A 57,671-nucleotide genomic window follows, 5' to 3' on the forward strand; every position below is an offset into this window, starting at 1 on the left:
TACGAGGGGCAGGCCACGACGGTGAGGCCGTGGGCCATCTCTTCATCTGCGTGGTGCCGGCCGACTCCTCGGCGCCGTGCCCCGCCCACCGCTCCGCGCCTAGAGGCAGCCCAGCTCCATGGCGCGGAGCACGGCGCGGGTGCGGTCCCTCACGCCCAGCTTGGAGAGGATGCTGGAGGTCTGGTTCTTCACCGTCCCCTCCGCCGTCCCCAGCGCGTCGGCGATCTCCCGGTTGCTCAGCCCCCGCGCGATGAGGCGCAGCACCTCCACCTCGCGGCGGGTGAGCCCCTCTGGCAGGTCCGCGTGGGGGAAGTCGCGAGGCAGCTCCGCCATGCCGCGCGCCACGCGCTCCGCGACTCCTGGCGGCAGCAGCGTCTGACCGGAGGCGACGCGCCGGATGGCCTCCGCCAGCTCCTCCAGGGACACGTCCTTGAGGAGGAAGCCCTGCACGCCCAGGCGGAGGGCCTCGATGAGGACGGCGTCCTCGTCGAAGGTCGTGAGCAGCACCACGCGCCGGTCCGCGTCCGTGAGGCGCAGCGCACGCAGGGCCTCCAGTCCCGTCATGCGTGGCATGCGTACGTCCAGGAGCACCACGTCCGGGTTCAGCTCCGCGACCTTGAGCAGCGCCTCCTCGCCGTCCGAGGCCTCACCCACCACCCGCAGGTCGGGCGTGAGATCCAGCAGGCTGCGCAAGCCCTGGCGCACCAGGGCGTGATCATCCGCGAGCACCAGGCGGACCGTGTTCATGTCCCCACCCCACGCTCCTGCGTGGCCGGCAGCCACGCCTCCAACTCCAGCCCCTGCCCCGTCGTCGCGCGCCACTCCACGCGCCCGCCCAGCCGGGTGAACCGCTCCCGCATGCCGGTGAGCCCCGCGCCGGGCGTCACCCCCGCCGCGCCACTTCCGTCATCCCGCGCATGCACCCGCACCCCGCCGTCCTCCGTGGGCGCAATGACAATCCACAGGTTGCGGGCCCCGGCGTGGCGCAGCGTATTGGTGAGGACCTCCTGCACGCAGCGGAACAGCGAGTGCGCCGCTTCGGTGGACTCCAGAGCCAGCTCGCCGGGGACGTCCAGGTGGACGGAGAGTCCAGGGGCTCCCTCCGCGAGCGCGCGCAGCGAAGGCAGGAGCGGCATGGGCGCCTCGCGCAGCTCCGTCACCGTGCGCCGCACCTCGGACAGGAGCGTGCGGGCGGTCTCGCGCGCGCGGCGCAGGTGTTCGGCGGCGGCCGTATCCTTCGCGGTGTACGCGGCGGCCTCCAGGTTGAGGCTGAGCGCGGTGAGGTGGTGCCCCACGGAGTCGTGAAGCTCGCGGGCGATGCGCAGCCGCTCGCCCTCGCGCTCACGCGTGGCGAGCAGCACCTGGGTGGCCTGGAGCTCCGCGTGGACCCGGGCCAGCTCGCGGCGGGCCTCGGCCTCCCGGACCATCACCAGCGAGGTGCCGAACGTGAAGCCCTGGAAGCCGGTGTAGAGGAGCGTCTGCACCAGGGCCTGGAAAAGCGGGTGCTGGACCGCGAACACGACGAGCATGCCCAGGACCTGGGCCCCCACCCATGTCAGCGCCCTGCGCTGGGAGAGGATCTCCGGCACCTGCCCGGCGGTGATGGCGAGCAGCGCGCCGTCCAGCCCGCTCTCCCCCGTGGCGAGACAGACGAGCGCCGCGAGCGTCTGCGCGACGAGCAGCGGCAGCTCTCCCCGGCCCTGCACCCGCGTCTGGAACCAGAAGGTCCCACCGAAGGTGAGGAGCGCGAGGCCCCACAGCAGCGTGTCCGGAGCCATCCATCGCGCGGGCTCACGCGCCAGGTCCTCGACGTGCGCGAAGCCGACCACGGCCCAGGTCAGCATCCCGGCGACGAGCAGCATGCGATGGGTGGTGGCGGGCTTCGTCACGGCAGACCGCGCGGGCATGGCGGAGGACCCTAGGCCACCCGGGACGCAGGGGCCATGTGCCGGAAGTCACATGCGGGCCGTATGACTTCCGCCAGATGGAGGCACACGCGCCGACGCGTACCTTGCTTCTCGGACTCGCAGCACGTCGGAGGCACCCGTGTCGTTCTATCTGCTCGCCCGCTGGCTCCATATCGCTTCGGGAGTCGTCGCGTTCGTCACGCTCTGGCTGCCCCTGATGGCGCGCAAGGGAGGCGCCCTGCACCGCCGCGTGGGCTGGGCCTACGTGGGCGCCATGATCTCCGCGGCCATCTCCGCGCTGGCCATCTCCGGATGGCGCTTCATCCAGGCACCGGGCGAGCAGCCCATGGACCTCTTCTTCATCTACATCGCGGTGCTGAGCGCGGCCTCCGCGTCCATGGGGGTGCGCGTGATCCGGACGAAGGCGCGCACCGGAGCGAGCACGCATCCGCTGGACGTGGGCCTGTCCACGCTGCTGCTGTGCATGGGGCTCTTCACCGAGGCGTACGGACTGCGGATGGGCGTCCCGCTGCTGTGGGGCTTCGCGCCGGTGGGCATCCTCTCCGGGCTGACCGGCCTTTGGTACTGGATGCGGCCGCCCCAGGACCGCATGCACTGGTGGTTCCAGCACATGGCCGCCATGGTGGCCTCGGGCATCGGCACCATCACCGCCGCCCTGGTGGTGAACGCCAGGCACGTCGGCGTCGAGGGCCTTCAGCTCGCGATCTTCCTGGGGCCCACGGTGGTGGGCGTGGTGGGACTGAACCTGTGGACGCGCTACTACCGCCAGCGCTTCGCACGGAAGGCCGCCCCAGGTCCCGCTAGCGTCCCTTGGGCAGGGGCCGCAGCGCGGCGATGACCAGGTCCACCACGGTGTCTGCGTACGCGCTCGTGAGGGGCGCGGTGCGAAGCAGCCACCGATGGAAGAGCGGCCCGACGAGCAGCTCCACCGCGACGTCCAGGTCCACCCCCTTCGCGACCTGGCCTGCTTGCTGTGCCGAGCGCAGCCGCTCCTGGACCGCCCTCAAGTGGGGTCGCAGCACGGCCTCCACGAACTGCTGGGCCAGCGCGGGGTCCGACTGGGACTCGGCGGTGAGCGCCCGCGAGGGCAGGTCGAAGCGCGGATCCGTGAGCTCTTGCACCGTGGCGCGCAGCACCGCCCTCAGGTCGGACTTGAGGTTGCCCGTGTCCGGCAGCGCCGCGGGCTGGTTGCCGCCGCTCAGCTCCACGAAGGCGTCCAGCACCACCGCCCCCTTGGAGGGCCACCACCGGTAGATGGTCTGCTTGCCCACCCCCGCGCGCGCCGCGATCGCCTCGACCGTCAAACGCGCATAGCCCACCTCCCCAACGAGCTCGACGGCGGCCGTGAGGATGGCCTGGCGGGAGCGCTCACTGCGGCGGGACGGTTCCGGGGTCTTCGGGTCAGCCATCGGCCGCCAGCCTACCGCAAACGAGACGGACCGTCTCGTCTTGACATCCACCCACTTCCAGCGGACCTTGTCGAAACGAGACGGTTCGTCTCGCCGACTTCCGCCAGGAGAGTGCCATGTCTCGCCGTGCCCACATCGCGATGGTCAGCATCCCCGCACATGGCCACGTCAACCCGAGCCTGGAGCTCATCCGGGAGCTGGTGTCCCGAGGCCACCGGGTGACGTACGCCAACGACGCGGCCTTCGCCGAGCCCATCAGCCGCACGGGCGCGGAACTGCGCCCCTACCGCTCCCTGCTCCCCCGCGAAGGGGCGCCGGATACACGCTGGCCCGACGACCTGGTGGGACAGCTGGACATGTTCCTGGATGACGCCATGTCCATGCTTCCGCAGCTGCGCGCGGCCTACGAGCACGACCGGCCGGATCTCTTCCTCTACGACATCGGCTGTTCCACGGCGCGAATCCTCGGAGAGAACTGGGGCATCCCCGCGGTCCAGCTCTCACCCTCCTCCGTCGCCTGGGAAGGCTACGAGCAGGACATGGCCGCAATGGTGGAGATGCTGCGCACCGAGCCGCGCGCCGTGGCGCATTACCAGCGCTACTCCGCCTGGCTGAAGGAGTGCGGCGTTGCGGAGACCGACGCCATGCTCTTTGTCGGGAAGCCTGCGCGCGGGCTGGTGCTCATCCCACGCGCGCTCCAACCCCAGGCGGACCGGGTGGACCGCAAGCGCTTTACCTTCGTGGGACCGTGCTTCGGTGATCGCTCGGCACAGGGCTCGTGGCAGCGTCCGCCAGGCGCGCGGAAGGTGCTGCTGGTGTCGCTCGGCTCGACCTTTACCCGCCAGCCCGCTTTCTACCGCGCGTGCCTCGCTGCCTTTGGAGGGCTTCCCGGCTGGCACGTCGTGCTGCAGATCGGCAAGCACGTGGCGCTGGAGGACCTGGGAACAATCCCAGACAACGTGGAGGTCCACCGCTGGGTGCCACAGCTGGCGGTGCTCGAACAGGCCGATGCGTTCATCACCCATGCGGGCATGGGCGGCTCGCAGGAAGGCCTGTACTGCGGGGTGCCCATGATTGCCGTGCCTCAGGCGACGGACCAGTTCGCCAATGCCGACCAGCTCGTCGCGCTCGGCATCGCGCGGCGGATCGACACGGATGACGCCACGCCCGACGCATTGCGCTCCGCGCTGCTACAGCTCACGGAGGACCCGGCTGTTGCTACCCGGCTCGCGGCCCTTCGGATGGAGCTGCGAGCGGAGGCTGGAGCCGCGCGCGCGGCGGAGCTGCTGGAGAAGGAGTTCCGCCTGTAGATGAACCCGGGGTTCCCATGCGACCTGAGCACGGGATGCCCCGGCCGAAACGAGCCAGGGCATCCCAGATCCGCACCACTCGACTGGCGCTCAGGAGATGGAGCGCCGCCGGGCCGCCATCGCGCCGAGGAGCCCCAGCAGCCCCCAGACAGCGCTCACGGGCGCACCACTTCCCGCCGCGCATCCGCACCCCGTGCCCCCTGGGTCCGGGATGGGCGGAGCACCCGCGTCTGGCTTCGTCCCCGCGTCCGACTCCGTCCCCGCGTCCGGCGTCTGCGGGCCAGCGTCCGGCTCCGTCCCCGCATCGAAGGGGGACGGCTTCACGTTCACCGACACCTGGAAGTCGCACGTGGCGCGGTTGCCCGCGGCGTCCTCGGCGGTGACGGTGACGGGCGTCGTCCCGGGCGGAAAGGTGCTGCCCGAAGCCCGGCTGTACGTCAGGACGGGCGAGGCCGTGACGAGATCCACGGCGATGGCGGGAGGAAACTCCACGGTGTTCCCAGCCTCGTCCTCGACGGTGACGGAGACGTCCTCCGGACACGTCAGCTGGGGCGCGGTGGTGTCGCGGACGAGCACATGGAAGGTACACGTGGCCGTGAGCCCCTCCTCATCCTGCGCCGTGACCGACACCTGGGTGTCGCCTGGCGGGAAGGTGCTGCCCGACTCGGGGCTGTACGTCACCTGCGGCGGGGCGGTGTCGTCCGAGGCCCGAGCCTCCGGCAGGCTCACGTCCGCGCCCGCGACACCGGTGGCCTCGGCGGTGACATCCTCGGGGCAGGTGACGGTCGGCGGTACGGGGCCGGTCACCGCCCGCAGGGGGATGAGCCAGGGCTCCAAGCCCGTCCAGCCGTCATTCGCGGAAAGGAAGATGCGGTTGCCGCTGCGCGTGAACATGCGCGGGCGCGAAGAGCCTGGCCCCGGCGCAATGTCCGTGATTCGCACGGTGCCCGCCTCCGTCCCGTCCGTCCTCCACACCTCGACACCGGACGCGGCATCCGCGGCGGCGAACAGCAACATGCCTTCGGGTTCGAGCGCGAGAAACGACATCGGGTCTCCGGTGCCCAGCAGGCCCGGCATGGGTCCCTTGACGCGCACGGTGCCCGCCTCGGTGCCATCGCTCTTCCACAGCACGGGGGCGCCTGAAGCGTCGGTGGCGGCGAAGTAGAGCGTCCCGCCCACGCGCGTCAGCAACATGGGCCCGGTGCCGCCATAACCCGGCACCAGCTCCTTCACCTTCACCGTGCCCTCGGGCGTCCCATCGCTCGTCCACAGCTCGTTGCCAGACATGCCGTCGTTCGCGGCGAAGTAGACCCTTCCGTTCAGGCCCACGAACGATGAGGGCTTGGAGCCATAGATGCCGGGCCAGAGGTCCTTCAACTGCGCGGTCCCCTCGGGCGTGCCGTCGCTCGTCCACAGCTCGGAGCCGTAGCTGTAGTCGAACGAGCGGAAGAAGAGCCGGTTCCCCACTGCGGTGAGCTGGTAGGCATCACGGCGCGTATCCGTGGCGAGCTGCTTCACCATCCACGTCCCCGCGTCCGTCCCGTCCGTGCGCCACAGCGCGGTGTAACGGATGAAGTAGAGGACGCCACCCATCTGGACCGGCTCGGGGTTGACGCCGCTGGACAGGCCGTAGGGCCAGTCCTGCACCTTCACCGTGCCCTCGGAGGTGCCGTCGCTGCGCCAGAGGTCCACGCCGGACACGCCATCATGGGCCAGGAAATAGAGCATCCCCTGGTAGACCCCGAGCACGCTGCATTCACACCCCTCCGTCCCGGGGCGGATCTCCTTCACCATCACCGTGCCGGCCGCGGAGCCGTCGCTCCTCCACAGCTCATGGCCCGTGGCGGGCGTGTAGGCGAAGAAGAGGAGCGTCTCTCCGACCCGGGTGAGCACCACCGGCAACGAGGCATTCGAGCCCGGTGACACATCCTTGACCAGCACCGTGCCCTCGGGCGTGCCGTCGCTCTTCCACAGCTCGTTGCCGTGCACGCCATCATCCGCGGAGAAGAACACCGTGCCGCCCATGTCCGCGAAGCTCTGGGGAGTAGAGCCGACCGTCGAGGGGCCCCGGTACGTCAGCCGTACGGTGCCGGCCTCGGTGCCATCACTCGTCCACAGCTCCGAGCCCACCGCTGCGTCGAAGGCGAAGAAATAAAGGCGGCCCTCCAGCATCAGCATCTTGCTGGGTCCGCTTCCCTCGGAGCCCGGGTTGATGTCCTTCACCCGCCAGGTGCCGTCGGACGTGCCATCGGTCCGCCACAGCTCGATGCCGGACACGCCGTCATTCGCGACGAAGTAGAGGACCCCGTCCAGCACCACCCGGAAGTAGGACCAGGACAAGGAGGAGTACCCCCCGGGCCAGATGTCCTTCACCAGCACCGTGCCCCCGGGCGTACCATCGGTCCTCCACAGCTCGTACCCGATCCCTTTGCCCTCGGCGATGAAGAGGGTCACCCCGTTCAGCTCGATGAAGGACTGAGGGAAGCTGTTGTCCCACTCGTTGATGTCCTTGAGCAGCCCCGTGCCCTCGGGCGTCCCGTCGCTCTTCCACAGCTCGACACCCTCGCCCTTCAGCCCATCGCTCCCGAAGTAGTACGTCCCGCCCACGACCCCTGGATCGTAGATGAACAGGCCACCGACCCCGGGGCGCGCGTCCGTTATGAGCACCGTGCCCCCGGGCGTGCCGTCGCTCTTCCACAGCTCGTTGCCGTGCACGCCATCATCCGCGGTGAAGAAGAGCGTCCCTTTCACATCCCTCAGGTTCGTGGGCTGGGAATGTCCCTCGCCGGGCTGGATGTCCTTCACCAGGACCGTGCCTTCGGGAGTGCCGTCGCTCTTCCAGAGCTCCCAGCCGTAGCCCGGCTCGTTCGCGGAGAAGAAGAGCGTCCCGCCCGAGACGGTGGGTTCCCCGATGGTGTCATAGATGGAGCCCTCGAAGGAGCGCACGAGCACGGTGCCCGCCTCGGTGCCATCGCTCTTCCACAGTTCGCTTGTGCGGATGAAGAACAGCTGGTGGCCCACGCGGGAGAGGAAGCTCGGCCCGCCGCTGTCGGGCCCCGGGGCGATGTCCTTGACCCGCCAGGTCCCCTCCGGGGTGCCGTCACTGCGCCACAGCTCGGCGCCGGAGTGGTCGGTGGCGGAGAAGTAGAGGATGCCGTCCATTTCCACGAAGTAGGCCAGGTTCGAACTGTTGGGCCCCGGCCGGATGTCCTTCACCAGGACCGTGCCCTCGGGGGTGCCATCGCTCTTCCAGAGCTCGCCCCCGTTGCTCAGGTCGGATGCGACATAGAAGAGCGTGCGGCCCACACGCAGGCCCTCGCCCCCGCTCTTTCCGTAGGTCGTGCCGGCCGTTCCCGCGTGGATGTCGCGCAGGAGCCGGGCCTGCCCCGCCGCGAGCGCCTGGGCGCGTGAGCTCTGCTTCTGGGACACTCCAGCCCCCGGACGCCCCGCGTCCGAGCACCCTCCCAGGCCCAACCACAGGACCACCAGGAGAGCCCCCCACTTCGCCACGGCCTGCATGTGAGTCCCCTCTTCCACCACCGGCCAGCCCCCCAGGGCGGCGTCTCGGCGGTGAGGGCTTGGAGGTACAGGGTGGGTGGACGCAACGTCAATCCCCCACCCCGGTGGCCTCTACGCAACCCGGGCAAGGATGTCCGACCAGCGCTCGCGCATGGCCTCGCGGGTCTCCGCGTCCGGGAGAGTCTCCATCTGCACGAGCAGGGAGGCGCCCTTCGTCTTGGGCGTCACCGTGAACTGCAACGTCGCCGGCTTCGTCCAGCCTTCCGGCTGCCAGGTCATGCGAAGGCGCCGGCCTGAAATCACCGACCGGACCTCGCCACTCACGGAAGGGGCTCCGCGGCGCTTGGGGACCGAATAGGGCGTGCCGGCTTTGGGCTTCAGCGTCGCGCCCGCTCCCAGCCAGGCGTCCGCCCCGGTCGTCAGCCACTTCCACAGCGCGGGGGCCGTCATGGGCAGCGTGCGCACCACGCCCACCTGGAAGCCCTTGGCGGGAGACTTCTTCGCGGCTGCGGGCTTCTTCGCGCTCGCGGCGATCTCCGCGAGCCGCACCTGCACCAGCTTCTTCACCAGCTTCGCCGGGAGCGGTTCGTCCGGGGGAAAGGTAACGCCGCTCTTCGACGTAGTGTAGCCCTCCAGCTCCGACTTCAGCGCCGGCACCACGCTGCCGCTGCCGGGGTAGAAGCCGCAGTTGTTCTTGAAGTACGCGAAGCCCACCACGATGTCCCCGTCCACCTTGAAGGCGGGCATCTGGTAGCTGATGGTCTCGGTGGCCTTGGGGAGCAGCTTGCGTAGCTGCGTGCGCAAGGCGCTCAGGGTCTTCTTCGCCGCTGGATCGGATACGGCCGCCAGGTAGGCGTCAATCGTCTGGGGGACGCGAGTCGTCGTCGCCATGGTCTTCGGGCCTCCGGGGCGTTTCGTCCCGGTCGATGTGGAACGAGAATCTTGGACTGTAGGGGACGCTGTGGGTGTGTGGAATATGGCAACGCCAGGCAAGGGAGCGATGCTCCACGCCCGCTCCAAAGGGGTCCCATGAAGCTCGAGCGCCACGTCGGCGGACTGTCGCTTGCGCGCAAGGTGAACTACCTGCGCGCGCGCGGCTGGCACGAGGACACGGAAGGCTGGTCGAGCGAGCGTTTCCGCCCCGTCCCCATCGCTCGCGCCCTCCATCACCAGCTCACCGACGACCTCAGCCGGGCGCTGTGTCAAATGGGCTGGCAGGTGATGGGCTACTCCCCGCGAGGCTATGTCCAGATGCGCGACGGTGAACGGGGTCAGTCCTGCTCCCTGCCCAAGGCGCTGCGCCTCCAGGCCCGGCGGGAGCGTCGGCCCGTCGCCGAGCTGACGTATGCGTTGTTCCTCGCGGCACTCCTCGAGACCGAAGGCGACGCCCCCGGGTGAGGCCGGAAGAGACGTGCGTTTCGTGCGCATGGCATCATCGGCCGCCAGCACCCCCCCGAGGAAGAGGTCCCGTGAGCGTCGCAACCGTCGATGAAGGCCCGTTGCTGGGCCCGAGCTTCTTCCTCAGCCGGACGGCGCTCCGCTCGCTCGGGTTGGCGCATCGCGACACCTACGGCGCTGCCCGGCCCCACCCGCACGTCGTCATCGACGGCTTCCTGGGAGAGCGTCTGTCGACGGAGCTGGCCGGCGTCTTTCCAGGCGCGACCGGGGCCCCCTGGCTGCGCCGCGATCATCCGGAACAGGCGGCCCGCCTGGGACAGCTTCAGCGCAAGGCCTTCGAGGGCGTGCACGGCGCGCTCCGGCACCTGCTCGCGGAGTTCTCGGGCTTGTCGTTCCTCGACTTCCTGGAGACGATCACCGGCATCAAAGGACTCATCGCGGATCCGCACTTCCGGGGCGCCGGGCTGCACCTCACGCTGCGCGGGGGCCATCTGGCGCTCCACGCCGACTTCAACCGAGATCGCATGCGTGCGCTCACACGGCGGCTCACGGTGCTGTACTACTTGAACCCGGGCTGGGAGCCCGAATGGGGCGGCGACCTGGAGCTATGGAACGCCGACCTCTCCCGGTGCGAGGCCCGCATTGCTCCGGTGCTCGATCGGCTGGTCGTGATGGCGCACGGCGACACCCACTGGCACGGCCACCCCGCCGCGCTGGCGTGCCCTGAAGGACGGGGCCGGGCCACGGTCGCGGCCTACTTCTACACGGCGGAGGAGTCCCCGGACGCGCCGGAGGCTCACAGCGCCCTCTGGGCGACACCGCGCCCCTGAGCGGCCGGGAGTCCCTACCAGCTCCCGCTGGAGCCGCCTCCCGACGAGCGCCCACCTCCTGACGACGAGGAGCGGGAGGAACTCGAAGAACTGGAGGAGCTCGACGACGAGGGCCGGGTACGTCGGGGCGTGGAGTGGCGCGAGGTGGACACGAAGTCGCAGTGCCCACAGCGCACCGTCACCTCCACTTCGCCACCGTGGTCGTAGGTCGCGCTCCGCAGCGTGCGCGAGGTCTGCTTGCCCGTCACGTAGCTGCACCGCTTGCAGCGCTTGAAGCCCGAGAAGAACCGGCCGTAGCGCTCGACGCTCGCGTCCTCACACGGACTGCACCACCAGACGTCGTAGTCCACGGAGCCCAGCGACTCCTCGGACCGCTGGCCCGCGTCCAGGTGGGCATCATCCTCGGCTTCGCCCAACCGCACCCGGAGGGTGCCGCACGTCCGGCACTTGCGCGGACGACGGCGGAGCCAGGCACTGCCCGCGAGCCCCGCCGCGCCAAGCACGCCCGCGGCGCCCGCGAAGAGGCCGACGTTCGGTGACGAGGAGGACTCCTCCGCTGTGCTCACGTGTATCCGTGGAGTGCTCAGGAACGCCTCCCGGTCCCAGTCCGTGAGCTCGACGTCGTCACTGGCGGCGCTCGGGGCATCGGCGGCGGCGACAGGGTTGTTGAGCCGCGAGTCCTCGATGAGCTCCTTCAGGCCTTTCGCGCCCCCGCGCACGGCCTCGTTCGGGTCGCCACGCTTGAAGGCAGGCACGATCTCCTCCGCCATCACCACGTCGCTGGCCACCTGGTCGTCGGGCTCATCGACCCCATCTCCGAGGATGATCTCCGCCTTGCGGTCCGCGTACGCGATGAAGAGCAGCGCGCCGTCGTCCCTTCCGGGATGACCGATGCCCCAGCGGTTGAAGAGCTCCAGCGCGAACTCATGCGAGCGCCTGGGCGACGTGGTGTCCACCATCACCACCATGAGCTGGCCAAGCCCGCGGTCGTTCAGCGACCGGGCCATCTCGTCGACCTCCGCCCTCACGGCTGGAGTGAGGACGTGGGACGGCGTGAGGTCCACCGTCCAGGAGCCCGCGGCGGGCCGGGGCACCCTTTCCACCGTGACGCCCAGGGCCGGAGTGCCGAGGGCGCAGAACAGGACCACGAAGCCCAGCCATGCACGCATGGCGCCGAATGTAACAGATGGCGCCATGCCCCGAAGGAACGACGCCTGCGCTGAAGCGCCATCCTGCGTCAGAGAAGGCCGGCAAGGCTCGGGCCTGGGCATCGCTACTCGAAGACTCAAAGCCAGCTGCGCCGAGCAACGTCGGCTGCCATCCATGACGTCCTCGCCCCAGGTTCTGATGGTGGTGTGTGCCGACGATGGCAGCTGCGGGCGCCTCGCTCCTCAACTGTCCTGATGAGCTGGTGGCCGCACGCCCCCCTTTGCGCGCCACCAGGGTACAGGGCTCGTTCCACGCGTCTTCTCAACTACGGCAGGTAATTGGAGGCAAAGAGGGTTCTTGACACTTCAATACCAAACACCCCAATGAGGTCCGGAACTTTGACCCAGCCCAGCAACCCCATCGCCGAGGTGGAAGCTTCAATCCTGGCGCGATAGACGGGCGAATCTGATTCGCCTCCATTCACAACAACAGTCTGCCCGGAAATCGCGACTCCGGACTTACACCAGACGGCAAAGTGCTGACAATTATTACCGAGAAAGGAGTAGTCACCCAAGCCGATTTTTTCGATGGCCCTGGCACAGGTCTCTTTCCCGTTATACACCCGCCGCCCGCAGACTTTTTTGGGAAATCTCAATGTCTGAAATTCCTCGGCATCACCGAGGAATTTCGACATGTTGGTCCGCATGACTCGGTTGTCTTCAGAGGTGTCACTTTCCTCCGAGGTGAAGTGAACCGTTTCATCACCACCGACATATACGCCGTAGTGCCAAAAGCCTGTTCTTCCCACCCGGAGGATCGTTCCAGGGCGGAGCTTTCGGTCGGTGCCGACCCTTTCCAGGTCTCGCAGGTGTGAATCCTGAAAAACATCGGTTTTGATGGAATTGGAGAACCGCTCGTGAACAGGCGTGTCCATGAGAACATCCACGACGTCCGTTACCAATGAGACAGGTGACGTCAACAGTTCAACCAGGGTGCTGGCCCAATCTTTCGCCATGGTCTGTCCTCACGGTCTTTCAGCTGCACGATAGAGAGCAGGCACCTGGTCCTATGACCGGGTGAAGTCTGCGGGTTGGTAATGGAACTTCGCTCGGGCCTTCGGCACGGTGCATCGCCAGCGAATCCGGAGTTGCTGGCGATTGGCCCACTTCTGCCATGCCTGGCGGCTGTGGGTACTGAGATTGTCCAGCACCAGGTGGATGGTGTTCGCCTCCGGGTACTTCTTGGCGATGTCCTGGAGAGCTTCGGCAAACGCTGGACTCTTTCTATTGGGTGTGGCCTTCACGAAATGCCACCCCGCCTTGGACTCCACCGCGCAGAAAAGATTGGCCGTGCCACAGCGGAAGTAGGCGTAGTCCCGACGTGCCTCACGCCCGGAGCGGGCGGGCGATGCTGGGCGTACCCATTCCAGCAACTGCACGGGCCGCTCATCGAAGCAAACGACGGGTTCCGTGGGACACAGCGGCCGCCGGTACAGCACCAGCACGTCTTCCATTCGCTCGGCGTACTGGGCGTCCAGCTTTGGCACGCACCCCATTTTCAACCCTTGGCTTTTCGCGTGCCCCTTCATATCTGGAGCAACAGCGGCAGCCCGCCCATCAATCGCCACCCAGCCAAGTGCCCTCCGTTGAGACCCACGGAGTCATGAACGACCCTTGAGGCGATGCGAGTGACTGGCACAGCTGGGACTGCAGGAATCATCTTGAAATCCAATTCTCGAAAGTTAATATGAATGAGCAGGCTTCACGGCCCTTGGACTGTTTTGGTGAATCCAGACAGCCATGCGAACGCCGCTCCTGCATAACCCGTAGGCGTCCCAATGGAGTGTCTATGTCGAGAGGAACCGCGTCGTTGCTGGCAACGGCAGCCTTGTCCTTGTCCACGCCAGTGACGACCGCCTTCGCCGAGACGGCGAAGGCACCGCTGACCCTCCATGCGGGCGCTCCGTCCCGTGTCGTGGACCTGAGCGCTTCCGCCGATCTCGCGGGAAGCAGCCCTTCCCTGGCCTCCTTCGTCCCGCCGGGTGACTTCGATCCATCGTTCGGCGCGGGGGGCATCGCCCTCTACGAGCTCAGCGGCGCGACGCTGGGAACCGACTCGGTCCTGGTGCAGCCAGACGATCGGATCGTGGTCACCGGCAGCTTCCGGACGAACACGGGCTGTGGCGTGTACGCCGCCCGGTACAACGCCGATGGGACGGTCGACACAACCTTCGCGGGAGGCATGGGCCTGGTGACGACGACGCTCGCCTCGGGCTTATGCAATGCCAGTTCCGCGCGTGGGGCGCTGCAACCGGATGGGAAGATTGTCATTGCGTCCACGCGAGACCAGGGGGCGGCGACGGACTTCGCCTTGGTCCGCTATACGGCCAGCGGGGCTCCCGACACGACGTTCGGTTCGGGAGGATTGGTCATCTACAATTACGTGATGTTTGACCATGCCATCGACGTGGCCATCCAGCCGGACGGCCGGATCCTCCTGGCGGGGTCTTCCTCCAACAACACCAACCTGGACTTCGTGGTGGCCCGGTTCACGAGCACGGGCGCCCTGGACAGCACGTTCGGAGTCGGAGGCCGGGCAACCTACGATTTCCCCTCGGGCCGCAACGACTCGATGACGGACATGGCCCTGCAGCCGGACGGCAAGGTATTGGCCGTAGGGCTCACCTACGCGATAGGGGCGTCGCCGGACTTTGGCCTGGTGCGATTCACCGCCTCGGGGGCGCTCGACTCGTCCTTCGGAGGTGGAGGCGCTCTGAAGATCGACGTGTTCGGGAGCACCGACCAGGCCATGGCGGTGGCGGTGCAGACCGACGGCAAGATCCTGGTCGGGGGCAATGCCTACTATCCCTCGGGAAGCCAGTACTACATGGCGCTCCTCCGGCTGAACGCGAACGGCACCGCGTTCGACTCGACCTTCAACGGCAATGGGCAGGCCTACCTCAGCTTCGGTCCTACCAACAACATCATCTCCCGGCTGGCAGTCCAGGCGGACGGGAAGATCGTCGCGGGCGGCTACACGAGCCTCACCTCTCGCGGGAACAACTACGACGCGGCCCTGCTGCGGTTCCTCCCGACGGGACCTCTGGACTCCACCTTCGCGGGCGGCGGTGGGTTCATGTACGAGGGCTTCGTGGACAGCCATGACCTGACCGGGGGCCTCGGCTTCCAGTCGGACGGGAAGCTCATCGCGGGTGGTCTCAGCGACAAATACATCCGGCTCTCCCGTCACGGGAACTGAGCCCTGAGCCGAGGCGCCCTCCGGCCCCAGCGCTCACCAGCCCGCGTTCCGTCCAGGGGCGCGGGCTCCGCAGTCCCATCGGTGGTGGTAGCGGTAAGGCTCTACCAGGAGGGTGGGCGTCAGGGACTCCGAGACAGACGGGAAGGCAACGGACGCGCCAAGATCTCTCGTCAGTGCCTGGGGACGCGGCGCATCCCCACGCGCGACAAGCCTCTCTGCGAAACGCAGGCATGGCAGAAGTGGGCCAATCGCCAGCAACTCCGGATTCGCTGGCGATGCACCGTGCCGAAGGCCCGAGCGAAGTTCCATTACCAACCCGCAGACTTCACCCGGTCATAGGATTAGCACGGCGGCCATCACTCAATCGTGGAGTTCGTCACCCGGATGGGCGTGTCCGAGTGGTTCGAGATCTGCGGATAGGTCACGTACCAGGAGCCGCCCTTGTTGTTCTGGATGACCGAGCGGTCGATGCGGATGTCGCCCGAGTGGTCATTGGTCACGAAGAAGATGGCGCTGCCGTGCGCGTTGACCTCGTTGTGTTCGATTCGCGTGCCACAGAGCGACAGCGTCATCGTGTTGCCATCGTTGTAGATGGCCCCACCGCTGCCACCACCCGGCGTGCCCGGCTGGGCGGGATTCGCGCCGTTTCCGATAGCCCGGTTGTGGGAGAAGAGGCTGTTGATGATGGTCCACGACACGCCAATGCTGCTGATGCCGCCGCCGTTGGAGCCGACCCCGCCGTAGCCCTCCTTGCCGCCGAAGGTCGTGTTCACCACGTAGACAGGCCGGTCGTCGTACTGGTCGAACACCCGCAGCGCCGCACCTCCGACGTCCGGGCCGGTGTCCGCGCACAGGTTGTTGAAGAAGCGGGAGTTGAGGACCTTCACCCGCCCACCGCGCACCCAGACCGCGCCGCCTCCGTCGTACTCCTTCTCACTCTTGGAGCTGGCGTCCACGAAGGTGAGGTTCTGGATCGTCAGCCGCGGGTGGTCCTGGTCCTGGCAGTGAGAGGTCGTCCACACCTGGGCCTGGTCGCAGGTGTTCATGTAGAGGATGCGGTGCTTGCCCGCGCCACTGAGCGTCACCAGCCCCTTGCCGTCGATGACGATCTCCGGCCCCTTGTCGTTGAAGACCTTCGCCGTCCGGTCCAGCGTGATGACGACGGGCTCCGGGCCGCAGTCGAAGGTGATGACCCCACCCTTCGCCACGGCATTGACGAAGGCGTCCGAGGTACAGCTGGCCGGCGTCCCCGTCCCGACGACGGTGGTGGGCCGGGACACATCCGCGAGCCCCGCCTCGGCAGGCACGGTGCACGTCGCCTCGGCGTTCGGGTTGCCGGCCGGGGGCCCATCCTTCGGGTTGGTCAGTGGGTTGGGAACGTCCACGCCCTCATCGTCCGAGCAGCCAGCGGCGCACACCAGCGCGACACCCACGGTCAGGGAGCGCAACGTGGACATGGGGAACCGGTGAAGTCTCTTCGGGTGCATTCAGCCTCCAGGAGGGAGGCAGTCTAGGGCGACGGCGCACCCGGGATGAACAAGGGTCATTCCCGGCGTCACAGCGAGGACCGCTTGCGGCAGTCGGGGATTTGGGGCACGAGACGCGCCTGTGATCGTCCGTCCCCGCCCTGGCTTCTTCAAGCTCCTGTTCGTCGTGCGCGGCACCATCCTCCCGCGCGTCCTTCCTCACGTGTTGGGGGTCGCGGCGCTCGCCACGTTGGTCGTCCTGACGCTCAAGCAGGGCTACATCCGGCTTCCCATCACCTCGCCCGCGCCGCTGTCACTGCTCGGCATCGCGCTCTCCATCTTCCTCGGCTTCCGCAACAACGCTTGCTACGACCGGTGGTGGGAAGGACGGAAGCAGTGGGGCGCGCTCATCATCGAGGTGCGCGCCTTCACCCACGCGACCATCGCGCTGCTGGACGACGGACGCGCCGAGCTGCCTGTCGTGGGACGGCAGGCGGCACGAAGACTGGTGCACCGCACCATCGCCTTCCCCTATGCGCTCGCCGCGCACCTTCGCTCGCAAGACGCCGGAGAGGCCATTGGCCGCCACCTGGAGGAGCCCGAGCGTTCGCGCGTCCTGGGCAGCGGCAACCGCCCGAATGCCCTCCTGCGCGAGCACCAGTTGGAGCTGGCCCGCCTGCTCCGTGAGGACCGCCTCACCGACATCACCTGGGCCGCCTTGAACGAACGGGTGCACTCCATGATGAGCATCTTCACCGCCTGCGAGCGCATCCGCCTCACGCCCCTGCCCTTCGCCTACACGGTGCTCCTGCACCGCACGGCCTACCTCTTCTGTCTGCTGCTGCCCTTCGGCCTCGCTGAGTCGATGGGTTGGTTCGCGCCGGTGCTCACAGCCATGATCGCCTACACGTTCTTCGGCCTGGACCTCCTGAGCGAGGAGCTGGAGGAGCCCTTCGGAGAAGCTCCCAACGATTTGCCCCTGCTCGCGATGTCCCGCACGGCGGAGATCAACATGCTGGAATCGCTGGGAGAGCCCCAGCCGGAGCCGCTGCGCCCCAAGGACTTCGTCCTCGGCTGACGGAAACATTTTTCGCGGTATTTTCAGCGAATACTGCTTTGGCTAGCTTCCCACGGAAGCGCCAGGAATGACCCTGGCGCGCATTCCGAGGGAACCATGCTCAAGCTCTTGTCGTCGGCCGTCCTCAGCCTGCTGCTGTCGCTGGGGCTCGTGCCCGCTCCATCCGAGGAGCCAGCACCGGCGGCGCTCGCCGCCACGACGACCACGGTCGCGACGCACAACACGTGGCACGGGCAGGCGAACACGAGGCCGCTCGCGGACATCATCGGCTGGCAGGAGGTGGACTCCGCGGAGGGCCACTCCAAGCTCGATGCGATGGATGCCTACGCCCACTTCCGGCCCGGTGACGGCCGGCTGGACGCGCGCAATTCCATCGCCATCTCCTGGCGCAAGAACAAGTTCGAGAAGACGGGCGACGGCTCCCGACTCACGCACGGCGGTGAGGCCAACGTGACGCCGTCGCGCTTCGTGAACTGGGTCGTGCTGAAGAACCTGGCGACCGGCGAGAAGCTGGCGTTCATCAACACCCACTACATCTCCGGCGCCTGGAACGGCGATCACCCGGAGCGTCAGGACCGCTGGCGGACGCACAACACCGTGGTGCGCGAGGTCGTCGCGGAGCTGCGCGGCCGGGGGCTGCCCGTCGTCCTGGTGGGGGACTTCAACCGCGCGCTGTCGCAGGACATCCCCGGGATGAACCACCTGAACACGGCGGGCGTCAGCGGCGTGCCCATTGATCAGATCTACGTCAGCGTGGGCATCGGCACCGGTCCCGCCGAGCGCCTGGAGAAGTACGGCTCCGACCACTTCGCCTACACCGCGACCGTCCAGTACTGAGGAGAAGGCCGGGGCGGGAGGACCGCCCCGGCCCGCCCGCGCTACCAGCAGGTGAACTGGAGGTTGTCGTACCGGACCGACGCGGTGCTGAAGACCAGGGTGCGCATGTCACCCTGGGCGAAGCCGCTCTCACCGCAGGCGCAGGTCGCCCCGGTGCCCGTGCACGACGTCCAGTTGGTGATGTCACCGCCCGAGTCCTTGCGGTACTCGGCGTTGAAGACCGCCTTGTTCTTGTTCGTGAACCAGGTCTTGTACGCGCCGCACTCGTTGAACCTCTGGCACTCCTCGTTGATGGCGAAGTCGAAGGAGTCCGCGAGCGCGGGGACCTGGTCCACGTCATTCTTGAGCGCGATGCCCAGGCACAGGGAGTGGGCGGTGGTGGCCAGCCAGCGGTTGTAGTCGAGCTGGTTCGCCGCCGTCAGGCCCCAGCAGGCCTGGTCGGTGCAGCTGATTTCATCGTCGTGCGAATATCCGTCGATGTTGTCCGGCTCCACCGCGTCGCAGCCCTTGTTCTTCGCCAGCTGCATGCGCGACGTCATCACCGTCCGCACCGCCTGCTTGCGGTGGTCCAACCACCACTCACAGCCGCCACCGGCCGTGCACCAGTCGCCCATGATGTGCACGGACTGCGCGCAGTTCTCCCCGGGGGTGCAGTACGTGTCCTGCGGGAACTGGTTCGCGTCTTCCCGCCAGTCCTCATAGGAGCCCGCGCTGAAGTAGCAGACCACCTTCTTGCCGGCGGTCTTGTACTCCTGGATCTTCGCGGTGCTCGTATTGAAGAGGTCCACGACGTAGACCTGGGCGTTGAGGTTGGTGGGAATGGCGTTGTGCTCCAGGTCCCACATCCAGGTGGTGCCCTTGGGGAAGGCCGCCACCGTGCAGGAGGAAGCCTCACCACAGACGTTCGGAGTGCCGCCACCGCCGCACGTCTGAGGACTCTGGCAGGCGCCACAGCTCGCGACCGTGCGGGCCTGTCCACAGTTGTCGGTGCCGCTCGCCTGACCGCAGCTCGTGCCCTGCCGCGCGCAGAAGGCCGCGTCCGTTTCAGCGGTGCACGTCGTGGAGATGTCCCACGCCACCTGGAGCCGGAGGCTGTCCAGCTGCGCCGCGTCCGTCCCCGCGCCCTTGATGATGCGCGCGCGGATCTCCCCGGTGCTCGACACGAAGTTCGACGCGACCTCGGTGGTGGGGAGCGCGAGCGTCAGGGCCGGCGTCCACACCCAGTCACCGCGCCCCTGTGAGTTGGCGATGCTGACCCAGCTGGAGGTGGAGAACCTGTACAGCTGCCACTGGTAGTAGGACGCGGCGACGCCGGGCCCCTGGTACTTCGTCAGCAGGCTGAGCTGGGTGACCTGGGCCGGAGTGGGCGCGGCCTGGGTGAGGCTGGAGAGATTGAAGGACAGAGAGCCCGTGTAGCTGGGGCTGAACTCGATGTACTGCGCATAGCAGTCCGCGTACGCGCCCACCGTGCAGTTCGCGCTGTTCGTCTTGAGCACGGCCATGCCGCCGCTCTTGCCCGACGCGTCCGTGTTCGCCTGCGTGCTCGCGGAAGCGAAGTCGATGACCTCCGAGCCCGGCAGCGCCTGCTGTTGAGCCTCCGGCTCCCGCACGTCGTCCGCCTCCAATGGCATGCATCCAGGTGTCAGCAAGGCAAGGCAGGGGAACAGCCAGGCACTCCAGTTCGACATTGCGCCTCCAGGGGTTTGGGCCCGGCTATCACAAAAGGCCACTTCATCACTTAGCTCTTGCACTAAGACTTCCTTTCATAACCGGCGAGGGAGTCTGCGCTGAAGTACGACGCAGCAACCGAGCTGCAGGAGCGCCAGGTGCAGGTCGGCTCGGCGCTCCTCTCGGATGCGCAGGCGCTTGAGGTGGTGCAACCAGGACAGGCTGCGCTCCACCACCCAGCGGTGGCGTCCCAGTTTCTGGCTCGACTCGACTCCTTTGCGCGCGATGCGCGGCTTGATGCGCCGCTCGCATAGCCCGCGGCGGATGACGGCGTAGTCATAGCCCTTGTCACCGTGCGCCTTCTTGGGACGCCTGCGCGGCCGGCCGCGGCGCCCGGTGTGTACGGGAGGGATGGCATCGACGAGGGGGAGCGCGCGCTTCATGTCGTGCACGTTGGCGGCCGAGAGGAGCACGGCGAGGGGCAGCCCTTTTCGGTCTACGACGAGATGGTGCTTGGAGCCCTTCTTCCCTCTGTCGGTGGGATTCTTGCCCGTTTCGGGCCCCCCTTTTGAGCCCGGACACTGCCCGAGTCGAAGGAGGCACGGCTCCAGTCGATGCGGCCGCGCATGCCCAACTCGTCGAGCAGCTTCTGCTGCAGCTTGCGAAAGACACCCGCCTTCGCCCATTGGTTGAGCCTGCGCCAGCAGGTGATGCCACTCACGCCGAAGACTTCCGCCGGCAGGTCCTCCCACGCGATGCCCGTCTTCAGCACGAAGAGGATGCCGCGCAGGGCCGCGCGGTCATCTGCGTACGGGCGGCCTCCTTTGCGGTGGCGACGGCGCTTCGGCAGCAGCGGCTCCATGCGCTGCCAGAGGGCCTCTGGCACGAGCTCACGCTTCATGCGTCCAAGGTGCACATCCACCCGAGCGACTGCATTCCCACCCCATCGATGGTGGGGTTATGAAAGGAAGTCTAAGTGTCTGAAGACGTTACTTAGCCTCGTGGAAAAGCATCCGGAAACGCTGAATGGAATTTTCCAGGCGCTCGCGGATCCGACCCGCCGGGCGGTGATTGCGCGTCTGGGAAAGGGCCCCGCCAGCATCAGCGACCTGGCGAAGCCCTTCGACATGGCCTTGCCGTCCTTCATGAAGCACATCCACTTCCTGGAGGGCAGCGGGCTCATCCGCACGCACAAGGAAGGGCGTGTGCGGACGTGCGCACTGGAGAAGAAGTCCTTCGCCGCCGTGGAGTCGTGGCTGTCCGCTCAGCGGGCCCTCTGGGAAGCCCGCACGGACCGGCTCGAGCAGTTCGTCACCGCCGCATCACCCAAGGAGTGAGTCGAATGTCCCCTGCCCTGAATCCCGAGCTCGACCTGAGCATCTCGCGCATCATCAAGGCGCCGCGCGCTGTCGTCTGGAAGGCCTGGACGGACCCTGCCAGCTTCGAGCAGTGGTGGGTGCCCGCGCCGTCGCGGTGCAAGGTGTTGGAGATGGACCTGCGGCCCGGCGGCGCGCTGGTGACGCACTTCAGCGAGACGGCCACCAGCGACTTCGGGCCTCACCTCAGCGCGTGCTTCCTCGCCGTCGACTCGCTCGAGCGCATCGTGTTCACGAACGTGATGGTCGCCGGCTGGCGGCCCGCGGACGTGTCCGGCATGCCGCTCATGACCGCCATCATCACGCTGAAGGATCATCCGCAGGGCACCGACTACAACGCCCACGTGATGCACAAGAACAGCGCGGACAGAAACATGCACCATGACCTGGGCTTCCACGAAGGCTGGGGCACCGTCACGGCGCAGCTCGCGGCGATCGCCGAACGGCGCGTGTGACACCTGTGTCCGGCATCCGCGGGCGCGAGCTCTGACAACCTTGTCGTGCGCGGGCGCGAAGGCACTCTGAGCGGGCCTCAGCCACGCGGGTGGAACGACCCTTGCTCCAGCAAGGGCCCGTCCCCACTCGCAGCAGGAGGCATGCGTTGAACAAGGCGATGCTGATTCCGGTGCTCCTTCTCCTCACCGCGACCCAGGCCCAGGCCGTGGAGCCGCCGGGGCCGCGGCCCACCGTGGGAGAGCGGCCCGCGCACGCGCTCTGGATCTCGCCACTGGTGACGGGTTCCCTCCTGCTGACGGGGCCACTCGTGGGCGGCACGCTCCACGTGGCGCTCCCTGTCGGCACGAACCTCCAGCTGTCGGACCAGACCGACCTGGTCATTGAAGTCACGCCCCGGTACGCGCGCCGCCGCTGCACGGATGACATCGGCAACTGCGGCACGGGCCGGGCGCTCACGGTCTCCACGGGCGTGGCCTGGACGCCGTGGCCCCGCGCACGGGGCGACGGCTTCTTCCTCCAGCCCAAGCTGAGCGGCATGGTGAGCAACGAGAAGGACCGGCCCGACGCCGACAAGGGGCAGCCCGCCAATCGAAGCACGACGGGAGGCCAGCTCACCCTGGGCCTGGACCTGGGCTACCGGAAGACGTTCGCGCGCACGAACTTCTATCTCGCCGCGGTGTTCGGCGCGGCCGTGGGCTACAGCTGGAACCAGCAGCGCAAGGAGCTGGACCTCGGCGGCCAGTACAGCCTGCCGTGGGGTGATACGCGCAGGAACGGGCGCATCGTGGACATCAACATGGACATCCTGCGGGTGGGCTTCAGCTTCTGATGCTCACGCGTCCAGGACCGCACGCCGGACCAACTGGCGGAAGTACCGCGCCGCCGGGTCCGCATGCGTGCGGTCGTGCCAGCACAGGGCCATCTTGACGGTGTGCGCGGGGACCGGCGCGTTGACGCAGTGAACGCCCAGGCGCGCACCCTGCGCCGCGACGAGTGACCCCGGCAACGTCGCGACGAGGTCGGTCGCGGCCACGATCGCCGCCGCCGTCAGGAACGAGGGCACCGTCATGGCGACCTCGCGGCGGATGCCCGCGCGTGCGTACGCGGCGCCAACGAGGTCCCGGAAGCCCTTGCCCGGAACCATCTCCACCCCCACGTGACGGAGCGCGCCGAGCGCACGCGCCGACAGGCGCTTCGTGAGTCCAGGGGGGTCGTCGCGGGCCACGAGGACGGTGCGCTCGTCCAGCAGCGGTTCGACGTGCAGGCCCGCGCCCCGTCCGGCCAGGCCGATGTGCAGGTCGACCTGTGACGAGGTCAGGTCCCCGAGCGCCACGAGCGAAGCGATGCCGACCACGGCGAGGCGCGCGTTCGGCATCTCTCCAGCCATCCGGGCGGCGATTCGCGGTCCCCATGTGACCTGCCCCGCATCGGCGACGGCGAGCGTGAAGGTGCGCGTGCAGCGGGCCGGCTCGAAGGGGGCTTCGTGAAGCCCGGACTCCAGCTCGCGCAGGCCTCGGGCGATGGCGGGGGCCAGCGCGAGCGCGCGGGGCGTGGGGACGATGCCACGGCCCTTGCGCGTGACCAGCGGGTCGCCCAACGCGGACCTGAGGCGCGCCAGGCTGTTGCTGATGGCGGAGGGCGTGACGTGGAGCCGCTCGGCCGCGCGCACCACGCTGCGCTCGGTGAGGACGGTGTGGAGCACCAGGAGGAGGTTGAGGTCGAGTGCGGCGATCGAAATGCTCACGGTTGGTGAGCCTAGACCTCACGAACCATCACTACCAGGGAGGTGTCCCCTTCCCCATCATGGGTGCATGCACAGACTGCTCGGCTGTCTCGTCGCGGGCGTGCTCATCGCATGCCACACCTCTCCGCAGCTTCCTTCCCGGAGCACGCCCATGCCCATGGTTCACCAGGTCCAGGTCCTGGATTCGTTCATCTCCTACCGCGAGGCCGGGACGGGCTCGCCCATCGTGTTCCTTCACGGCAACCCCACGTCCTCACACGTGTGGCGGAACGTCATTCCGCCGCTCGCCGGCCGGGGCCGTTGCCTCGCGCCCGACCTCATCGGCATGGGGGATTCGGGCAAGCCGGACATCCCCTACCGGTTCGCGGACCACGCGAGGTACCTCGATGCGTGGTTCGACGCGCTCGACCTGCGGGACGTGGTGCTCGTTGGCTACGACTGGGGCGGTGTGCTGGCCCTGGATTGGGCGCGGCGGCATCCGGACCGCGTGCGGGGCGTAGCCGTGTTCGAGACGTTCCTCCGCCCCATGCGCTGGAGCGACTGGCCTCCCCAGGGCGAGCAGCTGTTCCGCGCCCTGCGCACGCCAGGGGTCGGTGAGCAGCTCGTGCTCGAACAGAACGCGTTCCTCGAGAAGTCCTTCGCGAATGGGGTCCAGCGTGGCCTCGCGGAGGGTGATCGGGCCGTCTACCAGGCCCCCTATCCAGACGCGGCGTCGCGGCGCCCGGTGCTGCAGTGGCCTCGGGAGATTCCAATCGATGGTGAGCCCGCCGACGTCGCCGCGGTCATCAAACGCTATGACGCGTGGCTCGCGCAGCCGTCCGTGAAGCCGGTGCTCCTGCTGACGTTCGGCGACACGGGGCTCAACGCTCCGAGCATCATTGAGTGGGCACGAGCCAATCTCCGGTCCCTCGAAATCGTCCCACTCCGTCGCGCGGGGCACCATGCGCCGGAAGACGCGCCGGAGGACATCGTGCGCGCACTCCAGGCCTGGATGGACCGCTCCGCGTGGTGAGCAACCCGGGCCCGTGCGCCAGGTCAGCGCCTCCGCCTGCCGCCTCCCCGCCTTCCTCCGTACGTTGAGCCCTTGCCATGATGATGGCCCCGGTTGCCCCCACGCTCCGGGTCCTGCACCTGGGGCCGACGCTCGCGGGTGGCCTCGGCGATTTCGTCTGGCATCCAGGGTCGGTCAAGCAGCTCCTGGAGCTCCAGGAGCGAGCGGGCCTGGAGCACACCCCGCCGGCCACGAGCCACGCTGAAGCGCCGGGAGCGGTCGAGCACCGGCAGCTCCTCTTCCACCAGGGTGCGGGCGAGCTTCTCCGGCAGGTGCAGCCGCACCACGCCCCGCAGGGCCCCGTCCGACAGCTCCTCCACGTCGTACTCCAGCGGCACCGCCTGCTCGCGGACCTCCACGTTGTCCGGGAGCGCCAGGAGTGCCCGGCGCGTCGCGGGCGGCACGAGCGCGTCCAGGTCCAGCCGCAGCGGGCGCTCCCGGAAGTCATCGAGCGTGTCCACGCCATCGAGCTGCGCCTCGTAGAGCGCGGTGAGCTCCGGGAACCCGAGCGGCGCGGTCATTCCTCCCGAGCGCCGCCACAGCTCGCGCACCTCGGCGATGGCGACCCGGTGCCGGTCCACCGCGGGATGCGGCGCCTCGCCCCGCGCCAGTGCCTCCGCGAGCGCGTGCCGGGCCGCCGTGGCCAGCTCCGGCCCCCAGGCGCGCAGCACGTCCACTTCCTGCTCCAGCGTGAAGCCGAAGTAGTCCAGCCGCTTGACGAGCACGACCGAGCGGAAGCGCACGTCATACACGGGCGCCACCGCGTGACGTTGGGCGTAGCGGCGCAGCAGCGACTGGGGCAGCTGGGTGCCTTCGATGGCGCCCTGCGACTCGCCGTTGCGGTCGGCGAAGTAGCGCAGCGTGCCCGCCACCGCGCCCAGGTTGCCGCACACGCTCGTCTTCGACACGCGTGTGAGCTCACCCCAGGCCGTGCGCTCGTCGATGACCAGGTCGAAGGGCATGAAGCGCGCGAGCAGGTCACAGAAGCGATGGTGGATGCTGGAGCTCGCGAAGGGCATGCGCGCGGGCAGCGCCAGCCCCACGCTCCGGTACACGCTCGCCATCGCGAGCGCCGCGTCCTCCAGGGCCTTCACCAACACGCCTCTCCCCTCCGCCCACGCCGCGAGCTTCTCCGGGTCGAAGACGTGGCGCGGCAGCCCCTGCACCTCCCCCACCGTGCCCGCCACCCGGAAGGCCTCGGCGTACAGGTTGTACGCGGTCAGGTGGTCACTGCCCTGCACGAGCACCTCTTCCAGATTCCGCTCCTCGCGCGTCATCCGGTGCAGGGACTCCACCGCGCTGCACACCGCGAGGAACGGCAGCAGCGCGTCCTCCGCGTTGACGATGAGCTCCGCCCACGGACGCTCCACGGGCAGGGCCTCCACCGCCCGGCCATAGGCGGACAATCGCCCGTCCGCGTCCACGATGCCGCGCGCCTCCAGCTTCGCGAGCGCCCTCCGATAGGCGGCGCGGTCCAACGGCACGGGCAGGTCCAGCTCATCCGCCCGCACGCCCAGCGCCGCCGCGGTGAGCGCCACCCGCTCCGGCTCGCCCGCGAGCTGGAACTCGGGCTCGGTGGGCCGCAGCGAGGCGAAGTGGATCAGCCGGTCGCTGAGGATGAAGACGCGCCCGCCCGCCACGCGCCCGTGCACGCGCCCAGCCATCTGCAGCAGCTCGTTGTTGCCCAGGTGCACGCGGGTGAGGACGTTGCGGCCGCCCTCCACCACGTTCGTGAAGCGCAGGTCGTCGATGACGACGGTGTCCAGTCCGGGCACGTTGAGCGCGCTCTGCCCCGCCGCCGTCATCGTGAGCACGAACGGCCGGGGCGCCGTGCCCTCCAGGAAGGGGCGGATGGCGCGCAGCGGCTCGCCGCCGTGGTAGTGCGCCGCATGGACATCGGATGAGCGGGCGCGCACGTGGGCCGCCGCCTCCTCCACTCCGGCGCGCGTGGCCAGGAACACGCCTACGCCGCGCCCCTGCCGCTGCACGTCCTGGAGGAAGGCGTCGTCGAGGAAGGACAGCGGCTTGCGGCGCTCGACCTCCACCTGGGCCGCCTTGCCCGGATCGAAGGTGGACACCTGGAGCACGTCCGCGCTGTCCAGGTAGCGCGCGTAGAAGGCCGGGTCCACCGTGGCGGACAGCCAGATGAAGCGGCTGCCCACGCGCTTGCCCAGGGCCAGGCACAGCTCCAGCTCCGCGGAGGTCTGGTGGATCTCATCCACGATGAGCGTGTCCTCACGCCGGATGGCGCCGCCCTGGAACCAGCGCCGCGCGATGCCGGTGGTGACGATGGCCACGTCCGCGAGCGGCGTCTCCGCGGTGGCCTCCCGCTCGCGGTTGACCACCGCCACCCGAAGGGGCCGCCGGCCCGTGAGCTCCTCCGCGATGGGGCGGATGGCGAGCGTCTTGCCCGTGCCGGTGCCCGCGACGATGCCGAACCCCTGCCCGCTCCGAGCCAGCGCGAGGAGGTGCTCGCCGTGGTGCTCTCCCAGGTACGTGCGCAGCTCCAGCCCGAGCGCCAGCTCGATGGTCTCGCACGCGGCGCGCGTGGGCGCGATGACCACCACCCGCCCGCGAGGGAGCATCGTGGAGGAGGAAGCATCAGCGGGAGGTGGCAGGTAACGGTCGGTGGGCGTGCGCACGAAGGCCAGTGATACGCACGGGAGGTGTCCCGGGGAAGCGTTAGATGCGTCCGGGACCGGTCAGAAGGAGGCAGGCAGCCGCGCACGCCAGGGATTCAGGCATCACACGGACGCCTGGCCCCATGGCAATGCCCTCAACCCACATGAGAGCCCAGGACGCGAATCGCGCGTCCCCGGCGCGTCAGGGTCAGCGGCTCATGTCGCCTCCACCCGAGCCCGAGCCACCCGAGCCCGAGCCACCCGAGCCCGAGCCGCCTGAGCTCGAACCACTCCCACCGGGGCCACAATCACCCGAGCTGCCAGTGCTTGAGCCGCTGCTCGTACCACCTCCGCTAGAGGTACCTCCGGTGGTGGAGCTGCCGCCCGTGCTGGAACCACCCGTCCCCTGGTTCGTCCCTGCACCTGATCCGCCAACGTTGCCAGAGCCCGTCTCGGATCCCTCCGTTTCCTTGGAGCTTCCGACGTTCGTCCTGCCTCCGATTCCTGGCTCCATCGTTCCGGAGCCACCCGTGCCGATCCCCTCACTTTTCGCGGTCTTGCACCCCGCGCCAACGAGCAGCGCCGACACGAGCGTTCCCAGCAGTACCGCCTTGAATGCCTTCATTGCATGCACCTCCCTCACCGGCCCGGGGGAAGGTCGAGAAACAGCTCCTCGGGAGCCACTGACCTTGGGGATGGGTGTGAGGTCGGGAAGGCACTCCTCCGATGAGACGGGGAGGCGTCATCGAAGGGGCGTAGGCACCAGCTCCCGGCCCTGGGTGTCGAGGCTCGTCCAATCGAGGACTCGTCTCTAGAATGGACGGGCCGTTCAACCCGGGAGGTCGTACATGCGCAAGGGAATCGCGAAGTTCGTGTTCATGATGGGCGTCGTGGCTGGTGGCGCCGTCGGGGCGCTGATGCCCACCAACTCCGAGGCCATTGGCCTCTGCTCCAACATCTGCATGAACGAAGACTGCTCGTGCTTCCGCCAGTGTGGCGGCGCGGGCGGTGGGCAGTGCGTGTGTTCGGCCGAAACCATCTGCCAGTAGGCCGCAGCGGAGGAACCGCGGCCGGGCCCATCACGGGGCCCGGACGTACCCGCCTCGCCCGGTTACAAACGGCCAGAGCCCCGCATGAAAACAGCGAAGGCCGTGCACCGCCACGCCCTGTCGCGAGAACTCACCGAAGCAACTTCTCGCGCGGCATCCGGCCGGGCACCTGGGTAGCATGCGCGGCCATGAGCCTGTGCCAGAATGAGTTCGTCTCCCGCGCGGAGGCCGTGCGCGCCCGGCTCGAAGGCGCCGTCCTCGAAGCGCTCTCCCATCACGGTGAGCCTTCGGTCTCGGACCTCGCCGCTGTCTTTCGGAAGGACGCGCAGCGGTCTCCGTCCCAGGTCGCGGAGGCGCTATGTCCCGGCCCCCTGTCGCCCATCGGCTTCGCGGCCCTGGTGATGCGCGAGCTGCTGGCGCCCGAGGACTCGGTGCTCGAAGGGACCCTCTCCGAGGTCCGGGTCATCACGGGCAACGCGCGGGCCGCCGGCTTGCTGCGTGTCACCGCGCCCCTCGTCGTCCTCGGGGACCTGGAGGTGGCGGGCGTGCTGGAGGACTGCGGACCGGATTCGACGGTGGTGGTCGTGGGCCGTTGCACGGCATGGGGGCTCCAGACGTCTGGGAACTTCCTGGTGCTCGGCGACCTCGTGGTCCGGGACGCCATCCAGGGCATCTACAACGACGACAGCCTCGTCGTGGCGGGTGACCTCACCACGCGCTTCCTCGACGAGAACGATCACGACGTCACCTGCTACGGCGAGACCCACACCGAGCTGCACCTGGCGAACGGCCGCCCCGGCGAGGAGGCCGCCTCGCTCGCGTCCACCTTCCTGCGCCCCGAGCTGTGGAACCTCGATCTGGGGGAGATCCACCACAACGCCTTGTTCAAGCGCATCCACGAGGGCGAGCCCGTCTTCACGGACACGCTCCAGCCCCAGCAGGTCCGCGAGCCGGATGAACCCACCGCCGAGGAGCTCGAAGGCCTGGACATCGCAGGCATCGCGGCCCAGGCGTCGAAGAACGCGCGCGCGAGGGACGTCGTCTACGCCCAGCGCAAGACAGGCGAGGTGTGGCTGATGCGTCCAAGCAGCCTGTCCCTGCACATCTTCGACGGGAAGCAGTTCCTCGGACAGGGGACGCCCCCGGAGCTCGACGTGAAGCAGCGGGCTTCGGAGCGCGTCACCTTCTGGCGCAAGCGGGGCGACCTCTTCATTGAGATCGAACGCTTCGGCGCCGTCGTGCAGTTCCACGCGGGACTCAACAACGGGTCGATGCGCACGTTCCGCTTCGCCTTCGAGACCTCCGACGCCGCCGCACAGGAGGTGCGGCGGCTGGAGGCCCGCTACGAAGGAGACTTCCTGCGCGTCACGACCGTGGTTCCCGGCCGGGGCCCGCTCGAACGGGAGTTCGCTAAGTACGGCGGACCGAAGAACGAGTACACGTCGGCCATCGTGGACGGCACCACGCTGGTCACCCGCGACGACGAGCGCCAGGACTTCGATGACGAGGCCTCCGCCCTGAGCGCCCTCGAGGATTGGATCGCCGAGAAGCGCCAGGCGGGGTTCGACCTGAAGATCCTGGAGTGGAAGCCCTTCGGCCTCCTGGGCAGACGCTAGGACTACTCCAGGGTCATGTAGTCCGGCTGGTACACCGACCGGTTGCGCAGCGGCGAGGGGCCGCCGCTGTTCACGCAGTAGCCGGTCGGATTGTCGCAGCCGGACTCGGGGTTGCCCCAGTACGCCGTGAGGTTCATCCAGGCGAGCGACCCCGTGTACGTCCCCGCCGGCTGCCAGGGAATGACCACCACGTTGTTCCAGGTGTCCCACGCGAGCCCGGCGCCGGTGTCGTCCGCCAGGAAGTCGCCGTTGAAGATGGTTTCGTAGATGTGCCGCGCGGCGTCCGGATAGAGGCCATGCGAGCCATTGGCGGAGAACACCTCCGGATGCCAGCCGGTGAGGAACACGGCCTTGTCGCCGAAGGTGAAGGTCTGCCCGTTCGCGTGCTGGCTCAGGTAGACCTGCGCGGGGCGCCCGTCGATGAAGCGCACGGTGAGGTGCTCCCAGTCCCCCACGTGGTTTCCGAAGGTGGAGTAGCCGCCCACGCAGCCCCAGGGCGAATACCAGCCAATGCACACGCGCTTGCCATTGTTGTAGGGGTAGAAACTCCAATACAGCACGTCCGTCACGTTCGTCGGCAGACCGCCCTGGGTGCGAGTGATGACCTGCGCGTAGACGGGCACCGGCGTCTGATTGGGACGCTGGCCGTCCAGGAACTGCGGATCCGTGCAGGAGTCACAACCCAGCGCCTGGTTCGTCACCAGGTGGCCGTTCTCCTCGTGGACGTTGGCCAGGTGGAACTGCGTGGAGGACGGGAAGTAGGCCTCGTCCGGATGCAGCCACACTCGCGGCGCGAACGCCGCCACCGCCTGTGCATCCACGGGCAGCCCCCGCAGCTCCGCGTTGGACGTGGCGCTCTTGTTGAGGACCCAGTAGCGGTTGCCGCCCGTGTCGCCGTGGCTGGGGCGGGAGATGAAGGTGGACGCGGGCAGGCCGCGGTGGTCGCGCGCCGCCGCCTGCCACACGCCGATGTCGTCGTCCGCGCCGGAGCCCCTGTCGTCCCACACCCAGGCGGGATTGGCGGGCAGCACGTATTCGCTCCGCACGCAGCGGATGAGGTCCGTGGAGGGCTTGGAGTAGCCCAGCACCGCGACATGACCCAGGCAGGTGTAGCCCGCGGGCGCGACCGGCTCCCAGAAGGAGACGTCGTGCGTTCCACCGGAGCCGGAGTCGTCCCAGATCCAGTTGTAGTTGGACGGACGCGCGAGCAGGTCCCCCTCGCCGCGAACCACGAACGTCGTCGCGGGCGCCTGTCCCCGGTTCGGCATGGCCACGTCGCCCAGCGAGAAGAAGCCCGGCGTCTGGGAGAGGTCCGGGCGCCAGACGGCGATGTCGTTCGTCGCGCCGGTGCCGTGATCGTCGTAGATCCAGCTGAAGCGGCTCGTGGGCCGGACCTCCAGCGCCTTGGGATGGCGCAGCACCCCGGAGTCCGACGCCAGGGTGAACTCGGCGCTCTGGCCCGACAGCGCGGTCGCGGCGACGAGCTGGTAGCTGCCCGGGGCCAGCGTGACGACCAGGCGCGAGTTCGTGCCGCCACCGCCGTTGTTGTCCTGCGCGAGGATGGTGCCGTTCGCATCCAGCAGGTACAGCCAGGCATCCGCGGACGACGTCAGCGTGAACGTCACCGGGTTGCTGGACGTCTGTGAATCCAGCAGGAACACCCGGTTGCCCGGACTGGAGGGGCTCTGTCCTCCCGAGCCCTGCCAGAAGCCGTAGACGGTGTTCGCGTGGGCTGCGTTCGCCACGAGCGAAGACGTGGCGAACGCGACGAGGGATAGGAATCGCCGGAGGACCATGGATACCTGGGGAAGGAGGGAACCCAGGACCCTACTCCGGGACTGCTATTGCCGGACGTCGTTCACGTGGTTGTACGGGGTGCCCAGCTCGATGGTTTCACCGTTGGCGGCCGTGCGATTGACGGTGGAGATGCTCCACACGTCCAGCGTGTCATCGTTGTCCACGTTGCCCACGCACGCGGCCGTCACGACGCAGTCGGGACACGTCCCCTCCACGCCGGGCTCCACGCCCGCCTGAGCCAGGGCCGCCTGGATTTCAGCCGGATCGATCGCGGGGAAGGCCGCCCCCACGGGGATGACTTCCTCCGGCATCCGCAGCAGGTAGGCATAGCGATTGCGCGGTCCCGGCTCGATGCCCATCGCATCGAGGCTGACCAGGGGCTGCTCGTCCACCATGCTCACCCTCGCCGCGGTGAAGACCGCCTTCAGGTTGACCTTGCACTCCGCCTGCTTCGAGCGCGCCTGGAACCTGATGAAGTTGGGGATGGTGATGGCGGCCACGATGCCAATGACGAAGGGCCCCAGTCCCGCCACGATGAGGGCCGCGATGGCGAGCCCCCTGCGCCCGGCATGCTCCGGCTTGCCTGTCTTCACCATCGCCATGATGGCCAGCACGAGGCCCACGGGCCACAGGAAGACCACGCACAGGCTCGTGATGGCGAAGCCCAGTGCGACTCCAGGCAGGACGGTCTTCTTCGGCGCGGCGGACTCAGGGGGTCTGTGGGTCGTCACGCCCCGCATCGTAGTGCCGGGCGTACTGCTGACGGAGCACGAACTTCTGGGCCTTGCCCGTGCTGGTCTGCGGCATGGCCGGGAGCAGGACGATGGCCTTGGGCACTTCAAACCCACCCAGGTGCTGGCGGCAGTGGGCGTTGATCTCCGCCTCCGTGGCGGAAACGCCGGGCTTGAGCACGACGAAGCCCGTCACCGCCTCCGCCCAGCGTGAGTGCGGCAGACCCACCACCGCGACCTGAAGCACGGCGGGGTGACGCAGGAGGACCTCCTCGACCTTGATGGACGGGACGTTCTCTCCGCCTGTCTTGATCATGTCCTTCTTGCGGTCCACGAAGAGGAGCTGGCCGTCGGCGTCGAACATGCCCAGGTCGCCGGTGTGGTGCCAACCGAAGGCGCTCGCCCGCGCGGTCGCCTCCGGGTCCTTGTAGTAGCCGAGCATCACGTTGGGCCCGCGGTGGACGATCTCCCCCACCTCGCCGCGCCCGAGCAGCCGGCCCTCGTCGTCCATGATGGCCGTCTCGTTCGTCACGACCGAGTCGCCCCAGTACGAGCCAAACCGCTTGAGCTGCTGCTCCGGCTTGAACATGGTCGTCGCCGGGTACATCTCCGTCTGCCCCGACGCGAGCGCGAAGCCGCCCGGGCAGAAGTGCTCGATGAGCTCCACGAGCATCGTGCGCGCCATGGGCGCCATCACGTAGAGGCACAGGCGCAGGCTGGACAGCTTCGTGGCCGGACGCGCCGGGTGCGCCAGCATCGCGCCGTACATCACCGGCAGGCCCAGCAGGAACGTGATGCCGCGCCGTTCAATGGTCGCGAGCATCGCGCCCGGGTCGAAGGCCCGCCGCACGACGACGGTCGCCCCGGCCAGCAGGAACGTCATCACGATGGCGTGCTGCGCGCAGTGGAACATCGGGAGCACGCAGATGGTGGAGTCCGAGGGGCGCATGCCCAGCTCGAACAGGTTCCCGCTCAGCGCCGCCTGCACCGACGCATGCGAATGCATGACGCCCTTCTGCTGGCCGGTGGTGCCACTGGTGTACATGATCTGCGCGAGCTGGCCGCTCTGGATGGCCACCTCCGGCAGCGTGCCGTGCTGCCCCTTCAGCGTGTCCAGGAACGCGACCGTGTCCCCGCCCGGCGCCGCCTGCCCTTCCGGCACGCAGACGATGACGCGGGTGCCCAGCGCATCGAGCATCGCCCGCAGCCCGGGCTTCGCGAGGAGCTCGGCGTCGACGACGGCGTGCGTCGCCTCGGCGTGTTCGACGATGTACTGGACCGCCTCCACGGAGAGGCCGGTGTTGATGGGCACCCAGACGAGCCCTGACTTGTAGATGCCCATGAACGCGGTGAGCATCTGCGCGGAATTGCCGCAGAGCATCGCGATGCTCGCACCCTGGGGCAGGCCCTGTGCGAGCAGGTAGTGCGCGAACGCGTTCGAGCGCCGGTCGAGTTCCGCGTAGGAGAACTCGAGGTCCCCGTCGACGAGTGCCGTCCGCTCCGGCCAGCGCAACGCCGACCGGTGGACGATGTCTCCCAGCGAGACGCGGCTGATGCGCGGGGCCTGAGGTGCCTGGATCGCGGACATCGTGTGCTCCATTCCGCCCGTTCGGGCGTCGGGTCGAACCGGGTGCTCCCGCGGCCTATTTCGGCGCGGCCCACGCGGGAGGCCGGCGCTCCAGGAAGGCGAGCATCCCCTCCTGGGCCTCCTCGGAGGCGAACAGCCGGCCGGAGAGCGCGACCATCTCCGCACCCCCGGCATCGATGCGCGCGCGCAGGCCAGAGGCCACCAGTTGCTTGGTCTCGCGCAGGCCCTGCGGAGACGACACCCGGAACGTCTCCAGGATCTGCTCGACGGCGCCATCCAGTGACGCGTCCGGCACGGCGGAGGTGATGAGCCCGATGCGCGCGGCTTCGGCCGCGTCGAAGGCCTCACCGGTGAGGAAGTAGCGGCTCGCCGCCCGGCTGGTCAGGTGCGGCAGGGTGGTGAGGGAGATGACCGCGGGCGTCACGCCAATGCGCGCCTCCGTGAAGGCGAACTTCACGGACTCCGCGACGACCGCCACGTCGCACGCGCCCACGATGCCGATGCCGCCCGCCCTCACCTGCCCCGCCACCTTCGCGACGACAGGCTGGGGCAGCGTCACGATCGTGCGCAGCACGTCGAGCAGCACGCCCGGCGCCTTCGCGGCGCCACCGTCCGCCATCTCCGAGAGGTCCGCCCCCGCGCAGAACGCGGGGCCGGTGGCCGCGAGGACGACCGCGCGCACGCTCGAGTCGGCGCCCACGGCGTTCAGCCGCTCCAGCAGCTGCGTGACGAGCGCCCGCGAAAGCGCGTTGCGGTTGCGCGGCGAATCGAGCGTCAGGGTCGCGACGCCACGAGAGACTTCGTACCGGACGAGCGGTGCTTCACTCATGCTGCCTCCTTCGCTGCGGGGGAGACGACCGCGACGACATGCCGTGCCGGCACCTGCGCCCCGACCGTGACGTTCACCGCCGTGACCACGCCATCCGTGGGTGCGATGAGGGACGACTCCATCTTCATCGCTTCGAGCACCACCAGCACGTCGCCCTTCTTCACGGTCGCGCCGACTTCGGTGCTCACCCGGATGATGCGGCCATCCATGGGCGCCCGCAGGCGGCCGTCGCTGGCGCGCTCGCGTTCGGAGGGCAGCCGGAAGGAGACGTCGCGCAGCTGGCGCGTGATGCCGTCCAGCGAGCACCACAGCGTGCCACCCGCCCGGCGGTAGCAGACCGCGCGACGGCGGCCCGCCACCTCCACCTCCGCGCGTTCGGCACCGAGGCCGCGCAGGGAGAGCGCGAACGAGGTATCACCGACGCGGACCTCGTAGGCCTCCGGAGCGACGGGGCGCACCGAGGCGCGGAACTCCGAAGCACCGTCATGCAGGCTGACCGGCACCGGCAGGGCATAGGAGCTGCTCCAGCCGGTGAGCGTCGCGTCGAAGCCCCCCTTCCGCGCGAGCGCCTGCGCGTCGTCGTGGAAGAGCAAAGCGGCCAGGATGGCCTGGTCCTCCAGGGAGGCCTTCCCGAGCTCTTGCAGCATCTCCGGCGGAGTGTGCGCGCCGACGAAGCCCGTGTCGTACCGGCCGGAGCGGAACGCCTCATGCTCGAGGACGTGCTGGATGAACGCACTGTTCGTCGTGACGCCGAACACCGTCAGCTCGCGCAGCGCCGCGGCCAGTCGCTCACGCGCCGTCTCGCGGTCCGGTCCGTATGCGATGAGCTTCGCCTGCATGGAGTCATAGAACGGCGTGATGTCCTGCCCCTCGCGCACGCCATGATCCACGCGGACGCCCTCCCCCGACGGCGGCTCCCATGCGAGGAGCCGGCCCGTCTGGGGGAGGAAGCCCCTGGCCGGATCCTCCGCGCACAGGCGCGCCTCGATGGCATGTCCGCGCCAGGTGATCTCCGGCTGCGTCAGCGGGAGCGGCTCGCCGTCCGCGACGCGCAGCTGCCACTCGACCAGGTCGAGTCCGGTGATGAGCTCCGTCACCGGGTGCTCCACCTGGAGGCGCGTGTTCATCTCCATGAAGAAGAAATCGCCGTTCGGAGCCAGGAGGAATTCGATGGTCCCCGCGCCGCGATACCCGATGGCGCGGATGGCCTGCACCGCCACGGACCCCATGCGCTCGCGCAGTTCGGGCGTGACGGCCGGAGACGGGCTCTCTTCAATCACCTTCTGGTGCCGGCGCTGAACGGAGCAGTCACGCTCGCCCAGGTGCACCGCGTTGCCATGCGCGTCCGCGAAGACCTGCACCTCCACGTGACGCGCGCCTTCAATGGCCCGCTCCAGGATGAGCTCGCCGCTGCCAAACGCGTTCGTCGCCTCCGAGCGCGCCGAGCGGATGGCGTCGAGCAGCGCGCCCGGCTCGCGGACGAGCCGCATGCCACGCCCGCCACCACCCGCCGCTGCCTTCACCATGATGGGGAACCCGACGCGCTGACCCTCGCGGACCAGGGCTTCGTCCTCAAGGGACTCACCAGGGCGTGCCGCCTCATAGCCGGGGATGCAGGGCACGTCCGCGGCCTGCATGCGCAGCTTCGCCTGCCGCTTGTTCCCCATCAGCTCGATGGCTTCCGCGGGCGGCCCGACGAACGCGAAGCCAGCCTCCGCGCACGCACGCGCGAAGTCCTCGTTCTCCGACAGGAAGCCGTACCCGGGATGAATGGCGTCCGCGCCGGAGGCCTTCGCCGCGGCGAGGACCCGCTCGATGGAGAGATAGGACTCCCTCGCGGGCGGAGGCCCCAGGTGCATGGCCTCGTCGGCGAGCCGCACGTGCGGGGCATCGCGGTCCGCGTCGGAGAAGACCGCGACCGTGCGCAGTCCGAGGCGGCGGCATGTGCGCAGCACGCGCACGGCGATCTCACCCCGGTTCGCCACCAGCACCTTGTGAATGCGTTTCATGATTCTCCTCGCTACAGCCGGGCGACGCCGAAGGAGTTGGGCGACAGCGTGCGGCGCGAAGCCTCGTCGCACGTGGCCAGGATGAACCCGAGCACCCGCCGCGTGTCCCGGGGGTCGATGACGCCGTCGTCGAACAGCCGCGCGCTGCATTGGAAGGCATCCGACTCGCGGTCGAACTGCTCGATGAGCGGCTTCGCCATCCCGTCCAGGAACTCCTGGTCAGGCGGCAGCCCCGCGCGCCGGGCCTTCTCCGTGGCGACGATGGTCAGCACCTTCGCCGCCTGCTCGCCGCCCATCACGGCAGTGCGCGCGTTGGGCCAGGCGAAGATGAAGCGCGGGTGGAACGCGCGTCCGCACATGCCGTAGTTGCCCGCGCCGAACGCACCGCCCAGCAGGAGCGTCATCTGCGGCACGGTCGCGTTGGCCACCGCCTGAAGCATCTTCGCGCCGTGCTTCACGATGCCGCCCTGCTCCGACTGCGTGCCCACCATGTAGCCCGTGGTGTTCTGCAGGTAGATGATGGGCGTGCGCGCCTGGCAGCAGAGCTGGATGAACTGCCCCGCCTTCGTCGCGCCCTTCGCGGTGATGGGCCCGTTGTTGCCGATGAGGCCCACCGCTCGGCCCTCGATGCGCGCCCAGCCGCAGACGGTGAGCGCGTCGTAGTCGTCCTTGAACGGCGAGAAGTCCGATCCATCCACGAGCCGCGCAATCACCTCGCGGCAGTCGTAGGGCTTGCGGTGGTCCATGGGCACGACACCGCACAGCTCCTCCACCGCGTAGCGGGGCGGCTCGAAGGCGGGACGCGCGGACGCCAGCAGGGCGTCATTCCACCCGAGCGACGCGACAATCTCCCGCGCGATGCGGATGCCATCGGCGTCGTCCGCGGCGAGGTGGTCGGAGGTGCCGGCCACGGTGGTGTGCATCTCCGCGCCACCTAGGTCCTCGTCCGTGGCGACCTCGCCCGTGGCCGCGAGCAGCAGCGGCGGTCCAGCGAGGAACACCTTCGCCTTGCCGCGCACCATGACGACGTGGTCGGACAGGCCCGGGATGTACGCGCCGCCTGCCGTGCTCGAACCGTGAACGACGGTGACCTGGGGGATGCCGGCCGCGGACAACTTCGCCTGGTTGTAGAAGGTCTCCCCGCCCGGGATGAAGATCTCCTGCTGGTAGAGCAGGTTCGCCCCGCCGCTCTCCACGAGCGACACCACGGGCAGCCGGTTCTGCAGGGCAATCTCCTGCGCACGCAGCGCCTTCTGGACACCCCAGGGCGTCGCCGTGCCGCCCTTCACGGCGGAGTTGCTCACGAACACCAGGCAGCGCACGCCGGACACGAAGCCAATGCCGATGATGGTGTTCCCACCGGCCAGCGAGCCGTCGCTGTCGTCGTGGTGCTTGTAGCCACAGAGCGTGGAGAGCTCCAGGAAGGGCGAACCCCGGTCGAGCAGCAGCGCCAGGCGCTCACGCGGGAGCAGCTGCCCGCGCTGCTTGAACTTGTCCCGGGCCAGCTGTTCGGTGTCGCGCGACTTCTGCTCGATGGCGCGCAGCTCCGCGACGCGGGAGAGCATCTCCTGGCGCTGCGTGGTGAAGGTGGCGGAGGCCGGTTCGACCTGGGAGATGAGCGTGGGCACGTCACTTCTCCTTCGGGCCGTCGAGGATGGCGGGCCCCTTGGCCAGATGGAACCCGTCGTAGGGCTTCGAGTTGGAGTGCTCCGACAGCGGGAACGCCTTGGTGTTGCAGGACGCGCCGCCGTCGATGCGGATGACCTCGCCGGTGATGAACGCCGCCACGTCGGAGAGCAGGAACACGATGGCGCCGCTCACCTCCGCCTCGGTGGCCAGCCGGTGCAGGGGCACCTGCTTGCGCAGGAAGGGGATCATCTCGCGGACGAAGGGGTCCTCGTAGGTGTCCAGGCCGCTGGAGGCCACCCAGCCGGGCGCGACGGCGTTCACTCGAACGCCGGAGGCGGCCCACTCGACGGCGGCCGTCTGCGTCAGGTTGAACATGCCGGCGCGCGCCGCGCCCGAGTGCCCCATGCCCGGCATGCCGTTCCAGGCATCCGCGAGCATGTTCACGATGGCGCCGCCGTGCTCGCTCATGGATTGGGTGAACACCTCGCGCGCGACCAGGAAGCCGCCGGTGAGGTTCGTGGAGACGACCGCCTCGAAGCCCTTCTTGGAGATCTGCGACAGCGGCGACGGGAACTGCCCGCCAGCGTTGTTCACGAGCCCGTGGATGCGGCCGTGCTTCTGGACGACGGCGGCGACCATGTCGCGCACCGCGGCCTCGTCACGGATGTCCACGGCGTGCTGCGTGGACGCGTGGCCCTCGGCGGAGAGCTCGCCAGCGACCTTTTCGAGCTTCTCCGTCTTGCGGCCCACGAGGACGATGTGCGCGCCGAGCGACGCCAGCTCATGCGCAGTGCACCGGCCAATGCCACTGCCGGCGCCGGTGACGATGATGGTGCGGCCCGCGAAGGAGTTCGGGGCGAAGACTGAACGGTATCCCATCGTATTGCTCCTCAGCCGCGCACCTTGCGGGGCAGCGTTCCCATGGCCTTGCTGATGATTCCGAGCATCACCTCGTCGGCGCCGCCGCCGATGGACCCCAGACGCAGGTCCCGGTAGGCGCGGGCGACGGGGTTGTCCCAGGTGAAGCCCATGCCGCCCCAGTACTGGAGGCAGCCATCGACGAGCTCGCGAGCAAGCCGGCCCGACTTGAGCTTGCACATCGAGGCGAGCTTCACGACCTCCGGGTCGTCCTTGTTCTCGATGTACATGGCGACGGTCCGGTAGATGAGCGCCCGGAGCGACTCCACCTCTGTCTGCAACTCAGCGAGCCGGAAGTGCACGCTCTGGTTGTCGAGGATGGACTGGCCAAAGGCCTTGCGCTGGCGCGTGTACTCCGCCGTCTGCGCGATGAGCCGGTCGAAGGTCACCAGCGTGCTCGCCGACACGAACAGCCGTTCCTCCTGGAACTGCTGCATCTGCATCGCGAAGCCGCGCCCCTCGTCGCCAATGCGGAAGCGCGCCGGGACGCGCACGCCGTCGAAGAAGAGCTGCGCCGTGTCGGACGCCCACATGCCGAGCTTGCGGATCTTCGACCGCGTGATGCCGGGGCTGTCCATGGGCACGATGATGAGCGACTTGTTCGCGTGCGCGGGCCCGTCACCCGTGTTGGCGAGCAGGCAGATCCAGTCCGCCTGCATGCCGTTGGTGATCCACATCTTGCTGCCGTCGATGACGTAGTCGTCGCCATCACGGCGCGCCGTGGTCGTCACGCTCGCCACGTCGGAGCCGGCACCGGGCTCGCTCACCGCGATGGAGCAGACGCGCTCGCCCGTCAGCGTGGGCGCCAGGAACTCCCGTCGCAGCGCATCACTGCCGAAGCGCGCGAGCGCGGGCGTGGCCATGTCCGTCACGACGCCGATGGCCATGGGCAGCGCGCCGCAGGTGCAATGGCCCAGCTCCTCCGCGAAGGCGACGGAGAACGACGCGTCCAGCCCCAGCCCGCCGAACTCCGTGGGCTTGGTGATGCCGAGCAGCCCGAGCTCGCCCAGCTTCTTGAAGACCTCTCGCGCCGGGAAGATCTCCGCCGCCTCCCAGGCGTCAATGTGCGGGTTCAGCTCCTGTTCCACGAACTTGCGGACGGTCTGGCGGATGGCGCGGTGTTCCTGGGTCTGCTGCATGGGCTTCCTCGGTGGGCTCGGGCGCGTGCGAAGGCGCTACAGAAGCGATTCAGGGACGTCGACATGGCGCGAGCGCAGCCACTCGCCGAGCGCCTTGGCCTGTTGATCGAAACGGGTGGAGGACGAGACACCTTCGCCGAGCAGGCCCTCGATGACGAAGTTCAGGGCGCGCAGGTTCGGCAGCACGTGCCGCTGGACCTTGAGCTCCCGCGCCTCCGGAAGCAGCTTGCGCAGCTGCTCCTCCGTGAGCGTGTGCACCAGCCAGCTCCAGGCCTCGTCGGTGCGGACCCAGACGCCGATGTTCGCGTCCCCACCCTTGTCTCCGCTGCGCGCCAGGGCCACCTGGCCGAGCGGTACACGCCGGGTGGGGCCCGCCAGCAGCGGCGCGGGCAGCGACGGCGCGGGGACCGCTTCGAGCCCCCGCGTCTCCTTCGTCGGCAGCACGTCGATGCGCCGGCCATCCGGGAGCACCGCGACGTGCGGCACCTTGCGCGCATCCACATACGCCGGGGTGTAGACGCCGAAGGGCGAAGCATCACCGGGCAGCGAGGGGAGGAAGAAGCCGGGATAGCTGGACAAGGCGAGCTCCACCACGGCGCCGCTGAAGGCACGGCCGGCGACCTTGGGGTCGGCATCCTTCACGGTGACCCGCAGCGTCGCCGACGCCTGCTCCTCGCTCGGAGCGTCGGCGTGGTCGGTGCGCGCGAGCGTGTAGAGGACTTCGGCGGGCCGGGGCTCGAGCGTCGCGTCGAGTTGGGCGCGCACGAGCGCGGCCTTCTCCTCGATGTCGAGGCCGACGAGCATGAACTGGGCCTCGCTGCGGAAGCCGCCGAGCCGGTTCAGACACACCTTCACGTCCGGAGGAGGCGGCTCACCGCGCACGCCAGACAGGCGCACCCGGTCCGTGCCGTCGGCGTCCACCACGATGGTGTCGAAGCGCGCCGTCGCGTCCGGGCCTGCGTAGCGGGCACCGCCAATCTCATAGACGAGCTGGGCCTTCACGGTGTCGACGGTGACGGCGCCGCCGGTGTACGGATGCTTGGTGATGATGCTGGACCCGTCCGCGAAGATCTCCGCGAGCGGGAAGCCGGGACGGCGCGCGTCGACTTCACCGAAGCGCGCGAAGTTGCCGCCGGTCGCCTGGGCTCCGCACTCCAGGACGTGGCCCGCGACCATGGCGCCAGCAATGCGGTCCCAATCGTCGCGCTTCCAGCCGAAGTGAGCAGCAGCGGGACCGACGACGAGCGATGCGTCCGTCACGCGCCCCGTGACGACGATGTCCGCGCCCGCTTCCAGGCACGCGGCGATGCCCCAGCCACCGAGGTACGCATTCGCGGTGAGGGGCTGCTCGAAGCCCAGCTCGTCCGCGCGTCCGACGAGGTCATCGCCTTCGACGTGCGCGACGCTGACGGTCAACCCAAGCTTCGTGGCGAGCGTGCGCAGGTCGTTCGCGAGCCCCTCCGGGTTGAGGCCACCGGCGTTGGCGACGATGCGGACCTTGCGCTGCACCGCGAGGCCGAGCGTCTCCTCCAACTGGCGCAGGAACGTCTTCGCGTACCCACTGGACGGGTTCTTCAGCCGATCCCTGCCCAGAATGAGCATGGTCAGCTCCGCCAGGTAGTCGCCGGTGAGGACGTCCAGCGGACCGCCCTCCAGCATCTCCCGGAACGCGGAGAAGCGGTCGCCGTAGAAGCCGGATGCATTGCCGATACGCAGCGAACGCGCGTCCATCTCACCTCCAGAACCAGGGAGCGGCGAGTCTGTCCCCCACGTCCAAATAAAGCAATCACGATTGCTTTTTTCTTCCCGTCGCAACACTGTGGCCGCATGAGCGGCACGGCGAGCGGAACGACACGGCAGGAGCAGGAGCGCAGCCGGGTGACGCGGCAGAAGCTGATGACGGCCGCCATCGAAGTGCTGGTGGAGAAGGGCTGGGCGGGGGCGACCATGGGCGCCATCGCCGAGCGCGCGGGAGTGTCACGCGGCGCCTGCCAGCACCACTTCCCGACGCGCGCGGCCCTGGTCGCGGCCGCCGTCGAGCACGTCTTCCGCCAGCAGGTCGAAGAGCTGGTGCGGCGCGCGAAGGGCCTGCCGGAGAGCCGGCGGCGCGTCGAGCCGCTGCTGAACCTGCTCCACGACGTCTACGCCGGCCCGCTCTTCACCGCCGCGACGCACCTCTGGGTGGCGGCCGTAGCGGATGAAGAGCTGAAGGCCATCCTGCTGCCGTTGGAGACGCACGTCGGCCGTGAAGTACACCGGCTCACCGTCGAGCTGCTGGGGCTCGACGAGCGCGACCGCGACGTCCGCGACGCCGTGCGTGCGACGCTGGACCTCCTCCGCGGCCTGGCGTTGGCGAACCTGCTCCACGACGACACGGCCCGGCGCCGCAAGGTGCTGGCCCACTGGGCGCGGACGCTCGAAGCGCAGCTCACGCCCAAGCGCGCGACGCAGGCGGACTGAGCCTGGTCGCGCGCCGGACTCTCGCCAGACTCAGCAGCGGTAGAGGTACGTCAGCGCGGTGATGTCCGTGCTGGTGAACTCACCGGTCGGGTTCGCCGGGAGGCAGGCGTTGAAGATGGACCCGTTCACGTAGGACGTGGAGGGCGTGCCAGGGATGAGGATGGCGCCCACGCCCGCCGTGCCCTCGCTGCCGCCCGTGCCGCAGCTGATGACCTGGGAGTAGTAGTCCGAGTGGCGCATGCCGACCGCGTGCCCCAGCTCGTGGGTGATGATGTGCTCGACCGTGTCGAGCGGCGAGGTGTTCCACCCCGTGCCGATGTTGATGGTCCCGTAGGGAAGGCCACCGGAGGGGTAGCCCGAGCTGTAGACCATGCCCGCCGCGGTCGCCGCCGTGATGTTCGCGTTGCAGCCGGTGGTCGGGCCCCGCACCATCGTGAAGCAGAGACCCAGGGCGTTGTAGTTCTGGATGGCCAGGTCCAGGCCCTGGCTGAGGCGGCTGTAGGTGTTGAACGCGGACGTGGGGTTGATGCAGATCTTCCTCACGACCGCCTTGTTGATGACGTTCGTCGTCCGGTACTGCTCCTCGCTGTCCCCACCGGACTGGAGCATCTCGCGGGACGCTTCGACGCTCACCTGCGCGTCGCCGCCCACGTAGACGGACTCGTCCACGACCTTGATGTCGCGGGCCTGGAACCCCGCCTCGATCAGGTTGGAGATGGTCTCCTGGTGCTCTGGCCCCAGGTCGGTCCCACAGCCGGACAGCAACGCACCACAGCCCACCACGAGCACTGCCGCACTCTTGAACATGGTCGTCTCCCCTCGGTCTGGCTTCAGCGCGCGACGATGTCGGCGTCCACCAGGTACGGGGACGCAGCGACAATCGCTTCCATCGTCCAACCCCGGTTGGCGCCACGGCCGGTCGCGTCGCAATCGCCGTCGGTGTGGACGCCCACCAGGTGGCCCTGACGGTTGAGCACGCCCGCGCCGGAGCTTCCGACCAGGGTGTCCAGGTCCACGTAGTAGACCAGCGAGTCGCAGGCATCCAGGTAGTCGCCTTCGGCGATGACCTTGGGCTTGCCCCGGGGATGCTGGATGACGGCCAGCCGCTCGCTGGGAACGGCTGAAAGCAGGACCGGCGTCACCTGGGGAATCACGTCCAGTTTGATGAGCGCGTAGTCGGGTTCGAGCGACTGCTCGATGACGGTGCCCTCGGTGATGAGCGGGTCTCCGTCAGCCTGCTCCTCGAAGTTGAAGACGAGCAGCGGCCGGTCACCGAGAGAGGCACAATGTCCCGCCGTCACCACCACGGGACCCGCGCTCGCTTCAATCAGTGTTCCGGTGCAGCGCCCGTCAATCAGGACGACCGCGTCCTCGACCGTCTGCGCGACGTCCGCGAACTCGCCCTGGTAGCTGTTGATGGGAGTGAAGTTCTCGGTCGGGCCACACTGCGTCTGGCCGCGAACCTCCGGAGGCTGGCGCACCCGCGACGCCGCGGGGCTCTCACACACCACCGGATGGGACTCCGCGGGCACCTCTTCCTTTCCACAGGCCGTAAGGCCCAGGAGGATGAAGGTGCCCGCGAGGATGCGACCCCTCGGACTCATGAAGGACTCAAGGGGTCGCAACGCCATTGCTTAGTAGATGGCGTTCAGCGCCGTGATGTCGGAGCTGGTCCACTCGCCCGTCTCCGTCGAACGGAAGCAGGAGTTCATGATGGAGCCGCCGACCGTCGCGGTGCTCGGGGTGCCGCTGATGAGGATGGCGCCCACGCCCGCCGTGCCCTCGTTGCTGGCGGCGCCGCCGCAGCTGATGGCGCGGTTGTAGTAGTCCGAGTGACGGAAGCCGATGCAGTGGCCGAGCTCGTGCGTGATGACGTGCTCGTTCACGTCCACGCTGTAGGTGTTCAGGCTGGTGCCGATGTTGATGGTGCCGTAGGGGTTGCCGCCCGACGGGAAGCCCGCGGAGCCGCCGGCGCCGGAGGTCACCGTCGCGGTGATGTTCGCGCTGCAGCCCGTGGTGGGGCCACGCGCCATCGTGAAGCTCAGGCCGCGCTGGTTGTAGTTCTGGATCGCGAGATCCAGGCCCTGGCTCAGGCGGGTGTAGCTGTTGAACGTGGACGTGGGGTTGATGCAGATCTTCGTCTTGCTGGAGCTGACGACGTTCGTCGTGCGGTACTGCTCCTGGGTCTCCTTGCTCGCCGGCTGGAGCATCTCGCGGGAAGCCTCCAGGGTGACGTGCGCGTCACGGCCCACGTACACCTGACCCTCGGCGACCATGATGTCGTCCGCGGGGAAACCGGCCTCGACCAGGTTGGAGATGATCTCCTGGTTCTCGGTCTCCAGGTCGGTACCGCAGCCAGACAGCATCGCACCACAGCTCGCCACGAGGACTGCCGCCTTCTTGAACATTCGTCGTTCCTCTGGTTCGGGGGAGATCCGCTGCCGCCTGACCTTCCCGTCAGCCGCGGACAGCTTGCCCAGCCACTGAGCAACTGCCGGGCCAGCCGTGCTCCAGAGGGAATAACCCGGTTTTGTTGAATTGCTTGGAGCGCCAGCACTCCAGCTTCCAAGAATGTGAGCGTAACGCCACGTGACGCTTTGAATTCCAAGTGGCTGTTATGACAGAGTTTTTACCCGTCACCCTGGGATTCACTGATTTTCGGACACGGGTGACTTCTTATCGGTCACCCTCCCCAGGGTCGCATTTACTCCCACTATTCCGGAAATCCTCACTGAACGTGCGATAGCTGCGAATTGAATCCACTCCCGGTATTTCCCGTCCCCATGACCATGCGCCCTTCCCTTCCCCTTGCCGCGCTGTTGGGTGCGGCCCTGTCGTTCCTCCCCGGCTGCGAGAGCACGAAGTCGAGCGGCCCTTCCGCATCCGACACGCGAGCCGACAACGCGGCGTCCGTGCAGGCCGCCGAGGCCTGGGCGCGCGCACGCGTGGGAGACCGCGTCACCTATTCCTTCAGTGCGACGCGGGGTCCCGAGCCGCGCGGTGGCGGCACCGCGCGCACGGTCCAGGGACAGCTGACGCTGGAAGTGGTGGCCGTGCAGCAACCCTGGGTCTGGGTGCGCGCGGCCTACAGCGATGAGGGCGGCAAGCCGCTGCCCCAGGCGAAGCTGGCGAAGGATCTGATCATCCCCGTGCGCGCGGACATGACACGCGCGCTCGACGTGCCGCACGGAGGCACGGCCACCGCGGAGGTCGCCTCCAGCGCGGGACGCAACTGGGAGGCCGTGCGCTACGTCACCGACCAGCGCTCCTTCGATGGTCCCCTGCGCACGCGCGTGTATGCCAATGCGCCGGGCCCGCTGTACCTCGCCCGTGGCCTGATTGAAGGGAGCACGGAGTCCGCCGGCTTCCGCGTGCCGGGGGGATACCAGCTGAAGCTCAAAGAGGTCCGTGAGGGCTCGGCCGATGCCAGCGCCCCGGTGCCCGCGCTGGAGCGGCCCCTGGGCCCGGGCGCGTACTACGAGCGATACGTGGACGTGGGTCCTGGCCCCGGAGTGCAGCGCGTGTGCTTCACCGCGGAGCGCGGCTACCTCCTGCGCACCGAGGGCCCCGTCGACGCCAATGCAGCCCCCTGCTCCGACTTCTCCCAGGCCGAGCCGGAGCCCCTGGAGGAGCTGCTGATGGGCATCCCCTCGGAGGTGGTGTTCACGGAGGACTGGCCGCCCGCCGCGGCGGCCAACGGCGCCCGGGGCACGTTCAGCGCGGAGGGCCACAATGTTCCCGCGCTCATCACCCAGAGCAGCGAGGACGTCGAAGGCACCCAGCGCGCCTTCTCCGAGACCTACGCGGCCGACCCGTGGGCGCCGGGGCTCGCGGGCCTGCCGTATGAAGCGCGCTTCCAGCCGCTCGCCAACACCACCGAGCGAGTGGTGCCGGGCGGCAAGAACGAGCCCGAGGGCGGCACGAAGATCGTGCGCTGGGGCTCGTGGCTCGCGGGACAGAAGTAACGCGGGTGACACGCGTCACGGAGCGGGAGTGTCGCTCCGTGCGCTGTCATTGCCACGAACCCATTCGACCTGGAGCACCGCGCCAGATGGGCGGTGAGTCCATTCCTGGAAGGACGCGCGGAACGCCTCCACGGCCGCGAACAACGGACTGGACGGATGCCAGGACAACGCAGCCGCGTCCCGTGCTTCACGCACCTCCAGACCGATGAGCAGCGCTCCTGAAGCCTGTGCGGGTTGCAGCGGACGAACGGAGAGACGGCGGTCTCCTTCCAGCCGATACACCAGGGCCGTGACGTGTCCGAGGATCCACCCCGCGACGACCTCCCGGTCCTCGGCGGTGGGCGCGTCGACGGACAGGCGCAACATGACTGGTGGGGTCTCATTGGCGCCCAGAGGCTGGAAAAGCGTCGCCCAGGCGGAAGGCGTGCGTGAGGCCCGGGCCTTGGCCACGAGCTCGCGAGCACGGAGCAGTTCCTCCCGGATGACGCGGTAGGTGGATCGCGACACGTTGCGCGCGGTGTTTCGAGCAGGGAGCGCGGGGGCGATGACGGGCAGGAGATCGCGCTTTCCTTCAGGCCGGTAGCGCGCGGTTTCGGGCGTGAGCGTCACGGGTTGCGGCCACGGCCAGGAGGCGAAGGTGCCGAAGAAGTGCGCGAGCAGCGCCGCGTCGGACCGCATGGCCTCCGGAGTCGCGCGGGTGCAGGCCCAGGCCGCGAGCAGCGTCCACGACAACCCACCGAGATAGCCCAGCGCGTGTGAGTAGATGCCCCGGGCCCTGGCCCAGTCCTTCACCGCGAGCATCAAGGTCTGGAACCGCGCGGTCCGCTCGGCGTCACGAGCAACGGCGTTCATCAGGCCCAATGTATCGGCCAGGCCCAACACAGCGCGGAGGCCCGCGGGGTCGAGCCGCTCGCCGTGCTGCTCAAGCAGCGTCAGGGGGGCCTCCGGGGGCACGCCCTCCGGACGGCTCGCATAGGCCAGGTCGAAGCTCACGCCTCCGAGTGATAGCTTCACCAGCGGGATGGCGGCGTCCGCCACATAGCGGGCCGTGCCCGGTGCCAGTTCCTGGAGGAGCGCTCGCGCGAAGTCATCGCGGGGCAGGATCGCCGGTCCGATGGCGACCGCGTCCACGTCACTGCCCGCGCCATCCGTGCCCAGGAGATAGGAGCCATACGGATGCAACGTGGCGCCGATCCGTTCGCAATGCTGACGCAGTTGAGCCACCGCCGCGGTCCTGGCGGCGTGTCCTTCGTGTGACTCGGCGGCGCCGATGGAGGCCAGAGCATCGCGCAGCGGAGCGTCTTCGTACTCCGGGATTGCGCGGGGCGCCTGTGCCAGGGGAATGCGCCGGATGACCTCGAAGGGAGTGTCACCCTTCCTCCGGATGAGGCAGAGCTCGCCCACGCGGAACTTCAGCGGCCGCCATGCGCGCTGCCACTCGCCGAGCATGCGGATGATGTCCGCGGAGAGCGGAAGCTGTCCCACGGAGAGATGGGGCGTGAAGCCACCGTGAGCGGACGAGGCGCATTCGGGAAGGGCCGCCACGAGCTTCGCGTGCAGGGCCGCCAGCGCGTCGGAGGGCTGGTCGTCAGGGCGGAGCCACGCTGTCGCATTGGCGCGGTGCTCGAAGTGGCCGAACGTGGAGAGCGTCACGTCGAAGGGTTCGACGCCCTGAAGGGCATCCAAGAGGATGGCTTCCGCCGTCTCGAAGTCCTCTTCCGGAACGAAGGGATACAGCAGCGTGATGTGAGGCATCCACCGCTGGAACTTCGCGTCGTGCTTCTTGCGCAGCGCCTGGATGGGGCCCCAGACGTCGTCAGGAGGGATGAGTACCAGGGCCGTGTGATGGACCAGCGCCGTGGAGGGCGCCTCGCGAGACTCGATAGCCTTACGGCGCAGGACACAGCGCAGGCCGAAGTGATCCGAAGCGAAGAGGGCCTGTCCGATGGGCCCGGGCGGTCCCGCCAGGGGCGCTTCGCCGAAGAGTTCCACGGACTCAGGAGCGAGCCGGCCCGAAGGAGACACCACCAGCACCCGGTCCAACCGCCGGAGCGTTCCCGAGACGGTGGTGAGCGCCGCCAGGCTGTTCAACCGAGGGTTGAATGTCTCCCCCGCTTCCGAAGGTCTCAGCGAGGACCACGCATCCACGAAACCAGCGCGCGCGAAGGACTCTGCTTCCGGCGCACCGTCGCCAAAGTTGAAGTCACCGGCCAGCACCAGGTCCGGGGCCTCGGTCTCGCTCGTGGAGCCGAGCACGCGGGCCCACTCAAGGAGGGCCTCGACCTGGACGGCGCGCGCGGAGGCTCCGGACGCATCCCGGTCGCTCGTCAGGTGCGGAGTGGCCACCCACAGCGTTCCGTCCGACAGGTGCAGTTCGGCGGCGATGATGCGCTTGTCGCGGGAGAAGACGCGCTGCCACAAGGAGGCGAACGGCACGCGCGATAGGAGCACCTGTCCGTAGGGCGTCACGGTCTGCGCGCCGGGACCATCAGACATCCAGAAGTGTTCGCGCACCCAGGGTTCGGAGAGCAGGGCTTTGAGGAACGACGGGGTGACTTCCTGGAGCGCGATGACGTCCGCGTCGGTCTCACGGAGCAGCGCGAGCGCCGCCGGGATCCTGCGTTCGGTCGCCAGCAACTGCGCGTCGTACAGGTCGAAGAGGACGTTGAAGGTGGCGACGGTGAGCGGCGCCGCGGCGGGAGGCGCGTTGCCCGGCTCACGAGAGGCCTGGGTCCACGATCCAGCGCGCGCGTCGTACCGCCATGCGGGCAAGGGCGTGAACCCAGGCACCGTGACGGGCTGGGGTGGCGCGGTCTCTTCCGCGGGCCGGGTATTGCTCAGCAGATCGATGCGCGCCTTGCGGTCCCACACCACCAGGGTCCCGCGCTTGAAGTACCAGACGCGGTGCCACGGAATCTCGCCGTCGGGGACGAACGCCTCGAAGGGCATCTCCTCCAGCGCGCCGCGGTGAGCGTCGTAACCGACGACGAACTCGCGGGCGTCATGCCGCGAGTCCCACCGGATCCGGTGATACACCTCGCGGCTGGTCGTGAAGCGTTCCTGGGACATGGCGGGGCTCGTGGCGAAGGGTACTGGAAGGCACGCCAAGATGGGCCGCGCACGCGCCGCGTTGACGCGACGGCGTGAGTCCGCCTGACAGGCACCATCACAAGGTCCGGCGGCTCAGCGCACGTTGCGTTTCACACGGCGGTCCTTCGCGATTCCCAGATCCAGGAGTGCCTGCTCGAACCGGAGTTGCCACCCGGGCGTATGGACCAACCGTAGCGCCCCCTTGTGTTTGAGATGGCCTGCCTGTTCAACGGCCTTGCGCCTCAGCACCTGGGTCGACTCTCCATGCTCGTAAATGTAGGTGGCGTTTCCAGTCCTTGAGAACTCCACCGCCACGTGCCTCTCGAAGGACAACTCGAACGCGCTGGTATCGCCCTGTGGAAGCCGCTTCGCCCGTCGGAACGCGGCTTGCTGTTCGACGGGCAGCGTCGCGACCCTCGAGTGCAGGGCGTCATACGTCACGGAGTCGAGCCAGCAGGTCGTCCGGCGGATGGACCCCAGGTAGTTCAACCAGAACTTCCGCCGGTCCTGCTCGTGCATCGCGCGCTCGAAGAAGAACTCCAGGTCCTGCTGGATGAGCGCAGTCAGGAACTCATCGAACGCCGGCTTCCCCAACGCACGTACGGCCTGCCACGCCTGGGTCAAGGTCGTCAGCCGGGGATCCCCGAAGACACTGTCCCTGGCGATCAACCGTTCCTCAAGCCGCCCCCGCACGTCAGACGAAACCTGGCCATTCCCCCAGCACGCCAAGGTGGCGGCGACCACCGCGACACGGGCCTCCAGCGGAGCCGAGACCGCGACCTCATCCGTGTTGTTGTGCGGCATCCACGACCGCCCCAGGGGCGCATCCACGAGGAACTTCAATCCCTCCGCCACGTCCTGCCGGGCCTGAAGCCTCCGCAGCAGGTACTTCGCGATGACGTGCCCCGCGTAGGAGTTCCCAGGCTTGAGACCGGCGTTCTTGAGCATCTCGACCACATCCACCAGGGGATGGGCCAGCCAATGCTTCGCGAGCGTGCCCGGCCCATCAGGGCCCAGTGCCTCTTCGACGGCCATGGGAAGCGCCCACCGCAAGGCGCTCTTCGCCAGGGGACGCTGGCCCACCAGCTTCGCCCAGTCGCGCTGAGAAGCGGCGTCCTCGGATGAGCTCCAGTCACGGAGGCGCTGCCGCACCAGCCGGGGCAGAGTTTCCGGGCTCTGGTCGAGGAACCAGGCCATGCGCTCCGGGCCCACCTCACGCCATAGACCCGGCACCGCGCGTCGCTCCCGGCGGGTCAGACTGGCGAAGTCCTGCGCATGCAGCTTCTTGAGCACCGCCGGGACGTCCAGCGTCTGCCGCATCCTGACGAGGCGATCGGGCTCACGGTCATCCGCACGCTGCTGGGCTGTCTCCACGCGAAGGAAGAGCTGCTGCATTCCCTCTTCCACCTGCTGCTGGAATGTCCCGAGCCCGGCCAGGACGACCTTCTGCCGTTCGCCTATCTCATCAAGCCAGTCGTCCAGTCCCATGGAGCCCCCCGCTACAATCGCAAGTCGCCGCGAACGCGAAGCACGAGCCGGCGGTTGGACGGCTCACTCCCGACGGTTCCAGTCCGGGGCGCGGTCTGACCTCGTCCCGAAACCACGAAGTTCGCATCCAGGCAGTCGCGCTCGTAGCCAGCGTCCTTGAGCTGGTCCCGCACCGTGAAGAACACCTCCTGCGCCCGAGACGCACTGGCCCGGACGTTGTTCTCGAAGCTGAAACGGGCAATCCCGTTGCGCACGCCGCACTCGCCGCTCGTTCCCAGGAATGGGCGGTCGTCCGTGTGGCCTTCGAGGATGATGGACGGCTCGGCTCCGGCGTCACGCATGGCATCCACGGCCACGCAGACCCGATGGATGAGGGGAACCGCGCCTTGCTGAAACTGCTCCACGTACGCAGGAGGTGTGCGGCACTCTCCCAGACCGAACTGGAGGTTCTTGAATTCGATCTCCAGCGCGTTCACGCCGCCGTCCAGCCCACTCAGCGCGATGAAACCGCCGTCCAGGTCCGCGTTCAGGACGACAAGGTCCTCCCGCAGCGACACCAGCGAGGCCTGCACCCCATCCTTCTGGGAGTCCACCTTGCCGATGGCGACCTCCTTGTCCCGGATGGCCTCCTCGCGCTGCTTGCGCGCTTCGAGGATGAAGATGACGGCCAGGAGCAGGAAGACCACCGCGACGCCCGCCATCAGGTCCGCGAGCGACCTGTCACTGCTTTCGCCCGAGGAACTCATCGCCGCGCCACCTGCGGCCTCAAGGACTCCTTGAGCTGCTGCACTGTCTCCGTGAGATCATCCACGCCCTGGACGAGCTCTCCGGAAGAGCGATCCACCACGGAGTCGAGCCGGCGCATGACCTCCGTCCACTGGCTGCTCAGGATCTGGGCCTGTCGGCTGACGGAGTCCTCATAGGTCTTGGTCAAGGCATTGAGCACCGGGCCCACCCGGTCCACGGCCTCGCGTTGAGCAATGAGGAGCGTCTGCTCCTGCTTCACGACGCTCGATCGCTCCTGGGACAGTCGCTGGAAGGCATTGGCCGTATCAATCAACCGCTGAGCCACTTCATCCATCTTCGCGGAGACCACGCCCGCCTTGTGATGGGACTCCCCCACGCCTCGGGAGGCGGCAGCCAGCTTGTCCGCAGTGTCACTCATCTGCTTCGTCAAGGTGCGAAGTCCGTCCTGCGTCTCCCTCATGACCCTGACGAACTCCTGCGACTGGGCCTGGAACTGCCCCATGTCCGATTCGGAGCGGACGCGGAGTTCCTCCATCTGATTGCGAAGGGCTCCGGACTGCTGCACGGAGTTCGACTGCATGTTCAGGGAGGCCTGAGCCGCGAGGCGAACCATCTCGCTGGAGCTCTCCCGCATCCCGGTGAGCACGTCCTTGAAACTGCTCACGATGTTGGAACCGCTGCCCTCCAGCCTGTCCCGGACGCCGTCGAAGCTCCCCACCAGCTCGGACACCTTCTCGCCCAGCGCCTCGACGGCGCGCTGGTTCTCGCTGCCCCACTGCCGCGCATGGCTGCCCAGGCTCTGCGTCATCACCTCGAACTGTTGCTCCAGCCGAGGCAGGACCTCCACGAGTCCCGCCATCTGGCGAGCCATGTCCTGGGACTGGGTATGGAAGCCACCGGACACGGTGTCGCGAAGCTGTTCGAGGATCCGCCCCAGGTCATGTTCCTGCTGTCCCGCGAGCGCCTGCTGGATGGCGTCCAGATGCGCGCGAACGCCGGCCATCTCCAATTGCAGGGCCGCCGTGAAGCCCATCGAGATGGAGCGCTGGAGGTCCGTCGCGATGTCGCGAACCGCCTTCTCGACGGAGCCCAACTGCCGCGTGATGACGTCCCCGACCTGCTCCTTCATCATCGTCCCGAAGTTCTTCTGGACCTCTGTCCCGATGTCCTGGAGGGACACCTCCACGCTCTCCAGGTGGGACAGTCGGTCGGAGAGGTCCTTGCGGGTCTGGACGATTTCCGTCTTCAGCGCGCCCAGTGCATCCCGGCGGGCCGCAGCCAGGGAGATCTCGTGCGCGTCCAGGGTGAGCGTGATGCGCTCGAAGCTCGCGCGCATCGCATCCAGCCGCATCAGGAGCCGTCGCTCGGAGGAGAAAGCGAACGCCTGGAAGAAGAGCGTTCCCAGCAGGCCCGCCGCGGAGATGAAGAATTTGGCGCCCATCTTGCCAATGGCTTGAGAGAGCAGGTCCGTCTGCGAAGCACCTCCCGCGCCCGTGCTCGTCAGGGCCGCCTGGACCGGCCCCACCAGCACGACACCCAGCAACCCGAAGGTCATGACCAGGGCGATGCCCGTCAGGTTCCTTCCAATCCCATGCCCCATGGAGTGCCGGAACAAGGCGCGGCAAGTCTCACGCAGCTCTCGCGAGGGCGACGAGCGCATGAGGACGGGACCTGGAAGCTCCTGCTTCCCCGGAGGAAAGACGAGCTGCTCACGGACGGCCCGCCACAGCGCGCGGCTCTCGTCCCGCGCGCCTGGCTCATCACGCCGCCCCGCCAGCAGGTCCCCCAGGTGGACCTCCACGTCCTGGATGGCCTGCGCCAACCGCTTCCTCCGCCATGCCACGGAGCCGAGCGATACGAGCGTCAATGACACGATGATCAGCAGCGGGATCCGCAGGGACTCATCCTGCAAGACCGACAGGTCGAACATGGTTCAGCCCTCCCCCTCTTGAAACACGCCCGCGAGTTGCTGGGCCTCTTCTGGAGCAGGCGCCAGGAAGTCGCGGGCCAGCGAGCGCTTGCGCTCGACGAGTTCGTGGAGCCGCATGTCGAACCCCGCTTCCGCGCGGCCCTGCCGGTGCAGCAGCGGGTAGTAGACGTGGACGGGCCGGAACTGACCGATGCGGTGGGCCCGGTCCGTGGCCTGGTCCTCCTTGGCGGGATTCCACCAGCGCCCGTAATGAATGACGTGGTTCGCGGCGACGATGTTGAGCCCCGCGCCCGCGGCAAGAGGACTCAAGAGAAGGACCTGGAACCCCCTGGCTTGCGAGAACGTCTGGATGGACTCCAGCGCCACGCGGCGGTTCTCCGGCTCTCCATTGATGATGGGGACGGACGTCAGCCGGAACCGCTCTTTGATGAGTCCCGACAGGAGCTCTTGCATGGCGCGGGAGAGGACGAACACGAGGGCCTTCTCCGCGCTCCCGTTGCTCGCCCTCCCCGCCACCTGTTCCAGCAGGTCCAGGCAGAGGCGCGTCTTCGGACTCTCCCGGAGCGCGGTCGCCGCGTTCATCCCCCGCGCGTCCGTCAACAGCGCGGGGTGCTGGTAGAGCTTCTGGAGCGCCGCGAGTGCCCAGAATGCTCCGCGCTTCGAAGCCTGCCGGGCGATGAGCCGCTCCTGCTCTTCCTGAAGCGCCGTCATCTCGACGGCATGACGCTGGTAGCGCTTCTCCGGAAGGTCCTTGAGGGCATCCGCCTTCTCGCGGCGCATGAGGGTGCTGTCGTTGGACGGGTACCGCAACCGGGTCCGGAGCGTGGCGGCCCCCTGCTCGCCGCCGTGTTCCTCACGGAAGGAGGTACGCGGACCGAAGACCCTTGGCGCACGGCTCTGGATCGCATCGTAGATGGCCCAGACATCGAACAACTCGTTTTCGACCGGCGTGCCCGTGAGCGCGACGGCGAAGGAGCGCTTGAGCGCCCTGGCGGCGCGCGAACGCAACGTGTCCGGGTTCTTGAGGTTGTGCGCCTCGTCGAAGACGACAACGTCGAAATCCACCTTCAACAACGAGCGCTGGTAGGCCCCCAGCGTTTCGTAGTTGGTGAGGATCAACCGCTGCTGCGCGAGGAACTCGGTGTTGAGCCCGTCCCCGCGCTTGATGGCCCGGAGTTCCGCCCCATGAAGGATGAAGGGCGTCCGCCAGAGGTCCTCCTGGAAGAAGCGGGCGAGTTCCTGCTTCCAGTTGTCGAGCAGGATGGTCGGGCAGACCACGAGCTGGGGCCGCTCCATTCCCCCCGCCGTAAGCAGCCTCAAGGTCATGAAGCACGCGACCTGCAGGGTCTTGCCCAATCCCATGTCGTCCGCGAGCAGGACGCCAGGGGACCCCATCTGGGCGTGCCGCCACAGCCACGCCAGGCCCTCTTCCTGATGCGGCTTGAGGGCCACTCCAGCCTGGAAGGCACCGCGCAACTGCTCCCAGGGAACGGGAGGCGGCTCGGGTGACCGCTTCCCACCTTCCGCGGGAGTCGCCACGTCCCGAACGATGGCGCCAACCTTGCCTCCGGGCCGAGTCGCGCCAACAGCCACCTCCGTGCCGTCACCCTCTTCCGAAGAGGGCTCCAACAGGTTGAGCGCGATCCGGAGCTGGCGGCCCAGTGCTTCGCTCGGCACCAGTTGCTGTCCCCCTACCGTCAGCGAGCTGGGACTCTTCTCCGCCAGCGCGGCATCGTTCTTCTGGAGGACTTCCAGCGCCTCCTCGCGCGAGTTCAACTGGATCCGCAGAAGCTCCTCATCGACGTGGAGGGTCACCGCGAAGCCTTCAGGCGCGGTGGTCGGCTCGAACCAGTCGAGCCCCGTCGCTTCACGCCCCTCTCCGGGCTGTCGCCCGCGCAGGACTTCGAACCCCGCGACCCGGGGTGAGTACTGCGAGAGGTCCAGGCTGGAATCGAGGTTCCGCCCCTCCGGAATGAGGAGCGAGGGGTCGTGCATCTCCCGCGTCACATCGACGGACAATCGCTTCTGCAGGGGCCGGGTCCGCGCCAGGACCTCATCGGTGCCTTCAGGAAGCAGCAAGGGTCGCCGGCTGTCGTTCCCCGCGATGCCTCCAGGCCGCACCGAGGCGAGAGGAAACGAGGCCTGGGTTCCATCCTCGAAGACAGCGAAGGGCTGCAAGGAGACGAGCTCCGTGGCTTCGGGATCGGACTCCCAGCGCAATCCCAGCCGGGCCACTGGGCGAGGCTCGAAGGTCTTCAGAAAACCAGAGGGGCTGAACTGGATCCGGTTCCCGAGCAGCCCGGTGACGTCCTCCAGCAGGCCCCGCAGCCGGATGACCACCGCCAGTTGCTCCTGCGCGGATGCATGGGTCGCGCTGCGCGCTTCGGAGCAAGCCCAGGCGGCAGTGGGCGTCAGAGGGAGAGGCGCTCCCTCCTGAGGGGTCATCACCCAGGGGAAGACACTCCCCGTCACGAGGACAGGCTCATCGTCGACCCGGACCTTGTACTGAGCCCTCGCGCCACCGGGAATGCCCACGACGTCCCAGCGAATGGACTGTGTCTCAAGTCCAAGCAGATCCATCAGCAGATGCTGCAAGGAGACCCATTCCTCGCGCAGACACCCGCGCTCCTCGTCGTCCGCGCCCCCATCGCTCGGGCGCCCCAATGCAAGCCATTGCTCCCGGGAGAAGCACAGACGTTGCGGGTCACCCCACCCTTTCGACCTCCACTCGTCCCAGCGAAGCTGGACGCGGGAGGACAGCTCCGGGGCAAGAGCGGTCAACGCGATGCACAGCCGGTCGTCTTCAATGGACCAGCGTGGGTTCTGAGCGCGAGAGCTTGAGTTCACGGGGAAGGCCCTCCGCGGGAAGTAGCCTGCCCGGGCTCCGCCGAACCATTACCCGTACGGGTTATTGCGTGCCTTCACGGCATGAGGCAGGCCTGAAGGCGCCGATTGAGTCCCCTGTTTCCGATATACGGCGCCCCATGAGTGAATGGGGACAGGTGACGCTCTTCCGGACGGACGATCTCGACGCGCTGGGACGTGTCATCCGAGATATCTGCCTGACGGAAGGGCTTGTGGCGGTGCCCTATGTGCGGCGCAAGCGCGAGACATGGGACCGGATGGAGTACGGAACCGGCGCTACCTCCGACCGGTGGTCCCTCGCGCTCGGGGCCGGCCTTGGAGGCTGGTCCGTCGTCAAGACGGCTCCGTTGGAACTGCTCGCGGAACCCGGTGCCTCGGGCGAGCACAGGCTGGGTGTCATCGCGCGCAGGCTCGGGTGCGAAGCCCTGCACGTCTCTCTGTATGACGGCACGGCGATGGTGATCGTTCAGGCTGCGCCGACGGGCGAAGTCGTGCTGTCCGGATACTCGATGGACGGTGCAAGCTTCCACGGCGTCGAAATCGAGGAGCAGCGTCTTGAGCCCAGGATTGAGGGCCCTGGCATTCCACCTTCCGTTCAGGAAGCACTTGAGCACTTCCTCTCCGATGGCTTTGACGAGTTGATCGAAAAGCTCGCCGGACAGCGCTGGGTCGATGTTTCGCTGAAGCTCGTCGACGGCGAAGAGATCCCGTCAGCACGCGTAC

The 57,671-nt window shown here is 68.3% G+C and carries 46 protein-coding genes (1 of these 46 running past the window's edge); 16 read left to right on the forward strand and 30 right to left on the reverse strand.

Going from position 1 to position 57,671, the window contains the following annotated elements:
* Nucleotides 1-99: 99 nt before the first annotated feature.
* Both D7Y15_RS01740 and D7Y15_RS46520 read right to left on the reverse strand, forming a co-directional pair.
* Nucleotides 100-747 (reverse strand): response regulator transcription factor, encoded by a 648-nt coding sequence (locus D7Y15_RS01740; protein WP_120575364.1) that lies wholly within the window; start codon nt 745-747, stop codon nt 100-102.
* Nucleotides 744-1,907 carry a sensor histidine kinase gene (locus D7Y15_RS46520; RefSeq protein ID WP_121751520.1) on the reverse strand — a complete coding sequence of 388 codons (1,164 nt, stop codon included), beginning with the start codon at nt 1,905-1,907 and terminating at the stop codon, nt 744-746. Before D7Y15_RS46520 ends, D7Y15_RS01740 begins: the two co-directional genes overlap by 4 nt.
* A 139-nt stretch (nt 1,908-2,046) precedes the next feature.
* On the opposite strand from D7Y15_RS46520, the gene D7Y15_RS01750 reads away from it, so the two are divergent.
* Nucleotides 2,047-2,766, forward strand: coding sequence for a hypothetical protein (locus D7Y15_RS01750; protein ID WP_121751521.1), 720 nt, complete (start codon nt 2,047-2,049; stop codon nt 2,764-2,766).
* On the opposite strand, the gene D7Y15_RS01755 is transcribed toward D7Y15_RS01750, so the two are convergent.
* The gene (locus D7Y15_RS01755; protein ID WP_120574733.1) at nt 2,729-3,337 is read right to left on the reverse strand and encodes a TetR/AcrR family transcriptional regulator; all 609 of its coding nucleotides are present in this window, start codon (nt 3,335-3,337) and stop codon (nt 2,729-2,731) included. The two genes, D7Y15_RS01750 and D7Y15_RS01755, sit on opposite strands and share 38 nt — an antisense overlap.
* A gap of 116 nt (nt 3,338-3,453) precedes the next feature.
* On the opposite strand from D7Y15_RS01755, the gene D7Y15_RS01760 reads away from it, so the two are divergent.
* Nucleotides 3,454-4,647: a macrolide family glycosyltransferase gene (locus D7Y15_RS01760; RefSeq protein ID WP_121751522.1), complete on the forward strand. Its 1,194-nt coding sequence runs from the start codon at nt 3,454-3,456 to the stop codon at nt 4,645-4,647.
* A 90-nt stretch (nt 4,648-4,737) separates the two neighbouring features.
* Here the strand turns inward: D7Y15_RS01760 and D7Y15_RS01765 are convergent, their stop codons facing one another.
* Together D7Y15_RS01765 and D7Y15_RS01770 are read right to left on the reverse strand one after the other, a co-directional pair.
* Nucleotides 4,738-8,166, reverse strand: coding sequence for an ELWxxDGT repeat protein (locus D7Y15_RS01765; protein WP_121751523.1), 3,429 nt, complete (start codon nt 8,164-8,166; stop codon nt 4,738-4,740).
* Between the two features lie 111 nt (nt 8,167-8,277).
* Complete coding sequence (locus D7Y15_RS01770; RefSeq protein WP_121751524.1) at nt 8,278-9,057, reverse strand: DUF1801 domain-containing protein; 780 nt, start codon at nt 9,055-9,057, stop codon at nt 8,278-8,280.
* A 138-nt stretch (nt 9,058-9,195) separates the two neighbouring features.
* Here D7Y15_RS01770 and D7Y15_RS01775 point away from each other — a divergent pair, with 138 nt between their 5' ends.
* A complete protein-coding gene (locus D7Y15_RS01775) occupies nt 9,196-9,564 on the forward strand; it encodes a hypothetical protein (RefSeq protein WP_120574737.1) in 369 nt (122 codons plus the stop codon).
* A gap of 71 nt (nt 9,565-9,635) precedes the next feature.
* Nucleotides 9,636-10,394: a 2OG-Fe(II) oxygenase gene (locus D7Y15_RS01780; RefSeq protein WP_121751525.1), complete on the forward strand. Its 759-nt coding sequence runs from the start codon at nt 9,636-9,638 to the stop codon at nt 10,392-10,394.
* A 14-nt stretch (nt 10,395-10,408) separates the two neighbouring features.
* Here D7Y15_RS01780 and D7Y15_RS01785 read toward each other — a convergent pair whose 3' ends face one another.
* From D7Y15_RS01785 to D7Y15_RS01795, 3 genes are all read right to left on the reverse strand, one after another.
* Nucleotides 10,409-11,563 carry a YgcG family protein gene (locus D7Y15_RS01785; protein WP_121751526.1) on the reverse strand — a complete coding sequence of 385 codons (1,155 nt, stop codon included), beginning with the start codon at nt 11,561-11,563 and terminating at the stop codon, nt 10,409-10,411.
* A gap of 305 nt (nt 11,564-11,868) precedes the next feature.
* A complete protein-coding gene (locus D7Y15_RS01790) occupies nt 11,869-12,558 on the reverse strand; it encodes a lecithin retinol acyltransferase family protein (RefSeq protein ID WP_121751527.1) in 690 nt (229 codons plus the stop codon).
* A 51-nt stretch (nt 12,559-12,609) separates the two neighbouring features.
* Nucleotides 12,610-13,089 (reverse strand): transposase, encoded by a 480-nt coding sequence (locus D7Y15_RS01795; protein WP_158628989.1) that lies wholly within the window; start codon nt 13,087-13,089, stop codon nt 12,610-12,612.
* Nucleotides 13,090-13,436: 347 nt separating this feature from the next.
* Here D7Y15_RS01795 and D7Y15_RS01800 point away from each other — a divergent pair, with 347 nt between their 5' ends.
* Nucleotides 13,437-14,801, forward strand: a complete 1,365-nt coding sequence (locus D7Y15_RS01800; RefSeq protein ID WP_158628990.1) for a delta-60 repeat domain-containing protein — start codon at nt 13,437-13,439, stop codon at nt 14,799-14,801.
* A 356-nt stretch (nt 14,802-15,157) separates the two neighbouring features.
* Here D7Y15_RS01800 and D7Y15_RS01810 read toward each other — a convergent pair whose 3' ends face one another.
* A complete protein-coding gene (locus D7Y15_RS01810; protein ID WP_121751530.1) occupies nt 15,158-16,288 on the reverse strand; it encodes a hypothetical protein in 1,131 nt (376 codons plus the stop codon).
* Between the two features lie 121 nt (nt 16,289-16,409).
* Between D7Y15_RS01810 and D7Y15_RS01815 the strand changes: the two genes are divergently transcribed.
* Nucleotides 16,410-17,345, forward strand: coding sequence for a bestrophin family protein (locus D7Y15_RS01815; RefSeq protein ID WP_120574743.1), 936 nt, complete (start codon nt 16,410-16,412; stop codon nt 17,343-17,345).
* A gap of 96 nt (nt 17,346-17,441) precedes the next feature.
* Entirely contained in the window at nt 17,442-18,182 is a 741-nt protein-coding gene (locus D7Y15_RS01820) for an endonuclease/exonuclease/phosphatase family protein (RefSeq protein ID WP_120574744.1), read from the forward strand.
* A gap of 41 nt (nt 18,183-18,223) precedes the next feature.
* On the opposite strand, the gene D7Y15_RS01825 is transcribed toward D7Y15_RS01820, so the two are convergent.
* Both D7Y15_RS01825 and D7Y15_RS01830 read right to left on the reverse strand, forming a co-directional pair.
* Nucleotides 18,224-19,813: an endo alpha-1,4 polygalactosaminidase gene (locus D7Y15_RS01825; protein ID WP_158628991.1), complete on the reverse strand. Its 1,590-nt coding sequence runs from the start codon at nt 19,811-19,813 to the stop codon at nt 18,224-18,226.
* A 132-nt stretch (nt 19,814-19,945) separates the two neighbouring features.
* A protein-coding gene (locus tag D7Y15_RS01830; RefSeq protein ID WP_121751532.1) for an IS5 family transposase occupies nt 19,946-20,751 on the reverse strand; the annotation gives its coding sequence in 2 pieces (ribosomal slippage) (nt 19,946-20,421 and nt 20,421-20,751; 807 coding nt in all).
* A gap of 100 nt (nt 20,752-20,851) precedes the next feature.
* On the opposite strand from D7Y15_RS01830, the gene D7Y15_RS01835 reads away from it, so the two are divergent.
* From D7Y15_RS01835 to D7Y15_RS01845, 3 genes are all read left to right on the forward strand, one after another.
* Nucleotides 20,852-21,187, forward strand: a complete 336-nt coding sequence (locus D7Y15_RS01835; protein ID WP_120574746.1) for a metalloregulator ArsR/SmtB family transcription factor — start codon at nt 20,852-20,854, stop codon at nt 21,185-21,187.
* A 5-nt stretch (nt 21,188-21,192) separates the two neighbouring features.
* A complete protein-coding gene (locus D7Y15_RS01840) occupies nt 21,193-21,681 on the forward strand; it encodes an SRPBCC family protein (RefSeq protein WP_120574747.1) in 489 nt (162 codons plus the stop codon).
* 146 nt (nt 21,682-21,827) lie between these two features.
* Nucleotides 21,828-22,511 (forward strand): hypothetical protein, encoded by a 684-nt coding sequence (locus D7Y15_RS01845; protein ID WP_121751533.1) that lies wholly within the window; start codon nt 21,828-21,830, stop codon nt 22,509-22,511.
* 3 nt (nt 22,512-22,514) lie between these two features.
* Here D7Y15_RS01845 and D7Y15_RS01850 read toward each other — a convergent pair whose 3' ends face one another.
* Nucleotides 22,515-23,426, reverse strand: coding sequence for a LysR family transcriptional regulator (locus D7Y15_RS01850; RefSeq protein WP_121751534.1), 912 nt, complete (start codon nt 23,424-23,426; stop codon nt 22,515-22,517).
* Nucleotides 23,427-23,577: 151 nt separating this feature from the next.
* Here D7Y15_RS01850 and D7Y15_RS01855 point away from each other — a divergent pair, with 151 nt between their 5' ends.
* The gene (locus tag D7Y15_RS01855) at nt 23,578-24,438 is read left to right on the forward strand and encodes a haloalkane dehalogenase (RefSeq protein ID WP_121751535.1); all 861 of its coding nucleotides are present in this window, start codon (nt 23,578-23,580) and stop codon (nt 24,436-24,438) included.
* A 23-nt stretch (nt 24,439-24,461) separates the two neighbouring features.
* On the opposite strand, the gene D7Y15_RS01860 is transcribed toward D7Y15_RS01855, so the two are convergent.
* A complete protein-coding gene (locus D7Y15_RS01860; protein WP_233604806.1) occupies nt 24,462-27,062 on the reverse strand; it encodes a DEAD/DEAH box helicase in 2,601 nt (866 codons plus the stop codon).
* Nucleotides 27,063-27,946: 884 nt separating this feature from the next.
* On the opposite strand from D7Y15_RS01860, the gene D7Y15_RS01865 reads away from it, so the two are divergent.
* Nucleotides 27,947-28,147, forward strand: a complete 201-nt coding sequence (locus tag D7Y15_RS01865; RefSeq protein WP_120574752.1) for a hypothetical protein — start codon at nt 27,947-27,949, stop codon at nt 28,145-28,147.
* Between the two features lie 188 nt (nt 28,148-28,335).
* Nucleotides 28,336-29,763 carry a hypothetical protein gene (locus D7Y15_RS01870; RefSeq protein ID WP_121751537.1) on the forward strand — a complete coding sequence of 476 codons (1,428 nt, stop codon included), beginning with the start codon at nt 28,336-28,338 and terminating at the stop codon, nt 29,761-29,763.
* Between the two features lie 2 nt (nt 29,764-29,765).
* Here D7Y15_RS01870 and D7Y15_RS01875 read toward each other — a convergent pair whose 3' ends face one another.
* From D7Y15_RS01875 to D7Y15_RS01915, 9 genes are read right to left on the reverse strand one after another with little or no spacing between them, the layout of a single operon-like run.
* The gene (locus D7Y15_RS01875; RefSeq protein ID WP_199745869.1) at nt 29,766-31,559 is read right to left on the reverse strand and encodes a Vps62-related protein; all 1,794 of its coding nucleotides are present in this window, start codon (nt 31,557-31,559) and stop codon (nt 29,766-29,768) included.
* Nucleotides 31,560-31,604: 45 nt separating this feature from the next.
* Nucleotides 31,605-32,300 carry a pilin gene (locus tag D7Y15_RS01880; RefSeq protein WP_121751538.1) on the reverse strand — a complete coding sequence of 232 codons (696 nt, stop codon included), beginning with the start codon at nt 32,298-32,300 and terminating at the stop codon, nt 31,605-31,607.
* On the reverse strand, nt 32,269-33,879 hold the full coding sequence (locus tag D7Y15_RS01885; RefSeq protein ID WP_121751556.1) for an AMP-binding protein: 1,611 nt from the start codon (nt 33,877-33,879) through the stop codon (nt 32,269-32,271). The genes D7Y15_RS01880 and D7Y15_RS01885 overlap by 32 nt, the downstream gene beginning before the upstream one ends.
* A gap of 55 nt (nt 33,880-33,934) precedes the next feature.
* Complete coding sequence (locus D7Y15_RS01890; protein ID WP_121751539.1) at nt 33,935-34,708, reverse strand: enoyl-CoA hydratase family protein; 774 nt, start codon at nt 34,706-34,708, stop codon at nt 33,935-33,937.
* Complete coding sequence (locus D7Y15_RS01895; RefSeq protein ID WP_121751540.1) at nt 34,705-36,717, reverse strand: acetyl-CoA carboxylase biotin carboxylase subunit; 2,013 nt, start codon at nt 36,715-36,717, stop codon at nt 34,705-34,707. The genes D7Y15_RS01890 and D7Y15_RS01895 overlap by 4 nt, the downstream gene beginning before the upstream one ends.
* A gap of 11 nt (nt 36,718-36,728) precedes the next feature.
* Complete coding sequence (locus D7Y15_RS01900) at nt 36,729-38,345, reverse strand: acyl-CoA carboxylase subunit beta (RefSeq protein ID WP_121751541.1); 1,617 nt, start codon at nt 38,343-38,345, stop codon at nt 36,729-36,731.
* 1 nt (nt 38,346) lies between these two features.
* Nucleotides 38,347-39,225 (reverse strand): SDR family oxidoreductase, encoded by an 879-nt coding sequence (locus D7Y15_RS01905; RefSeq protein ID WP_120574759.1) that lies wholly within the window; start codon nt 39,223-39,225, stop codon nt 38,347-38,349.
* Nucleotides 39,226-39,236: 11 nt separating this feature from the next.
* Entirely contained in the window at nt 39,237-40,403 is a 1,167-nt protein-coding gene (locus D7Y15_RS01910) for an acyl-CoA dehydrogenase family protein (RefSeq protein WP_120574760.1), read from the reverse strand.
* Between the two features lie 36 nt (nt 40,404-40,439).
* Complete coding sequence (locus tag D7Y15_RS01915) at nt 40,440-42,134, reverse strand: acyclic terpene utilization AtuA family protein (protein ID WP_121751542.1); 1,695 nt, start codon at nt 42,132-42,134, stop codon at nt 40,440-40,442.
* A 96-nt stretch (nt 42,135-42,230) separates the two neighbouring features.
* Between D7Y15_RS01915 and D7Y15_RS01920 the strand changes: the two genes are divergently transcribed.
* Nucleotides 42,231-42,863 carry a TetR/AcrR family transcriptional regulator gene (locus tag D7Y15_RS01920; protein WP_120574762.1) on the forward strand — a complete coding sequence of 211 codons (633 nt, stop codon included), beginning with the start codon at nt 42,231-42,233 and terminating at the stop codon, nt 42,861-42,863.
* Nucleotides 42,864-42,893: 30 nt separating this feature from the next.
* On the opposite strand, the gene D7Y15_RS01925 is transcribed toward D7Y15_RS01920, so the two are convergent.
* The 3 genes from D7Y15_RS01925 to D7Y15_RS01935 are packed head-to-tail and all read right to left on the reverse strand — an operon-like array spanning nt 42,894 to nt 45,271.
* Nucleotides 42,894-43,670: a zinc-dependent metalloprotease gene (locus D7Y15_RS01925; protein WP_121751543.1), complete on the reverse strand. Its 777-nt coding sequence runs from the start codon at nt 43,668-43,670 to the stop codon at nt 42,894-42,896.
* Between the two features lie 23 nt (nt 43,671-43,693).
* Nucleotides 43,694-44,494 carry a serine protease gene (locus D7Y15_RS01930; RefSeq protein ID WP_121751544.1) on the reverse strand — a complete coding sequence of 267 codons (801 nt, stop codon included), beginning with the start codon at nt 44,492-44,494 and terminating at the stop codon, nt 43,694-43,696.
* A gap of 3 nt (nt 44,495-44,497) precedes the next feature.
* Nucleotides 44,498-45,271 (reverse strand): zinc-dependent metalloprotease, encoded by a 774-nt coding sequence (locus tag D7Y15_RS01935; protein ID WP_121751545.1) that lies wholly within the window; start codon nt 45,269-45,271, stop codon nt 44,498-44,500.
* A 375-nt stretch (nt 45,272-45,646) separates the two neighbouring features.
* On the opposite strand from D7Y15_RS01935, the gene D7Y15_RS01940 reads away from it, so the two are divergent.
* The gene (locus D7Y15_RS01940) at nt 45,647-46,828 is read left to right on the forward strand and encodes a DUF6068 family protein (protein WP_121751546.1); all 1,182 of its coding nucleotides are present in this window, start codon (nt 45,647-45,649) and stop codon (nt 46,826-46,828) included.
* A gap of 15 nt (nt 46,829-46,843) precedes the next feature.
* Here the strand turns inward: D7Y15_RS01940 and D7Y15_RS01945 are convergent, their stop codons facing one another.
* The 5 genes from D7Y15_RS01945 to D7Y15_RS01965 form a co-directional block, all read right to left on the reverse strand.
* Nucleotides 46,844-49,897, reverse strand: coding sequence for a poly(A) polymerase (locus D7Y15_RS01945; protein WP_120574767.1), 3,054 nt, complete (start codon nt 49,895-49,897; stop codon nt 46,844-46,846).
* 114 nt (nt 49,898-50,011) lie between these two features.
* Nucleotides 50,012-51,406, reverse strand: coding sequence for an EH signature domain-containing protein (locus tag D7Y15_RS01950; RefSeq protein ID WP_120574768.1), 1,395 nt, complete (start codon nt 51,404-51,406; stop codon nt 50,012-50,014).
* An 11-nt stretch (nt 51,407-51,417) separates the two neighbouring features.
* Nucleotides 51,418-52,152, reverse strand: a complete 735-nt coding sequence (locus D7Y15_RS01955) for a hypothetical protein (RefSeq protein ID WP_120574769.1) — start codon at nt 52,150-52,152, stop codon at nt 51,418-51,420.
* Nucleotides 52,149-54,083, reverse strand: a complete 1,935-nt coding sequence (locus tag D7Y15_RS45495; protein ID WP_233596655.1) for a hypothetical protein — start codon at nt 54,081-54,083, stop codon at nt 52,149-52,151. Before D7Y15_RS45495 ends, D7Y15_RS01955 begins: the two co-directional genes overlap by 4 nt.
* A 3-nt stretch (nt 54,084-54,086) precedes the next feature.
* Entirely contained in the window at nt 54,087-56,423 is a 2,337-nt protein-coding gene (locus tag D7Y15_RS01965) for a DEAD/DEAH box helicase (protein WP_233596656.1), read from the reverse strand.
* 662 nt (nt 56,424-57,085) lie between these two features.
* Here D7Y15_RS01965 and D7Y15_RS01970 point away from each other — a divergent pair.
* Nucleotides 57,086-57,671, forward strand: partial view of a hypothetical protein gene (locus D7Y15_RS01970; RefSeq protein WP_121751547.1) — the 5' end (the start) only. It continues 1,190 nt past the right edge of the window; 586 of the gene's 1,776 nt are visible here — the first part of the coding sequence; the start codon lies at nt 57,086-57,088; its stop codon lies beyond the right edge, outside the window.

Source organism: Corallococcus sp. AB030 (assembly GCF_003668965.1).
In the GTDB taxonomy this organism is placed as follows: domain Bacteria; phylum Myxococcota; class Myxococcia; order Myxococcales; family Myxococcaceae; genus Corallococcus; species Corallococcus exiguus.

Coding starts and splice junctions, on each gene's coding strand:
- D7Y15_RS01740 (WP_120575364.1), bottom strand. CDS start 747: ATGAACACGGTCCGCCTGGTGCTCGCGGATGATCACGCCCTGGTGCGC.
- D7Y15_RS46520 (WP_121751520.1), bottom strand. CDS start 1,907: ATGCCCGCGCGGTCTGCCGTGACGAAGCCCGCCACCACCCATCGCATG.
- D7Y15_RS01755 (WP_120574733.1), bottom strand. CDS start 3,337: ATGGCTGACCCGAAGACCCCGGAACCGTCCCGCCGCAGTGAGCGCTCC.
- D7Y15_RS01760 (WP_121751522.1), top strand. CDS start 3,454: ATGTCTCGCCGTGCCCACATCGCGATGGTCAGCATCCCCGCACATGGC.
- D7Y15_RS01765 (WP_121751523.1), bottom strand. CDS start 8,166: ATGCAGGCCGTGGCGAAGTGGGGGGCTCTCCTGGTGGTCCTGTGGTTG.
- D7Y15_RS01770 (WP_121751524.1), bottom strand. CDS start 9,057: ATGGCGACGACGACTCGCGTCCCCCAGACGATTGACGCCTACCTGGCG.
- D7Y15_RS01775 (WP_120574737.1), top strand. CDS start 9,196: ATGAAGCTCGAGCGCCACGTCGGCGGACTGTCGCTTGCGCGCAAGGTG.
- D7Y15_RS01785 (WP_121751526.1), bottom strand. CDS start 11,563: ATGCGTGCATGGCTGGGCTTCGTGGTCCTGTTCTGCGCCCTCGGCACT.
- D7Y15_RS01790 (WP_121751527.1), bottom strand. CDS start 12,558: ATGGCGAAAGATTGGGCCAGCACCCTGGTTGAACTGTTGACGTCACCT.
- D7Y15_RS01810 (WP_121751530.1), bottom strand. CDS start 16,288: ATGCACCCGAAGAGACTTCACCGGTTCCCCATGTCCACGTTGCGCTCC.
- D7Y15_RS01820 (WP_120574744.1), top strand. CDS start 17,442: ATGCTCAAGCTCTTGTCGTCGGCCGTCCTCAGCCTGCTGCTGTCGCTG.
- D7Y15_RS01825 (WP_158628991.1), bottom strand. CDS start 19,813: ATGCCATTGGAGGCGGACGACGTGCGGGAGCCGGAGGCTCAACAGCAG.
- D7Y15_RS01840 (WP_120574747.1), top strand. CDS start 21,193: ATGTCCCCTGCCCTGAATCCCGAGCTCGACCTGAGCATCTCGCGCATC.
- D7Y15_RS01855 (WP_121751535.1), top strand. CDS start 23,578: ATGCCCATGGTTCACCAGGTCCAGGTCCTGGATTCGTTCATCTCCTAC.
- D7Y15_RS01860 (WP_233604806.1), bottom strand. CDS start 27,062: ATGCTCCCTCGCGGGCGGGTGGTGGTCATCGCGCCCACGCGCGCCGCG.
- D7Y15_RS01865 (WP_120574752.1), top strand. CDS start 27,947: ATGCGCAAGGGAATCGCGAAGTTCGTGTTCATGATGGGCGTCGTGGCT.
- D7Y15_RS01870 (WP_121751537.1), top strand. CDS start 28,336: ATGAGCCTGTGCCAGAATGAGTTCGTCTCCCGCGCGGAGGCCGTGCGC.
- D7Y15_RS01875 (WP_199745869.1), bottom strand. CDS start 31,559: ATGGTCCTCCGGCGATTCCTATCCCTCGTCGCGTTCGCCACGTCTTCG.
- D7Y15_RS01880 (WP_121751538.1), bottom strand. CDS start 32,300: ATGCGGGGCGTGACGACCCACAGACCCCCTGAGTCCGCCGCGCCGAAG.
- D7Y15_RS01885 (WP_121751556.1), bottom strand. CDS start 33,879: ATGTCCGCGATCCAGGCACCTCAGGCCCCGCGCATCAGCCGCGTCTCG.
- D7Y15_RS01890 (WP_121751539.1), bottom strand. CDS start 34,708: ATGAGTGAAGCACCGCTCGTCCGGTACGAAGTCTCTCGTGGCGTCGCG.
- D7Y15_RS01895 (WP_121751540.1), bottom strand. CDS start 36,717: ATGAAACGCATTCACAAGGTGCTGGTGGCGAACCGGGGTGAGATCGCC.
- D7Y15_RS01905 (WP_120574759.1), bottom strand. CDS start 39,225: ATGGGATACCGTTCAGTCTTCGCCCCGAACTCCTTCGCGGGCCGCACC.
- D7Y15_RS01910 (WP_120574760.1), bottom strand. CDS start 40,403: ATGCAGCAGACCCAGGAACACCGCGCCATCCGCCAGACCGTCCGCAAG.
- D7Y15_RS01915 (WP_121751542.1), bottom strand. CDS start 42,134: ATGGACGCGCGTTCGCTGCGTATCGGCAATGCATCCGGCTTCTACGGC.
- D7Y15_RS01920 (WP_120574762.1), top strand. CDS start 42,231: ATGAGCGGCACGGCGAGCGGAACGACACGGCAGGAGCAGGAGCGCAGC.
- D7Y15_RS01925 (WP_121751543.1), bottom strand. CDS start 43,670: ATGTTCAAGAGTGCGGCAGTGCTCGTGGTGGGCTGTGGTGCGTTGCTG.
- D7Y15_RS01930 (WP_121751544.1), bottom strand. CDS start 44,494: ATGGCGTTGCGACCCCTTGAGTCCTTCATGAGTCCGAGGGGTCGCATC.
- D7Y15_RS01935 (WP_121751545.1), bottom strand. CDS start 45,271: ATGTTCAAGAAGGCGGCAGTCCTCGTGGCGAGCTGTGGTGCGATGCTG.
- D7Y15_RS01940 (WP_121751546.1), top strand. CDS start 45,647: ATGACCATGCGCCCTTCCCTTCCCCTTGCCGCGCTGTTGGGTGCGGCC.
- D7Y15_RS01945 (WP_120574767.1), bottom strand. CDS start 49,897: ATGTCCCAGGAACGCTTCACGACCAGCCGCGAGGTGTATCACCGGATC.
- D7Y15_RS01950 (WP_120574768.1), bottom strand. CDS start 51,406: ATGGGACTGGACGACTGGCTTGATGAGATAGGCGAACGGCAGAAGGTC.
- D7Y15_RS01955 (WP_120574769.1), bottom strand. CDS start 52,152: ATGAGTTCCTCGGGCGAAAGCAGTGACAGGTCGCTCGCGGACCTGATG.
- D7Y15_RS45495 (WP_233596655.1), bottom strand. CDS start 54,083: ATGTTCGACCTGTCGGTCTTGCAGGATGAGTCCCTGCGGATCCCGCTG.